Origin of the sequence: Acinetobacter legionensis, from assembly GCF_048552295.1 — a bacterium.
GTDB lineage: Bacteria > Pseudomonadota > Gammaproteobacteria > Pseudomonadales > Moraxellaceae > Acinetobacter.
In genome coordinates, this window is the sequence record NZ_JBIMCW010000007.1 from 1 (window position 1) to 57,671 (window position 57,671).

At 39.3% G+C, this 57,671-nt stretch carries 39 protein-coding genes and 2 pseudogenes (1 of these 41 running past the window's edge); 19 read left to right on the forward strand and 22 right to left on the reverse strand.

Features of this window, described 5'->3' with window-relative positions:
• Window positions 1-1,090: 1,090 nt before the first annotated feature.
• The 3 genes from recD to ACG916_RS07225 form a co-directional block, all read right to left on the reverse strand.
• Window positions 1,091-2,836, reverse strand: coding sequence for an exodeoxyribonuclease V subunit alpha (recD, locus tag ACG916_RS07215; RefSeq protein ID WP_419328027.1), 1,746 nt, complete (start codon window positions 2,834-2,836; stop codon window positions 1,091-1,093).
• A gap of 96 nt (window positions 2,837-2,932) precedes the next feature.
• Window positions 2,933-6,721: a UvrD-helicase domain-containing protein gene (locus ACG916_RS07220; protein ID WP_419330338.1), complete on the reverse strand. Its 3,789-nt coding sequence runs from the start codon at window positions 6,719-6,721 to the stop codon at window positions 2,933-2,935.
• Window positions 6,722-6,723: 2 nt separating this feature from the next.
• On the reverse strand, window positions 6,724-10,488 hold the full coding sequence (locus tag ACG916_RS07225) for an exodeoxyribonuclease V subunit gamma (RefSeq protein WP_336953719.1): 3,765 nt from the start codon (window positions 10,486-10,488) through the stop codon (window positions 6,724-6,726).
• Between the two features lie 184 nt (window positions 10,489-10,672).
• On the opposite strand from ACG916_RS07225, the gene ACG916_RS07230 reads away from it, so the two are divergent.
• Window positions 10,673-11,179 (forward strand): hypothetical protein, encoded by a 507-nt coding sequence (locus ACG916_RS07230; protein WP_336953718.1) that lies wholly within the window; start codon window positions 10,673-10,675, stop codon window positions 11,177-11,179.
• A 77-nt stretch (window positions 11,180-11,256) separates the two neighbouring features.
• On the opposite strand, the gene ACG916_RS07235 is transcribed toward ACG916_RS07230, so the two are convergent.
• Window positions 11,257-12,135, reverse strand: coding sequence for a hypothetical protein (locus tag ACG916_RS07235; RefSeq protein WP_419327967.1), 879 nt, complete (start codon window positions 12,133-12,135; stop codon window positions 11,257-11,259).
• A 21-nt stretch (window positions 12,136-12,156) separates the two neighbouring features.
• Window positions 12,157-13,575: a polyphosphate:AMP phosphotransferase gene (gene pap, locus ACG916_RS07240; protein ID WP_419327968.1), complete on the reverse strand. Its 1,419-nt coding sequence runs from the start codon at window positions 13,573-13,575 to the stop codon at window positions 12,157-12,159.
• A 199-nt stretch (window positions 13,576-13,774) separates the two neighbouring features.
• Here pap and ACG916_RS07245 point away from each other — a divergent pair, with 199 nt between their 5' ends.
• The 7 genes and pseudogenes from ACG916_RS07245 (at window position 13,775) to hisIE (ending at window position 21,681) form a co-directional block, all read left to right on the forward strand.
• Window positions 13,775-14,482 carry a DUF8198 family protein gene (locus ACG916_RS07245; protein ID WP_336953715.1) on the forward strand — a complete coding sequence of 236 codons (708 nt, stop codon included), beginning with the start codon at window positions 13,775-13,777 and terminating at the stop codon, window positions 14,480-14,482.
• Between the two features lie 152 nt (window positions 14,483-14,634).
• A complete protein-coding gene (gene ubiE, locus ACG916_RS07250; protein ID WP_336953714.1) occupies window positions 14,635-15,579 on the forward strand; it encodes a bifunctional demethylmenaquinone methyltransferase/2-methoxy-6-polyprenyl-1,4-benzoquinol methylase UbiE in 945 nt (314 codons plus the stop codon).
• Window positions 15,580-15,611: 32 nt separating this feature from the next.
• Window positions 15,612-16,283: a ubiquinone biosynthesis accessory factor UbiJ gene (locus ACG916_RS07255; RefSeq protein WP_419327969.1), complete on the forward strand. Its 672-nt coding sequence runs from the start codon at window positions 15,612-15,614 to the stop codon at window positions 16,281-16,283.
• Window positions 16,284-16,286: 3 nt separating this feature from the next.
• The gene (locus ACG916_RS07260; RefSeq protein ID WP_336953712.1) at window positions 16,287-17,906 is read left to right on the forward strand and encodes an ABC1 kinase family protein; all 1,620 of its coding nucleotides are present in this window, start codon (window positions 16,287-16,289) and stop codon (window positions 17,904-17,906) included.
• Window positions 17,907-18,035: 129 nt separating this feature from the next.
• Window positions 18,036-19,129 (forward strand): annotated as a pseudogene (locus ACG916_RS07265) (patatin-like phospholipase domain-containing protein).
• Between the two features lie 310 nt (window positions 19,130-19,439).
• Window positions 19,440-20,729 (forward strand): FAD-dependent oxidoreductase, encoded by a 1,290-nt coding sequence (locus ACG916_RS07270; RefSeq protein WP_419327970.1) that lies wholly within the window; start codon window positions 19,440-19,442, stop codon window positions 20,727-20,729.
• Window positions 20,730-20,895: 166 nt separating this feature from the next.
• Window positions 20,896-21,681, forward strand: coding sequence for a bifunctional phosphoribosyl-AMP cyclohydrolase/phosphoribosyl-ATP diphosphatase HisIE (hisIE, locus tag ACG916_RS07275; RefSeq protein ID WP_419327971.1), 786 nt, complete (start codon window positions 20,896-20,898; stop codon window positions 21,679-21,681).
• A 57-nt stretch (window positions 21,682-21,738) separates the two neighbouring features.
• On the opposite strand, the gene ACG916_RS07280 is transcribed toward hisIE, so the two are convergent.
• Window positions 21,739-23,736: a PhoX family protein gene (locus ACG916_RS07280; RefSeq protein WP_336953708.1), complete on the reverse strand. Its 1,998-nt coding sequence runs from the start codon at window positions 23,734-23,736 to the stop codon at window positions 21,739-21,741.
• A gap of 261 nt (window positions 23,737-23,997) precedes the next feature.
• On the opposite strand from ACG916_RS07280, the gene ACG916_RS07285 reads away from it, so the two are divergent.
• The 9 genes from ACG916_RS07285 to ACG916_RS07325 all read left to right on the forward strand — a co-directional run bounded on the left by ACG916_RS07285 (window position 23,998) and on the right by ACG916_RS07325 (window position 34,554).
• Complete coding sequence (locus ACG916_RS07285) at window positions 23,998-25,491, forward strand: UvrD-helicase domain-containing protein (protein ID WP_004725463.1); 1,494 nt, start codon at window positions 23,998-24,000, stop codon at window positions 25,489-25,491.
• Between the two features lie 93 nt (window positions 25,492-25,584).
• On the forward strand, window positions 25,585-26,958 hold the full coding sequence (locus tag ACG916_RS07290; RefSeq protein WP_419327972.1) for an ATP-binding protein: 1,374 nt from the start codon (window positions 25,585-25,587) through the stop codon (window positions 26,956-26,958).
• Window positions 26,959-27,409: 451 nt separating this feature from the next.
• Window positions 27,410-30,247 carry a monovalent cation/H+ antiporter subunit A gene (locus ACG916_RS07295; protein WP_419327973.1) on the forward strand — a complete coding sequence of 946 codons (2,838 nt, stop codon included), beginning with the start codon at window positions 27,410-27,412 and terminating at the stop codon, window positions 30,245-30,247.
• Window positions 30,248-30,250: 3 nt separating this feature from the next.
• The gene (locus ACG916_RS07300; RefSeq protein ID WP_336953705.1) at window positions 30,251-30,616 is read left to right on the forward strand and encodes a Na+/H+ antiporter subunit C; all 366 of its coding nucleotides are present in this window, start codon (window positions 30,251-30,253) and stop codon (window positions 30,614-30,616) included.
• Window positions 30,616-32,418: a monovalent cation/H+ antiporter subunit D gene (locus tag ACG916_RS07305; protein ID WP_419327974.1), complete on the forward strand. Its 1,803-nt coding sequence runs from the start codon at window positions 30,616-30,618 to the stop codon at window positions 32,416-32,418. The genes ACG916_RS07300 and ACG916_RS07305 overlap by 1 nt, the downstream gene beginning before the upstream one ends.
• On the forward strand, window positions 32,419-32,940 hold the full coding sequence (locus ACG916_RS07310; RefSeq protein ID WP_336953703.1) for a Na+/H+ antiporter subunit E: 522 nt from the start codon (window positions 32,419-32,421) through the stop codon (window positions 32,938-32,940).
• Window positions 32,937-33,212, forward strand: coding sequence for a monovalent cation/H+ antiporter subunit F (locus ACG916_RS07315; RefSeq protein WP_004816687.1), 276 nt, complete (start codon window positions 32,937-32,939; stop codon window positions 33,210-33,212). The genes ACG916_RS07310 and ACG916_RS07315 overlap by 4 nt, the downstream gene beginning before the upstream one ends.
• A 23-nt stretch (window positions 33,213-33,235) precedes the next feature.
• Window positions 33,236-33,616, forward strand: a complete 381-nt coding sequence (locus ACG916_RS07320; RefSeq protein ID WP_419328028.1) for a Na+/H+ antiporter subunit G — start codon at window positions 33,236-33,238, stop codon at window positions 33,614-33,616.
• Window positions 33,617-33,927: 311 nt separating this feature from the next.
• A complete protein-coding gene (locus ACG916_RS07325) occupies window positions 33,928-34,554 on the forward strand; it encodes a riboflavin synthase subunit alpha (protein ID WP_336953702.1) in 627 nt (208 codons plus the stop codon).
• Between the two features lie 44 nt (window positions 34,555-34,598).
• Here the strand turns inward: ACG916_RS07325 and ACG916_RS07330 are convergent, their stop codons facing one another.
• Together ACG916_RS07330 and ACG916_RS07335 are read right to left on the reverse strand one after the other, a co-directional pair.
• Complete coding sequence (locus ACG916_RS07330; RefSeq protein WP_004725446.1) at window positions 34,599-35,489, reverse strand: metal-dependent hydrolase; 891 nt, start codon at window positions 35,487-35,489, stop codon at window positions 34,599-34,601.
• A gap of 565 nt (window positions 35,490-36,054) precedes the next feature.
• Window positions 36,055-36,408: a winged helix-turn-helix transcriptional regulator gene (locus ACG916_RS07335; RefSeq protein WP_419327975.1), complete on the reverse strand. Its 354-nt coding sequence runs from the start codon at window positions 36,406-36,408 to the stop codon at window positions 36,055-36,057.
• 91 nt (window positions 36,409-36,499) lie between these two features.
• On the opposite strand from ACG916_RS07335, the pseudogene ACG916_RS07340 reads away from it, so the two are divergent.
• A pseudogene (locus ACG916_RS07340) lies at window positions 36,500-37,048 on the forward strand (NAD(P)H-dependent oxidoreductase).
• Window positions 37,049-37,122: 74 nt separating this feature from the next.
• On the opposite strand, the gene ACG916_RS07345 reads toward ACG916_RS07340, so the two are convergent.
• The 10 genes from ACG916_RS07345 to ACG916_RS07390 all read right to left on the reverse strand — a co-directional run bounded on the left by ACG916_RS07345 (window position 37,123) and on the right by ACG916_RS07390 (window position 51,309).
• On the reverse strand, window positions 37,123-38,544 hold the full coding sequence (locus ACG916_RS07345; RefSeq protein ID WP_419327976.1) for a glutamate synthase small subunit GltD family protein: 1,422 nt from the start codon (window positions 38,542-38,544) through the stop codon (window positions 37,123-37,125).
• 90 nt (window positions 38,545-38,634) lie between these two features.
• A complete protein-coding gene (gene gltB / locus ACG916_RS07350; RefSeq protein ID WP_336953698.1) occupies window positions 38,635-43,110 on the reverse strand; it encodes a glutamate synthase large subunit in 4,476 nt (1,491 codons plus the stop codon).
• A gap of 425 nt (window positions 43,111-43,535) precedes the next feature.
• Window positions 43,536-44,402: a hypothetical protein gene (locus ACG916_RS07355; protein WP_336953697.1), complete on the reverse strand. Its 867-nt coding sequence runs from the start codon at window positions 44,400-44,402 to the stop codon at window positions 43,536-43,538.
• Between the two features lie 16 nt (window positions 44,403-44,418).
• Window positions 44,419-45,498 carry a 3-dehydroquinate synthase gene (gene aroB, locus ACG916_RS07360; protein WP_336953696.1) on the reverse strand — a complete coding sequence of 360 codons (1,080 nt, stop codon included), beginning with the start codon at window positions 45,496-45,498 and terminating at the stop codon, window positions 44,419-44,421.
• 36 nt (window positions 45,499-45,534) lie between these two features.
• Entirely contained in the window at window positions 45,535-46,077 is a 543-nt protein-coding gene (gene aroK / locus ACG916_RS07365) for a shikimate kinase AroK (protein WP_004725433.1), read from the reverse strand.
• A gap of 36 nt (window positions 46,078-46,113) precedes the next feature.
• A complete protein-coding gene (locus ACG916_RS07370; RefSeq protein WP_336953695.1) occupies window positions 46,114-48,315 on the reverse strand; it encodes a type IV pilus secretin PilQ in 2,202 nt (733 codons plus the stop codon).
• Between the two features lie 21 nt (window positions 48,316-48,336).
• Window positions 48,337-48,867: a pilus assembly protein PilP gene (locus ACG916_RS07375; RefSeq protein WP_419327977.1), complete on the reverse strand. Its 531-nt coding sequence runs from the start codon at window positions 48,865-48,867 to the stop codon at window positions 48,337-48,339.
• Window positions 48,864-49,613: a type IV pilus inner membrane component PilO gene (locus tag ACG916_RS07380; protein ID WP_336953693.1), complete on the reverse strand. Its 750-nt coding sequence runs from the start codon at window positions 49,611-49,613 to the stop codon at window positions 48,864-48,866. Before ACG916_RS07380 ends, ACG916_RS07375 begins: the two co-directional genes overlap by 4 nt.
• The gene (locus tag ACG916_RS07385) at window positions 49,610-50,251 is read right to left on the reverse strand and encodes a PilN domain-containing protein (protein ID WP_336953692.1); all 642 of its coding nucleotides are present in this window, start codon (window positions 50,249-50,251) and stop codon (window positions 49,610-49,612) included. Before ACG916_RS07385 ends, ACG916_RS07380 begins: the two co-directional genes overlap by 4 nt.
• Window positions 50,251-51,309, reverse strand: a complete 1,059-nt coding sequence (locus ACG916_RS07390; RefSeq protein ID WP_336953691.1) for a pilus assembly protein PilM — start codon at window positions 51,307-51,309, stop codon at window positions 50,251-50,253. Before ACG916_RS07390 ends, ACG916_RS07385 begins: the two co-directional genes overlap by 1 nt.
• 163 nt (window positions 51,310-51,472) lie before the next feature.
• On the opposite strand from ACG916_RS07390, the gene ponA reads away from it, so the two are divergent.
• Window positions 51,473-54,016, forward strand: a complete 2,544-nt coding sequence (gene ponA / locus ACG916_RS07395) for a penicillin-binding protein PBP1a (protein WP_336953690.1) — start codon at window positions 51,473-51,475, stop codon at window positions 54,014-54,016.
• A gap of 60 nt (window positions 54,017-54,076) precedes the next feature.
• Here ponA and ACG916_RS07400 read toward each other — a convergent pair whose 3' ends face one another.
• The 4 genes from ACG916_RS07400 to ACG916_RS07415 form a co-directional block, all read right to left on the reverse strand.
• Entirely contained in the window at window positions 54,077-54,880 is an 804-nt protein-coding gene (locus ACG916_RS07400; RefSeq protein ID WP_419327978.1) for a putative RNA methyltransferase, read from the reverse strand.
• A gap of 72 nt (window positions 54,881-54,952) precedes the next feature.
• Complete coding sequence (gene mraY, locus ACG916_RS07405; RefSeq protein WP_004725416.1) at window positions 54,953-56,071, reverse strand: phospho-N-acetylmuramoyl-pentapeptide-transferase; 1,119 nt, start codon at window positions 56,069-56,071, stop codon at window positions 54,953-54,955.
• Window positions 56,071-57,480, reverse strand: a complete 1,410-nt coding sequence (locus ACG916_RS07410; RefSeq protein WP_419327979.1) for a UDP-N-acetylmuramoyl-tripeptide--D-alanyl-D-alanine ligase — start codon at window positions 57,478-57,480, stop codon at window positions 56,071-56,073. Before ACG916_RS07410 ends, mraY begins: the two co-directional genes overlap by 1 nt.
• A 9-nt stretch (window positions 57,481-57,489) precedes the next feature.
• Window positions 57,490-57,671: the 3' portion of a UDP-N-acetylmuramoyl-L-alanyl-D-glutamate--2,6-diaminopimelate ligase gene (locus ACG916_RS07415; RefSeq protein WP_336953738.1), read on the reverse strand. 1,315 nt of this gene lie beyond the right edge of the window; 182 of the gene's 1,497 nt are visible here — the last part of the coding sequence; its start codon lies beyond the right edge, outside the window; its stop codon occupies window positions 57,490-57,492.

A 57,671-nucleotide genomic window follows, 5' to 3' on the forward strand; every position in this document is an offset into this window, starting at 1 on the left:
TGACCAGCTACCACAACAAAATAAGGTAGCTTAACTAGAGCAGAGTATCACTTATAAATAAGCTTTTAGTTGTTCAAACATGTGGGACCACCTCTTATCTTATTTATAGTATTTGCTTGTACCCTAAGCAGTTTTTGTTTTTGTACATGACACTTATTTCACAACCATGTGACTAATTATGTCCTTATGTGACTTATTATGCCTGTGACAGACATTGAACAGAAGTCGCATTTACCGCAAGATTATGTGAGAAATAACGTACATAGAGGCAATGGCTGTAACCTTTTAAAAAAACCTTGTAAATTTTAACCATTTGCAAAATCACTTTATATTTATAGGTAACCTGTCAAAAAATTCAGACTCAAGAATATAATTATCATCAATTAAGATCTTCAATTAAATCAAATACAGGAATAAGTAAATTATTTAATTATAAAAAGTTTGCAATAACACACCTTATATTCAAAGTTTAAATACCTTTGCGTTAGCGATGCCCCACTTTTCGTAAGGGTTGCCAAACCTTGCGCTACAAACAAAGCACTGCTTTTTTTTGCTCATGGGCGAGGGGGTGTCCTGTAGCTCCACCCAACATGGAGACATCCATGTCGCCACACGATAGGATCACCATCTAGGGTTCAATAGTACAAAAATTGAATTGATAACTAACAGATTCTAAAAGTTCATACAAAAATAGAAGTTTTATTTCTGACTAATGATTTGATAGAAACCACTTGTATGATTAATAAGGTGGTTTGACTAGACCCAAATTTAAAACTTAATTTAAAAAATAGATTGATTCTCTTTGAGGTAAAATTCAGCATTTAATTTTAATAAAAAAGCCCTGTAGTCTCTCCCAAAACTACAAGGCTTAGCGGCTGTAAGTTTCCTCTTATCACTTACTTTCCTGTAAGTTCGCAGTCTCACGACTTTAAATTATTATTATTTTGCGATTTTACTCAACGATCCTTGCTGAGTTCTTTATGTCTTCATCATCTCAAAAAGTAACAAGAAGCTCTATGCGCAAATCTCTCGAATTCATGTAAGCAATTTCGTACATAGAGGCAAATTATCAACAAAAACTACAAAATAACTATGCCGTGTTAATCATGCTAACCAATCCACTCATTCTAGTTGTGGTGGTGTCTAAAGCGTGGATAAATGCTTGTTGATCAACCAGTAAACTCACCACTGATTTAGCCCGTGTAATAGCAGTATAAATCAACTCTTGGCTCAATAAGCGTGTTGCTGTAACATCCAAAACTACTGCAGTATGGGTGAATTCTGAACCCTGAGATTTATGAATGGTTAAAACAAAAGCGGTTTGCATCGATTTAGGCAAACGTGTTGCAGCAATCCATTTGTCTAAACTGGGGAAATAGACTTCAAATTGATCAACATTCTGGCGATGTTTTAGACAAATTCCGATATCTCCATTGGAAAGACCAAGTTGATAATCGTTATAGCTCATCATCACAGGACGCCCAACATACCAGTCACCATAACGAGCCAATGTTGGAAGATATTCAAATAATGCTTTTTCCATTTCATGGTTTAAGCTATTCAATCCCAATGCACCGTGCCGAACAGCCGTTAAAATACGATATAGGTCAAATGCTTGTGTCACCGCTTCAATCTGATGATGAGAGTCGTCGGCGATCAGATAGTTGTTTAAACTTTGAAAATAAGCTTGAAAACCTAAACTGAGTTTTTGGTAATACTGCATTAGATCTGCTGGAAAAATCTTTTCAGGCAGATATTCAAGCTGAATCACATCTTGCATATTTGCTTTGAGTTCAACTGGTTTAAGCGCACTAGCTGCAACAATCTCTTGCTCAAAATTCGCCAATAATTCTGCACGGGCTATACTTTGATTTTGCTGTGATTGAATAAACTGTGCCATTTTTCCAATTAAGGCACCCTCTTTAAAGCGTTGACTGGTCTGTAGATTGACCCGATTGTACTGTAATGATTGTACATTCTGTAAATCTGCCAATACCGAACCGACATCCACAGAAGCCAATTGATTGGCATCGCCCAAAAGAATTAAACGGCAATGCTCAGGAATCGCCTCAAACAACATCGTGGCTAAATTTAAATCCAACATTGATGCTTCATCGACTATGACCACATCATAAGGTAATCGCTGTCTCAGATTAAAACGTGGAATATGCTGATTTCCCAAACCCAATAACCGATGTAAAGTCATGGGGTTGAATTGATTTTGATTCAATCCAAAGCTTTGTAATTTTGGGTCACTTAAAGATTTTTGTAGTGCTTCGCCCATTCTTTGTGCGGCTTTACCTGTGGGCGCAGCCATTGCAATACGAATATCAGGAATGGTTTGCTGTAATACTGCAATTATTCTTGCCAAAGTATAAGTTTTCCCCGTTCCTGGCCCGCCTGTAATGATATTGAAAGCGTTACCCGCCACCATCTTCAAAGCAGCGCTTTGATGCGGATCATTAAGAAGATGATCAAACCCTACAATATCAATTTGTTGAATTTCAGACTGTTTTAACCTTTCGACTTGTACAGATAAACGTCGCTCAAGTTGCCAATAGCGGTACAGATAAATCAACCCATGCTGTTGAACAAATGGTGCAATCGTTGTTTCAGCCACATCATGGTCAACAATTAGTGGCTTTAATAGGACTATATTTTGATCCTCTGCTGAGATGCAGCTATCCCCTTGAGTCGTCGCCAACAAAATCTCTTGCACTAATTCAACTGCATATTCGTCTAATTCTAAAGCTGTGGAATACTGTGATAAAACATATTTACTCCATACCTCAATCCATTGCGGGACTTGGCTTTCTAAATCCTGTTTATTTTCCACACGGTTATCCTCAGAGTTATCTACAAGGTTTTCAACAGAGTTATCCACAGAATAACTTATTGTTTGCAAAGATGTTCAAGCAACTATTCACACGATTCAACTGGATTTATCCTCAGTAAAATAGCCCAATATGGCATCAAGTCTTAAAATAAATTCCGTAGTGGGTCGCCAGAAGTAGTAACCTTGTCCGCTTTGACCATTCATACCACGTAAATACAAATAGGTTGCGCCTCCCAGATCACGATCAATTTGATAATCTTCGAGCTGGATTTTCAAATAACGATGCAATGCCACCAAATACAAAGATGCCTGTAGCCAATAACTGGCATGCGACATGCTGTCCTGAACAGCTTCAAATGAATAACTTTGCTGATCTACACCCAAAAAATTACTTTTATAATCGGCAATATGATATTGCTGACCATCAAAAAACACCAAATCAATTGACCCATTTAAATAACGTGCTGAATTGGCATCTTTAAACTCAGGCATTGCAATGGCATGCTCATCAAACAATTGATGTATACGTTTAATTGCCAAAACTCGATCTGAAAGGGCCAGATAAAATGGAAACTCAGCTAAATGTTCGTGTGGTTCAAGTTGCTCCATTTTAAAATGACTGAGAATCGGAGTCGATAAAACATCCTGTAACCACTCAGCCATCCAGTCAATCAGCTTCTCTTCTACAGCGTGTTCTGTTTGAGAAACGCCCTCACTCAAATTGTCGTTGAGAAAAGCCTGCTGATATTTTTCCAGTAACTCCGTCCATAAACTTGAATAATCATTTTTAAAGCGACGGCGTATTTCCAAACGCCAGTAATGCGTATCTTTGAAATCAATATGTTCAAAAATTTCATGCAAAAAATTGCCTGCAACCGTCCCCATTGGAAAATTGGCTTTGATCCAAGCAATAGGCTGAGTTGAAATTTCATCTGGTGTGGTTTCAGCAATAGGCTGTTGAATTTCATCTTCTGCTGGTTCTAACTTTTGTTCAGAAACCGCTAACGCATCTTGAATTTGTTGCCGAGTTAAATGCTGGGCCAAAGCACTAAAACTGGTTTTGCCACGAGGATAAAAACGTTGAGTAGGAAAGGCTTGTGCAAGTAAAGGCAATTGAACGTCGCTCTTGGCCTTTTCTAAATGCGATGGGCATTCAGTCAACAACGCCTCCATAGCACTTCCAGCATGTTGAAAAGTGTTTGTACCCTGACCTCGCCAAAATGCCAATCCAGTTGTTGATTTTTCCTTTACATCACTCAGCATCGCATAAACGCGATAACTGGCACGTGTCAGTGCCACATACCACAAACGGTGATGCTCTGCTAATGCACGCTCATTGTGCTGCTCAATATCTTTTTTATCGAGAAGATTGGCATCATTGATAGCGACTACACGTTGTTGTTCATTCTGTCCTGTTCGTACATTCAGTTGTTCAACGGTCGAGAAATTCAGCGTTTTATTGATCTCTTTAAACTCTTTATCGGCTCCCAATAAAAACACAAACTTAAATTCGAGCCCTTTGGATTGGTGAATGGTCATCAACTGAACCCCTGCCTCATTGGACAGTTTCCTTTCCATCTCCCACTCTCGTTCCATTGGCGAAGTGAGTTGTTTTAAATACCAATGATAAAGATTTTGTGCACCTTGATAATCTTCACTGTGCTGACTCAATAACTCAGTTAAATGACGTAAATTCACCACCACACGTTCATTGTCACGACTGTGTTTTTCCACCAATTTTGTCCAGGCAGAAAATTGATTGAGCAGATATTGCCAAGCTGTTAAAAACCCTTGATTGAGCCACATCTCACGAATCTGATCGAACAGTGCAATATAGACACTCAGACCATCGGCATGCTGTTCCAAGGCAATCAACGCTTTTAGATCAAAGCCGATCAAACGACTTAACAAAGCGCGTTTTACTTTGGCTTCATGATAAGGATGCAAAATTGCAGCTAGCACAGCCCCAACATCTCGTGCAATCTGACATTCAAAGACACTTTTTTTCGATGGTCGACTGGTTCGAATCCCTAAAAATTCCAACGTGGATTGTGCTTTATCTAAGCCATCATGGTTTTTCGAGAGGATGGCGATATCGTTTTCATCTACTGCACGATGCACTGATTTTTCAATAAAATATAAACTGCCTTGAATCCCTTGATTCAGTAGCTCACGAATTTTCCATGCTACTTGTTCAGCTTCTTGGTTTTTATCTTCGAGCTTTATCCACCTTAAAGGCAGTGGATTAACATGGGTTTGATCAATCAAATCTGGATGCGGACGAGAACCAGCTTGCACTGGTGTATATATCACCTGTTCACCAAAATCCATTTGCTGTTGAAATAAAGCATCAACAACTTCAACCAAAGGCTTTACCGAACGGTGATTATAAATCAGATTATATTCATACCCTTCTTTACCAAACACGTCCTGATGTGCTTTTAAAAAGGTCAACATATCCCCGCCACGAAAACCATAAATTGCCTGCTTACGGTCACCAACCATAATCATACACCCCTGTTTGACACGACTTGGATGACGCCATATTTGTGCCAACATATCATCTTGATCTTGGTTGGTATCCTGAAATTCATCAACCAAAATCAGGGGATAACGAGCATGGACAAAGGTCGCAAAACGCTGACCTTGTTCACCTTGCAAAGCATCTGCAAGGGTCCGAATTTGTTGTGCAAAGGTGGTTTCGCCTTTTTGTTGCAACACTTGAGGCAAACGTGTTTTAACTTCTTTTGCTAAGTAATATTTTAAGAATGTATTCGTACCAAGCAATTGATTTTCAAAAGTTTCAATCTGCGCATAAATAGTGAGTAATTGTTGAATAAGGGAATGATGATAAAAATCGGATTGTACGTTTTCAGGTGCAGCTTTTTTAAAAATTTGCTGCTCGCGAATCACCTTAATCAAGGTTGCAAAGTCGGACTTTTCAACACCCAGCTTTGAACTTAAATAATGCTTATAGTCATGCTGTTGTAGGGTTTGAATAATTCGTGGCAAGCTCTTGGCAAAAATACGATTCAATCGATCATTTCTAAATTTTGTCCCATTCACAAATTTATAAAACTCACCATCCAATAAATAATAATTTTGCAAAGTCTGTAATTGAGCAAGTTGAATCTGAGCAAGCTGTTCAGTGGCTTGTTGGAATGCCAAAGCATCTGCATTGGAGAATTTGGGTTCAATAAAATTTGCTGAGGCAAAATTTAAACTTTGTTCAACTGTTGCAACATAATAATCTACACTATATAACTCCCCAGCAAACATCAAACTGTCCACAATATCTTGGGGTTGTTTTTGAATCCATGCGCGAAGTACATCGTGAATCAATTGCTGACTATAACTTTTCGCATCATCAGTAATTTCAGCTCGCTCAATTTTGCCACTTTCAAAAGCGAACTCACGCAGTAATTTCTGACTAAAACTATCCAAAGTCCCGACAAAAAGTTCATCCAGCTGATCAATCACCAATTTCAACCGTTCACAGGCATAAGCAACCCGTGAAGCAAACATTTTTAATATTTTAGAAAATAATGGATCTGACTCTTGGATTGCTTTGGTCAAGACTTGCGCTTCGGTTAATTCACGACACGAGTCAAAATAGCGGTATGTTTCTTGTAATCGTAAGCGAATACGTGTTTTCAATTCCGCTGCAGCTTTACGGGTAAATGTGGTCGCAATGACTTGACTAGGTAAGTATTTTTCTAAAAATATTCGCACCATCAAGCTTGAAAGCGTATAGGTTTTACCTGTGCCTGCTGAAGCTTCGATCCAGTGCAATCCAGCAAATTGCATATCCTCAATCGGATGAATCGAAACTCTTTTGGCTGTGTGATTTTGTGCTGTCGGCAACTGTGAATTTACGGAAGTCATGTTTATTCCTCCGCAACAAATTGATGCTGATAAATCGGCTGATACAACGCATAGGCGAAGTGATCACAGGCATGTTTTAACAATGCGGTTGCATCTTGTTCTTGCAAAATAAATTGCCAGTCCCGATGTTTTTTACTCCATTCCATTTCAGTCAAATCATAAGGTAAAAACGCATCACTTTTATTCCATTCAGTTAAAAGATCTGCAAAGTTATTGATTAACATGCTTTCCACATGATGTTGTGTATCCGCATTTAAACCATGTCCAGCTAAGCCACCTTCAACAGTCCCTAGTGACCATTCCAACTGCTTATTATTTTCAGCGGGTTTTAATAACAAACCCGCAGGCAGAACTAGAGGTTCCGATTGGGCATAAGCAAATGCTTTAAACCACGGCAATAAATATACTTTTGCCTGTTCTGAACTTAAACCTGTACTGATGATCGTGACATCACTAAATACCGCAATACGTTGTAGCGTTTTGGACTTTTCAGCATCTACATTTAAATAGCTTAACCAGAGTAAATATTCTAACCAAACTTTGGCACGACGTTTAGCACGACCACTTGACGCATCCAAACTTACCCAATGCTGTCCTGCTTGCTGAGGTACTGTAATATTCATAATCAAACCAGCGTCAATTCGCCATTGGCGTTGCGTTGTCAACGTCACATCAGTAGCATAACGCTGTAAACGCTCTTTTAAACTGTCTTGTTCCGCCAAACTGATTTGCCATGCGCTGTGCTGAACCTTGCCAATGGGTAATTGATTTTGCAGTAATCCAATCTCTTGAGACCAAGAATCTTCAGCGGAATGAGCTGATTGTTTCTGTAAGAAATCTCGAATCTGATAACGTGCCAAACCATCCAAAATTAAGGGTTCATTCATTGCAGGGATATCTTCTGCGCGCAGATTCTCTACACCTAAAGTTTTTAAATATAATTGTGCTGGGAAAGTGACATCTTGAATCCATTGTCGCGCATCCAAAACAGTGAGCTCTTCTTGAACAACAGGGTATTGTGTATTTGCCCAAGCCCCACGTTTAGCAAGCATTTCCGCTTGACGGATTTGTTGTGCAACATTGAACCATTGGTCTTGAAAACGAAGCGGTGTTGTTGATTCAAAACCAGTTGGATCAAAAGGCTGTAAGCTGTGAATTTGAAATAAACACTGCAAATGTTCAGGGACCTGAATCCCGTTAAGTTCAATCATATGATCAACAGGACTGATATCTTTATTGTCCGTAGATAATGCTGTTTCAGATTGGGCAATCAGGGCAATATGATTGACCAATTCCTGTAAAACGCTAGATGGCTCACGAACTTCACCATCACTCACATCAAAGCCATTATAAAATAACCATAGATTTTCCTGCGCCAATAACAAAGCATCTAAGAAAGCCCCTTGATCATCATCAAGACGTGAACGATCCCCCAATTGTGGCTTGAGAATTTTCATTAAATCAAAGGGTAAATGCACATTTCGATCTGGAAACTTACCCCCATCCAAATTTAACAGGACGATCAACTTATAAGGCAAAGGACGAATCTGACCAATTTGGCTAAAGGTAATCTGACCTGTCGGTAAAGCCTGATCAATTTGACCTTCTAATAAATTTTGAATTTCATTCAATAGATAAGGTAAAGGTAAATAAATATTTTTAAGAATAGGTTGTGCGTGTTCATCATAAAAACTGGCTAATGTCAGCATCCGCTCTTGTTTTTTGACAATTTCACGTACGACTTTTAACGACTCAACACCGGCTTGTTCAAACTCAACAATGTCTTGCATCAGTAGTTTTAACCATGCCTCAACATTGCATTTTAAAGCAGTATTTTTTCCCAACTCATGCGCAATCATCCAGTCACGGCGAGCATCAAAATCTTGATAAATCTGAATCAGTTTAGCCACTAACTCAAAATCACTTTGCAAAATTTGTGCATAACTAAGGGTATTTTCAAAAATCGTATGTTCTGGAATCGCAATACCTAAAGCCAAACGATCAAGGGCAAATTTAAAACTAAAACGGAAATCTTCATCATCCTGGCTTAACGATCGTCGTAAATGTTGTGCATCTAGACCACGTTTAAACCCTGCATTGATCAATAACTCAATCATTCTTTCTGTATTTGAAATATCCAAACCGTAACGTAATTGCGTAGCATTTAAACTTAACCAATCTGCAAAATTCTCAACACTAAAACGACCTTCCACCAGTTGAATACGGCCTAAAACAGCACGCCAAGCATTATTGGCATCCAGTTGCGTTACTCCAGCAATCTTCGCGGGTAGATAAATACTGTCTTGGTTTGGTGTATGCGGAAATACACTGCGAATAAGCGGTTCAATTTGTTTTAAATCTGGTACTAAAACCAAAACATCACTTGGTCGATGTGGCCGTTCAGCAGTATTTTTCATCAACCAAGCAACCAATTGGTCTTTTAACACTTCAAGCTGTCGTAAAGACGAATGACACACATGGATTTGAATCGAGTCATCCGTTTTAGCAATTGGGTAAGCATGTGGTTCAGGCTCAACCAAATACAGAATATCTGATTGTAATTTGCTTAATAAATGAGTCGGTTCTTCATCCACAAACGCATCCACCCATTGTCCTTCTTCACCTGAAGATAAATTGGACAAGATCGAAAAATGGTCACGAGCTTGCTTACCAAAACGGGTTAATAATGGATGCCGTGATTCACGAATTTCCGCATTAAAATTTAAAGTAAATTCATCAAAAAACTTTTGAATATCTGCATCGGTCGCTTTAGGATATTTGCTGACAAAACGCGCCTTTACCCGCAAATCATATTGTTTTTTCCAGTTTGGATCGACACTGTCGGCCCAATATTCTTGTGATGGGTTGTAATGTAAAATTACCACATCCAAATATTGTCCCAATCGTCTTAAAAACTGTAATTGACTCGGTGGCAAGTCCAATAAAGTAAATATAATCAGCTGGCTAGGTAATTTCTTTAAAGCTTGAGGACGTTGAAGATCATCATCCATGATTTGCCAAAAATCATGATCAATACTTTGCATTTCAATAAAATCATCATGAAATGTATGTTGCCACAGCCAACGTTGCCAAGTTTCCAACTCTTGTGCTTGATTTAAAGTAAATGCTGAAACTTGTTGATTGGTTTTAAAAAATTGCTGTTCTAGGTTAAGTGCTTGACCATGTCCCCACTGCCCTAACCAATTGCTTGGGCAGCTACATGACTGTCCATTGTTCAGTTGGCAACCGCGTTGACAGTCCCCACGATACAACATGTAATGACTGAATAATTTTGACACTTGTTCAGAGACCCAATACAACATACTTTGTTTTTTGAGTTGCTTCTCTAAACCTTGCTCTAGTTGCGAGGCTGCATCATAAATACGTTGGATAATGCCATGCAAAGGATGATCTTGGGCTAAGCTATTTTCATCCTGCTCTATAAAACTTTTCAACGTTTGATAAATTCGCCACTTCATAATCAAACGCGGAATATTGGCTTTACGGACTTTATCTTTGTCATCTAAAACTTGCTGATAAGCAAACCACTGAAAACCACGAATCCGCTGATGAAATTGGCTATTCGCACTAATGCCTTGTTGTTCAGCAATACGTTGGCTCAACCATTCCTGTACAGCAGGACTTGGAACAATAAAATGTTGCGTTTGCAAGACAGCAAAAGGTTTTTTGGATGGCTTAATGGTATTTTGCAAAAGTCCTTGCACCAAGACATCAATGCGTTGGCTTTGAATCACATGAATTGCCATATATCCTCAACTGTCAATATTTAACTGTCTACGTTTATGCACAAAACATAAACATTCGCCACTATACAACACCATCATACTATGGCATTTTTAAAACATTATTTGGAAATAACTTCACAATTTCAAGCTTAAACATGCGTTTTCAAAAATATGAGAAAAAGCTTGAAACAAAGGTAATTGTTTTATGAAAATTGATAAACTTCCAGACTCAATCGATCCAAGCTTAAATTTAGAACAGATTCGTGATGAATGTTTGGAGCAAGTTAAAAAGCGCTCTTACGTATCTGCTGGAGTCGCCGTGATTCCTGTTCCGTTTTTAGATGTTGTGATTGATGTGGGTATGCTGTCTCTTCTCATCCCTGAAATCAATGCCCGTTTTGGTTTAGCGCCAGATCAAATCAGTGTTTATGACCCTGCAACCAAGAAAATTCATTGGAATGAACTGCGCAAACGTGGTTTTGAATTTTCAGGTTTGGTGGTTGCACGTACTGCAGTAAAAGCATCATTGAATAATATGGCCGCTAAAATCATTACTAAACAGGTGACTAAGTTTATCCCGCTAGGTGGTTCAATCATTGCTGCAAGTCTAGGCTATATCGTAATGAAGAAAGTTGCGGAAGCACATGTAGAGGAATGCTATAAATTAGCGAAAGATATTCAAAACAAACAAACTCAAAAGTTAGTGAGCTAAATATTCCTAATTTGAATATGTATAAAGCGGATTCTTAATCCGCTTTATTTTTTATATGTAACAGAAAAAATAATCAATTAAATTAAAAAACGATTTCTGATCCATGTTTCAATTTTCTTACGATTAATACCCTTAGTGACAGTTATATACGCAATTTTCTCTAAATTAAATTGAACATTTAGCACTTGCTCAATATTTGTCAAAAACAGGTTTAAATATAATAAATCAACTTCTGGTAATTTATCCGGCTCAATATCGATAGTGAATATATGGCTTTCCCTCATCTTTATCCGCTTTCTTTCTGATGAAGAATCGTTATAAATATCGATTAAATATGTATCATTCAATGCTTCAGGCGAATTTAATCTAATTTCTAGTATATAACGACGGTTCTTTTCTTCATCAGTAAGTTCTCTTGGAGTCAACCATTCACCATCGGTTGTTAAAGTAAATGAAATTGACCAATTGAATGGATCAACTGGATGAATATCTAATCGCTTCAATAATTGATAAGCAGGCAACTCAGGTAAGCGTTGATCATAATACTGTTGAATCTGCTCAACAGAAGGATGTAACTCTTCCAAGAAATTAAAAACTTCAAAAAGATTTGCTAAATACACAGGCTGATGACGAATATTTTCTAAAATAAAATCATCAAAATATTGAATAACTTCAGGATTTTTAGAGAAACTTAATATAGACCAGACTGCTCTTAAACTTCCTATATCATGATTGCTTAAATCATAAAGCTCATTTCTCAGTTGATATTTAGCTAAACAATTGAGCAAAAACTTATCTACTTCGCTGGTAGAAAGCATATGTAATTTATGAACATTTTTACGATCAGGTAAATATGAATCATTGTCTAGTTTTCGAATCAACTGATTAACTAACTTTTCACTCGGCTGAGTTAAGTACTGTTTATGATCGAGCAAAATCTTTTGTAATGATCTCATAGGAACCAACGCTTAAAACATTTAATCCGCTTTTAACTGCTTTAAAATCGTTTTGAGGATTTGAATACGTGCCGTGTACTTATCATTGGTCGCAACCACATGCCACGGCGCAGACTCGGTATCAGTTCGCTCAAACATATCCGCAGCAGCATTTAAATAATCATCCCAATGTCCACGATTTCGCCAGTCATCAGGGGTGATTTTAAAGCGTTTATGCGGTGTTTGTTCGCGTGCTTTAAAACGTGCTTCTTGTTCATCTTTGCTGATTGCCAACCAGAATTTAACCAACACCGTTTGATTATCCGTTAAATCTTTTTCAAAGCGATTAATTTCATCATAGGCACGTTGCCATTCCGCAGGCTTGGCAAAGCCTTCAATACGTTCAACCAATACTCGACCATACCAAGTACGATCAAAAATGCTGATTTTTTCCTCGGGTTGAATCTTGGTCCAAAAACGCCATAAATAGGGTCGACGCAATTCATACTGTTCTGGTGCAGCAATGGTATAAATCTCATATTCACGCGGATCAAGATTTTTCACAATACGCTTGATTGCCCCACCTTTACCAGCTGCATCCATGCCTTCAAAGGTAATAATGACATTGCGTGAATCATTCCGTAGCGCTTCCGATACTTTTTTTGTTAATTTCTTTAATTCAGTTTTGTATTGGTCTTTATCCAGTTCTTCTGTGCTGGGTTGCAATAAACACTCAGGTACAGTTGCCTGTTTCCACTTGGTTCTTACCGTTGTTTTATGTCGAGGCAACTGCTTTAATGCTTGCAGAATATACTGAGCAAATTGTTGGTCTCGGGCAACACAATCTTCACAGTCAATCACATACCAATCATCAGTAAAACGCTGACGTAATTTTTGCACAATATCATATTGTTTTTTATTCCGCCAATCCAAGCCCATTAGCTTATGCCAATGCTGTTCTGATGCATCCATCGCATCTAAACGCTTTTGTAAGCTTTTCCAGGGTAAATCAAACCAAATTTTGATCACATCGACATGATTATTTTTTAGGTCTTGTTCATAAGCGCGCATATTTTCGATATAGGTATCGAACAAAGTTTCATCTAAGGGTTTAGAAACATGCATGGCTGTTGACAATAAATCACTGTACCAATTACCAAAGAACAGCTGGATTTGCCCTTCTGATGGAATGTGCCGTGCATAAGGCTGCCAAAAACTTTGTTTATTGCTAAATAAACTTGGTGGGTCTGCTTTAACACGTAAATAACGAGGATCAACCCATTCTCGTAATTGTTTAACCGCTTCCCCTTTCCCCGCAAGCTCGATACCACTGACTAAAATGACCAGGCTTTTGGCATTATTTTTATCTTTAGAATTCTTTAAGGCATATTGTGCCTCAATCAGATCAACGGATAACTCTTCTTCATCACGCAACGCAAACGCTAATTGTTCTTCAATCATCTGCTTCTCTATGGTCTGAAACTTCAATTGAGTATACCTATTCCCAAAAACAGAGTTATATTATTTTCTGTATAAAATCTTTGATATTGTCTATTTAAAAATCCACTGACTATATTTCTCTATTGTTTTTTTACTTTTGTCATAGTGATACCTAGCAACTGCCTTTATGCTGTTGCTAAACGAAATCCAGAGTTTCTGTATGTCAAAACTTGCTGCACTAGATCAGCTTTTAGAACAATATCAACAATTGAGTTATCACAGTGACCCAATTCTAGAAAAACGCCTGCATGAAGCGCAGGACTGGTTAAAAATGCGTATTGAAAAGACCCATCATGCGCTATTCAATCAAAAAGAAAATCAATTGATGGCAAAATATTTCATCAACCGTTTATATGGTGGTCCTGAATTTGATGATTTGGCAATACAGATTGAACGTTTGCTAAAATATGCGCACAAAGCAGAAAAAATTCTTCCTGAAAATGCCATTAAGACTGGCTTAAAATCCGTTGGATTGGCGGTACTGGCCATGCAACTTGATGAGCAGGTTGCTGCACAATTACTTAAGGATTACCCTGTTGATCAAGTGATTGATGATGAAATGATGCGACTGACCTTACTAAAATTAGATCAAGCAAAAGCCCGTCAACAACAGCTAGCTTTATTGGATGATTTGGGTGGAGCACTAGACAAATACATGCGTTCATTCATTATGCATACTGCATTTAAAATGTGTAAAGGTACTGCAACAAAATATAAATTTGAATTGATGTATGACTTTATTGGAGAGGGTTTTATTGCGATGAAGCCAATGAAATCTGCAGCTGATTTTATCCATGCATTTACCCTAAAAGAACGTGATATTGTCGAAAAAGTGCATGCTGGAGATCCCAATCCATTTCAAGATTAATTTAATTTTTGGCTGTATCAAACCGATCTCTAAGATCGGTTTTTGTATATTATTCATAACAATTTCATGATGAGGACTGCAAAATTATGCAGAATCTGTCATTATGCAGAGCAATATAAAATTTCCCATTTTTGTGTTCAGGAGTGACTCAAATGTCGAATGAAAACCAAAAGCCTACAGCCCCTGCTGAAACGGCAACGAATACAGACAAAGTGAGTCCATTTCTAACAGAACCATTACCACAAGGTACTCCACAAGGTCAGCAACAGTCCTTACAGCAACAACAGGTTGATACGCCAGTTTCTGGGACTGTGCCAAAATACAACCTCCCACGTGGTGCCAATACAGGTAATGTCGGCGCAACCACGCATTTCGGCTACAAAACTGTTAATAGTGAAGAAAAAGCGCAAAAAGTCGCTGAAGTCTTCCATTCTGTAGCAAGCAAATACGACATTATGAATGATTTAATGTCATTCGGTATTCACCGCCTCTGGAAACGCTTTGCGATCAATATGTCAGGTGTACGTCGTGGTCAGCACGTGCTTGATATTGCAGGCGGTACAGGTGACTTAGCCAAAGTTTTCAGCCGTGAAGTTGGTCCAACAGGTCATGTGGTTTTATCCGATATTAACGAGTCCATGTTGAATGTTGGTCGTGATCGTTTGATTGATGCTGGCTGTACCAATGTTGATTTTGTATTGGCCAATGCTGAAACCTTAGAGCCATTTGCAGACAATAGTTTTGACTTGCTCACCATCAGTTTTGGTCTACGTAATGTGACTGATAAAGATGCTGCACTCCAAGCGATGTATCGTGTATTAAAGCCAGGTGGTCGTTTACTGATTCTTGAGTTCTCAAAACCAGTATTTGAACCATTTTCAAAGCTCTATGATTTCTATTCATTCACGGCTTTACCATTTATGGGTAAAGTTGTTGCCAATGATGCGGAAAGTTATAAGTATTTGGCTGAATCTATTCGTATGCATCCAGACCAACGTACCTTAAAAGGTATGATGGAAAGTGCCGGTTTCCAAAACTGTGATTACCACAATTTAACCGGTGGTATTGTGGCGGTACACCGTGGCTTTAAACTGTAATTTCCCCAAGATATAACAAGCAAGGTTGAATTATGTGGTCAATTCTGGCACTCGGTGCAGTTGAACGATTAATCAATCAGTTTATTAATTTGGATGCAATTACCCGCATCCAATTTAATCAGTTACAAGGCAAACTGTTACGTGTCGTGATGGATACGCCACAGCTTTCTGTCGATGTTTACTTTGATCAAAATAAAATCCGTCTTGAACCGACTGTGACTGGTAAAAGCAAAACACCTTCAATTTTTGAACAACGTCCTTTTGACAAAAATGTTGCGATTGCAGAAGCGACAGCAACATTACATGTAAAGAATGTTGTTGAATTGGCTAAATTATTTGTTGCGGATGATATTGGCAATATTCCCCTACAAGGTGATTATCACCTGTTACAGGATATTCAAAATATTATCCAACAGCTTGAGCCTGATTTGGCGGCCCAGCTTAGCCCGTGGATTGGTCCTGCACTCGCACATGAAATTGGCAAAATCCAACTGGCGCCAAAGCATCTCAAACGCTCACTGCAAAGTCATTTATTTTTTGTAGAAGACTTTTTAAAAGAAGATACTGGTGTATTGGCTCCGCGTTGGCAAATGGATGACCTGCAACAAGATACCCGTCAACTTAACCAAAATATTGACCGACTTGAAGCAAAAATTCAGCAACTTCAATCTCACTTTACTCAAAATCAAAATCAGGTAATTTAATATATGATTCCGCATATTGCCCGTTTATTCGAACTTTGGCGCATCGCCGCGCACTATAGACTCGACACACTGGTCCCTGCGGAAGAATTACCTGAGAAAGCTCGGCATGCTTTAGCTTTAATTCGGCTACACCCTGCGGCATGGTCAAGTAAAGAACGTAAAAACCCGCTCAAGCTTAAAGAAGCCTTAGAGGAAATGGGGCCTTTGGCAATTAAGCTGGGCCAATTACTTTCCACGCGTCGTGACTTAATTCCACCTGAAATTTTACAGCAATTGGTTTTATTACAAGATCGGGTTAAACCCTTCGATGTCAATATTGCAAAAGAGCGTATTGAGCAATCTCTGAAAGCCAAAATTTCTACAATTTTTGCTCGTTTTGATGAACAACCTTTGGCTGCTGCATCTATTGCACAAGTCCATACTGCTGCGCTACATGATGGTCGTGAAGTGGTGGTTAAAGTCACTCGTCCAGATATTCGCAGTCAGATTCTACAGGATTTTGAAATTCTGCAGTGGCTAGGATCAAGTTTAGAAAAACGGCTTGAAGCAGCTCGTGCAGTGCATTTGTCTGAAATCATCCAGAATTATCGTCAAGTCATCTTAAATGAACTGGATCTTACGCTAGAAGCAGACAATACCCGTCGTATGCGCCATTACTTCACAGGTTCAAGCATGATGTATGTGCCTGAAGTCTATATGGATAGTAAGGATGTCATGGTTGCTGAACGGATCACAGGGGTTCCAATTTCGGATATTGAAACCTTTGAAAAACTTGGTATGGATCGAAAAGACCTTGCTGAAAAAGGTTTGACTATTTTCTTTACCCAAGTATTTCGTGACAATTTCTTCCATGCAGATATGCATCCTGGAAACGTTTTTGTTGAAACATTGAATCCAAGCCACCCTCGTTATATTGCCCTTGACTGTGCAATTATGGGTGAGCTATCTAAACAAGATCAGATGACCGTTGCACGTATGTTGCTTGCGGTCATGAACAGTGATTTCTTGCAACTGATTCAAATTGTGCATCAGGCAGGCTGGATTCCACCGGGCACCGATCAAGATGCGTTATCCCGTGAAATGCGCCGTACCGTTGGACCAATGGTGTCTAAACCGATGCATGAATTGGACTTTGCGGGTATTTTGATTCAAGTCATGGACATTGCACGTCGTTTCCATTTAGAAATTCCACCACAATTGATGTTATTACTCAAAACGTTGGTACATGTGGAAGGTTTAGGTACTGATTTATATCCTGAACTTGACATTTGGAAGCTGGCAAAACCGATTCTCACCGAATGGGTAAAAGCGCAAATGAATCCTCAGAAAAACTTAAAAGAGTTAGGACAAAAAATTCCTGATTTACTTTTAGGTGCACAGGATTTTCCAACTTTAATGGTTGATAGTTTAAATGGTTTAAAAAATCAATCTGCATGGCATGCTAAACAATTACATGAATTGCAAATGATGCGTTTGGAAGTGGAACAACAACAAAAACGTAGCTGGATTTTCGGAAGTATCATGGCGATTTTACTTTCTATTGCGATCATTGCGCCGTGGTATATTTCAATTGTTTTGATTATCTTGTCCACTGTTTTAGCAGTTTGGCGGATTGCCAAATAACGCAATTCAGCCTATTCAATGAATAGGCTTTTTTGTCTATGACTGCTAAGTCACTGAGTGACATCTCTCGCCATTGTTCAATATATCACTCACTCTACAATAAAAATATCCGTTTGAGTGAGTGAAATCATGTCCCAAATTCTACAAAAACGCCCTGCAGGAATTGTCTTACGTGCAGGCCCACTTGCCAAACAACGCATACAACAAGAAGGATTATCTGCACATCAAGTAGATATGATTCCTGGTGCAGCTGGCGGCCCCAAAGGTATTCCAAAGGTATTGGTTTAATGGGGCTAGATCAAGCAATTTTCGGGGATTTTCTCCAACGGGCAAAACAAAGACGCTTTTTAATCGGTTCATCCGTCGGTGCATGGCGCTTTGCTGGAATTTTAGCGCAAGGTGAACAAGTCGGTCCTGAGCGTTTGGCAGAGTTATATATTAACTTACCCTTTCATAAAAAGATGAACATTGCAGAGATTGAGAAAATATCTCGCGACATGTTGTCCAACATTTTAGACCAACACAGCCAAAAACTGGTCGAACATCCCGAGTATCACCTCACAATTATCGCTGCAAAAGCAGAACATTTATTTCAAAGTGACCAAAAGCTTGCACTGTATAGCTCCTTACTCGGCATTATCGGCAGTAATGCAATTTCAAGAAACCATCTGAATAAATTTATGCAACGGGTCATCTGTCAGCCAGCCCAGTTCCCTCAATTTAAAATTCAAGATGACGCTTTTAAAACCCATTATTTAAATTTTAATCAGCACAATGTTGCGGATTGGCTGATGGCCTCAGGTTCGATTCCAGCAATTACACCTGCGGTAAGAAATATTTCCGATGCGCCACAAGGCGCGTATCGAGATGGTGGTTTGATCGACTATCACATCGATTTGCCTTTTGAGAGTAAAGGGATTGTTTTATATCCACATTTTTCCGACAGCATCATTCCAGGCTGGTTTGACAAAATGTTTAAATCTCGCACTGCCAATCCTGAAAACCAAGCACGGACTTTACTGATCTCGCCTTCTCAAGACTATTTAAAATCTTTACCTTTAGGACGTTTACCAGATCGTAAAGATTTTGTGATGAAAGGTCTCGATGATCAGAAGCGAAAACAATTGTGGAAGCAGTCTGTAGCAGAAAGTCAGCGGCTGGGTGATGAATTTTTAGAAATGCTGGAGAAACAAAATTTTACTGAAGTGATGCTAGATTTATAATTATTACACCGCATTATTCACCTCATCCAGCGTTCAATTAATATGATTTTCAATAATTTAAATTTACCAAAACAGCATTCTTGATGACTTGGGATAAATGACGTGAGATATAAGTCTGAGACATGAGCCAGTCATAGCTCAAGCTTTACGTCATGTATTTTTCACTGAATTTAATCAGTGTCTGGCCTCGTCTATATGCGTTGATTTTTGGCTAAGCCCAATCAAGGAATAAAGAGCTTGATTCAAATTATCCCTTGTTAATTTCTTGCTTTTTGTTAAATTTAAATTATTCAAAGCACTTACTCTAATAATGAATCAAACTAAAGTTCCAAAATTTGCCATCGTCGGTGCAGGAACAGCAGGGCTTGCTGCAGCAATTTTACTCGCACAACAAAATATTCAGGTCACCATTTTTGAGAAAGTATCTGAGCTTAAACCTGTCGGTGCGGGCTTATTACTTCAACCGTCTGGACTTGCAGTTTTTGAGCACTTAGATGTGCTTGATGATGCGGTTAAACTCGGTGCAATGGTCACAGGCTTAGAGGGACAACTCGCCAATGGTTTTAAATTGGTAGATAGTCATTATGCTCAAGCCGATCCTGATTTTTATGGTTTAGGTATCCATCGAGCCAGCTTATGCCATGTCTTGGCAAAGAAATGTCATGAATACCCTGATCTGATCACTTGGCAAATGAATGCCGATATTCAAAAGCTTGAAGAATCTATTTATGAAATTAGAGTTTTGGGTACGGTCAATGCTGAGTCTTTTGATGAGGTCTTTGATAGCGTTATTATTGCCAACGGCGCGCGAAGCCAACTGAGACCAAACGCATGGGTTAAAGTCGATCAAGCCTATCCTTGGGGCGCCAAATGGACCATTGTTCCCGAATGCTTACAGCTCAACACTCAAATTCTGCATCAATTTTATGACCGCTCCAAGATCATGATGGGAATATTACCGACAGGTGCGATTCCATCCCAATCAGATCAACGACTTTCCAGTATCTTCTGGAGTCTTCCAACAGATCAGCTTGGAAATTTTTTACCTCATCAACAGGCCCGCTTAGAATGGTTAAAAGAAGTATCTAAACGCTGGAAGCCCGCTGCAGAATGGTTAGAGCAAGTCATTGTCAATCCTGAACAAAAACAGCAATGGTTTTCTGCCCATTATCGTGATGTGGTTTTATCTAAGTTTGGTGAAAGACGTATAGGCATTATTGGAGATGCTGCACATGCTATGAGCCCACAGCTTGGGCAAGGTGCAAATATGGCACTTTTAGATGCATGGGCTTTAGGACAAGCAGTCCATGTGGCACGGAACAATGAAACGATCGATTATTCGAAGCTGTGGCAAAACTATCATCAACATCGCAAAAGCTCATCCGCATTTTATCAATTTTTAAGCCGTTTACTGACGCCTTTATATCAATCTGATCTTTGGTGGGCAGGTGGTTTACGAGATCTAAGCTTCTCGTGGATGTATCGTATCCCTTATTTTCGTAAAGAAATGGCAATCACCGTGTCGGGATTAAAATCGGGTATGTTTAGTCAAATGAAGTATGAGGATATTGCTCGATCGTCTTTGGTAAGAGGAAAATAATGTGCACTCAAGTTGCCAATTCTGTAATTTTAAAGTGTGAACAAGCGTTTTTATCTCGACTCAATCCATAATCAATATTTTCCTAAAATGCTAGAAATAACGTACACTATACAACCGCTAGCATGTCAACGTAGCACTCTTTCTTTTTATAACTTGGTGAAATCCTATGAACAATCTGCAATGGCTCGATGAAGTAAAATTTAACGAACAAGGACTTATTCCTGCTATTGCACAACATCATCAAACTGGACGTATTTTGATGGTGGCATGGATGAACCGTGAAGCATTACAACTGACTGCTGAAAAAATGCAGGGCGTTTATTTTTCTCGTTCACGAAATAAGTTATGGTTCAAAGGCGAAGAGTCAGGCCATTTTCAAACCGTTTATGAAATCCATTTAGACTGTGATGCCGATGTCATCGTCTTACAAATTGAACAGCATGGAGGAATCTCCTGCCATACAGGTCGAGAGTCTTGCTTCTATCGTAAGCTCACTGCAACTGGTTGGGAAACTGTCGATGCACAATTAAAAGATCCAAATGCAATATACGGTGAAAAACTTTCATCAAATCCACATAGCATTGCCATGAATAGCTCCAATGCGCAGGCTGAACAGGTAGAAGTCTTGGGTTATTTAGGCAAAATGATGGCTGAACGTAAAGCAGCTGATCCAGATTCTTCTTATGTGGCAAAGCTTTACCACAAAGGCTTAAATAAAATCTTAGAGAAAATTGGTGAAGAAAGTATCGAAACCATCATTGCTGCAAAAGATTTTAAATCTGAAGCGTGTGAAGATCATAAAAATGATCTGATCTATGAAGTTGCAGATCTATGGTTCCATACCATTGTGATGCTTGGTTATTTTGAGTTGGATGTGCAATTGGTACTCAACGAACTTGCACGCCGTCAAGGGCTTTCTGGCCTAGTTGAAAAAGCCAATCGAGATCATTAATTGGGTATTTATAAAAAAAGCAGCGAAATATCGCTGCTTTTTTATTTAAAACTAAAATTATGAAGATTTTTTCTCAACCGAAGGTGCAACTGGGTCTGCTGTTAAATAACCCACTGCTGCTGCAAAACGATCTTTATAATTCGCTCGAATCAAAGGATCTAAAGTTGCTTGAACCTTACTATGTAAAGAACCCCAATCCCCTGCATGCTGGAAGTTACTCATAATATAAGTCCAACCATTGATTGAATCGACTGCATGTAAACCTGTAGATTCAGCACCTGCTGGGCAAGAAAGAATACGATCTAATTTCTTGGTATCTACGTTATACGCCCATAAGTAGTTATTCACATGGTTACCACTGTCTTCACCAATGAATAAGGTACGGAATGTTTCAGAGAACTTTAAGTTATCCGCACTTGCAATCGTGTTTGGATCAGAAGTGTTACCAATACCTAGTGGATCAGCAGCTGCATCAATATCCTTCCCGATTAACAGCATATGCGATTGATAAGGTACCCACTCACTGACGATTGGACTACCTGATTTATCACTCTTAGACCCTGCTAGATCATGTGCAACAATTCCACCTGCTGAAATTTTCTTAGCGAATGACACGTTATGCGTATCGACCCAAGCCGCATTGCCTTTGATCATTGAATCTTGAATATTGGCTAAAGCAGAATAAGCAACTTTGTCTTTGGCATTGACTGTTGTGCCTTCCATTTTTGTAAATGCCATACTACCGCCCATCAAAGCAGCGTAACGATGGGTTTCTAAGAATGCTGCTGCTTTTTCCATTCCAGGTTTAACTTTCACCCAAATGGTTTTCTTTTGCAGAATAATTTTAGTATAGCTTACATCTTGTGGATCTTTGTCCAAGCTTTCCATGATCTCTGTTGGTTGAATATTTCTAACATTCACCAAATCTTCAATTTCTTGGCTAGTTGCATGACCCAACTTAATCCATTGAATTTGTGCTGTTGAGGTTTCATTTAACTCATTCAAATACTTCGCCACATACAATGTTCCCGCAGATAAGTCTTTTTCTTTATCTGCAACAAACATAAACAAGCCACCATTGGTATAGTCATCACCCATTAACGCAGTACGATTATCTGGCATAACTTGGATTAGTTCATGTGAGATACGACCTAAACAATAATGTTTTTTTGCAGTACCTGTACCATCTTTGTTCACTGTAATTTCAGGCAAATGTCCATAGTTATAAGGTTTTGCAGAGGTTTCATCACCATAGACGTTTTTACTATAGGCTTTCATTGTTGCCATATCAGTGCCTAAGCCCTGACCAAATGCATCTGGCTCGTATTCTTCACTTGAAAGGTGTGTTCCCCAAGGTGATAAACTCGCACCACACGTAATCCATAAACCATGTGCTTTAGACATATCGACATTATGATATTTAACTAAAGTTAAATGACCTGTTTTCGGATCTTGATCCAGTGAAATTACCCCAATCGGTGATGGCAATTTACCATACATATCATTGCCAGCTAAATCACGAGTCGTATATTCAAATTGCACCACCGCAAATACAGGGTTGCCTTTTACACCATCAACCTTGGCATCTTTGACTGTCAATAATGAAGTACCATCTGGGCAATCTGAAAAGAATTGACGTTCTTTGCCTGCTACAGATTTATCCATAATTGGTTGGTTTTTGATATCATAATAACCACCAGCCAAGATCTTCCCACCTTTTCCATCATTGATCATATCGCCTGTTTGGAAGAAGGTTTTATAGGCAAGTTTGTAGTCAGTCTTGGTATTGTCATCCCAAGTTACAGCCAAGCCTGAAGCAACTGTTGTTGTTGCCATTGCTGCTGCATTTGCCAATGTTGGTGCATCCATCGGCGTAAATGTTGCAGATTTTAATTTAGCTGGATTGATCGGCGGTTTAACTGCAGTATTTTTATCATCATCGTTACATCCTGCTAGTGTGGCTGAAGTTGCCATTGCCCCAAGTGGAAGAAATGGAATGCTGGCTAACCAAGTAAGCACTTCACGGCGTGTATGTCGGCTGGCTGAATTTGTCATAACTTTATCCGAATATGTTTTAGAATTTTCCCGTGCTCAGTTTAGAAAGCAGTTATGACAATCTAGTTTCACTTTTAAGTCATTTTAAAGACAAAAGCCCCAATACCTCATATTATGATAAAAATGATCAGGATACGCTCCGCAGATTATTAGCGCAGTCGTTTAAATAACATCTTGTTAGATTTCACCCTAGTGCTGAGCAATTTTTGCTATACTCTGTCGTATATTGAATTTTCAAGCTAATAAGATTTTATAAATACTGTGCCTTATTCTTTTACACCCACATCTGAGCAAAGCTTTGCCATCGCAGAAGCGAAAAAAGGACAATCATTTAAAGTGATTGCCTATGCTGGCACAGGTAAAACCACAACTTTGCAGTTAATCAGTGATGCGATGACGGAGCGACGTGGGATGTATTTGGCTTTTAATAAGGCAATTGCCACAGAAGCACAGAATAAATTTCATCAAAATGTAGATTGCCGAACCTTCCACTCTTTGGCTTTTCGTAGTGTATCGCGGGGAGTCACCGATAAATTACGCCTGCCGCGTTTAAGTCCCAGTTTTATTGCCAAAGAATATCGCCTCGAACCCATCACACTTAGACGTTTAATGGGCGGGCGTTATGAAAAATATGTGCTAATGCCCAGTCGTTTAGCGAGTTTAGTGGCCAATGCTGTAAGTTATTTCTGCTCGACCAGCTCACAATATCCAGCACCACGTCATATCCAAGCACCAAGTTGGCTGCATGCAGATGATATCGAGTCTTTACAAAAACACCTTTACCCTGCTGTAGAAAGACGTTGGTTAGAGTCGATTGATACCAATCATCAAGCAGGCATAGGTCATGATATTTATTTAAAACTCTGGGCATTATCAGACCCATTTATTCCAGCAGATTATGTACTCTTTGATGAAGCACAAGATGCCGATCCATTAATGCTTGGTATTTTATTGCGCCAGCGTAATACTCAAGTGATTTATGTGGGTGATGCACATCAACAAATTTATGCGTGGCGTGGTGCGGTCAATGCCATGCAACAAATGCCACTTCCTGAATCTCGTTTAACCACTTCATTCCGTTTTGGTGATGCGATTGCAGATGTGGCCAATCATTTGCTCGGTGCATTGGATGAAACTGTGCCTTTATTGGGCAACCCTGAAATGAAATCGAGTGTGGTCAATAAACCACATACCAAAATGCGTGATGCGATTTTATGTCGTACCAATGCACGCGCAATGGAGTTACTACTTTCTGGTCTCGTGCAAGGCGATAAGGTTGGATTACAAGCCGATCATGCAAAACTCAACCGTTTTGTTGATGCGGCAAGTTTGCTTAAACAAGGCAAACGTGTTGTTGATGTGCCTGAACTGGCTTGGTTTAACTCTTGGCATGATGTACATGAATACTGTGAAACCAACGATGGCAGTGATATCAAACCCTTAGTCAAATTGGTTGACGATCACGGTACGGAACCTCTCAAAAAAGCACTTGCTAAAATAACCCCAATAGAGCAAGCTGATTATGTGATTTCAACTGCACATAAGGCCAAAGGGCTAGAATGGAATCGTGTACATATCGAAGATGATTACCAATTTAAAATAAACGGTTTAGAACATAAAATCAGCGATGAAGAATTAAGGCTGTTATATGTCGCCTGTACACGGGCAAAGGTCAGCTTAAATATTCATCACATCTATGATCTCGTGCAACAATTGAAAGTAAAAGCGCCATTTAAAAATAAAGCAACAGCATAAGGTTTTTGACTCACTCATCTGTATCAGCGAAAAAAATCGCAAGGTGAAAATATCAACAGCTTTTTATGCTGTCAGTCAATTTTCAGGTATCCTATGAAACTAGCAGCAATTCATTTTCGCCACACATACCATTTTGCTGATTTAAAAATAGACTTTAATTATAAAAACAAACCAATCAGTTTAATTGTTGGCGAACAAGCCAGTGGTAAAACGGCAATTATTAAAAATATTTACCAAGCTTTGACTTGGTTTCCTGCACGTCTAAAAGATTTGCGCACCCCTGGTGTGGTAATGCTCGACCAAGACATTATGCAAGATCGAGTACAATCCAAAATAGATGTTAAAATCAAATTCCCAATAGAGTTTGGTCAACTTGCAGAAAGCACTGCAACAGCAGAACAAGATCCGCAAACTTGTCATTGGCAACTATATAAAACCTTAAATAGTTCTGGTGTTGGTCTGAGTAAAGTTGACTTAGCACAACTCGAACAGCTGGTAGAACGTTATAATCTAGTACTCAAAAAAGATCCTGTTCAAGGCTTACCTTTAATTGCCTACTACCCTGCTGAACGATTTGTAAATGAAGTGAATATTCTCAATAAAAATAATCCCATTATTTTACAAGCGCACAATGCCTATGAATTAGTACCGATTCCATATACCACCTTTGCACGATTTTTCGAATGGTTTCGCGAAATCAGTGATATTGAAAATGCACAAATCGCACAACTTTTTCAAAGTGTTTTAGCGCAAAAAGAATCTTCAAATCAAAGCGATGAGGATTTTCAAAGTATTTTATTTCAAGCCCGTGCTCAGTTACATGCACCCAGCTTAAAAGCCTTAAAGCAAAGCTTGAGTATTGTCCTTCCTGAAGTCACAGATCTCTATTTAGAGTATCAGCCCAAATTACAACTGATGGTCACTTATAAAAATCAAAGTCTGACTTACTCACAACTGTCGAATACGGTTAAAAATTGGCTGGCCTTAGTCGGTGATTTGGTGCGTCGTATGTGCATACTCAATCCTTTAAGTCTTTATCCTTGTGAAGAAGGTGAAGGCATCTTACTGATTGATCAAATTGATGTTGATTTAGACCAATTTGGCCTTCAGTTAATTCTCGATCGTTTAAATCAGGCCTTTCCTCGTTTACAGATCATTGCCACAGCCAGTCATGAAGAGCTTCTCGAGCAAGCCGGCGAATATCAATGTTTTAAATTGGATAATAAAAAGCTTTATGAAATTCAGAACAATAAAGTATGGCAAGAATACCAAGATATTTATGAAAACTTGCTCAAAGAAATCCCAGAAACCTCTGAACAAGATTTACTTGAACCCGAACCCAATCTGCCAGTCAATGTTCAACAACTTTTTGAGCAGTTTAAACACCTTACTGAAGAACAAAAAACCGAATTAAAACGTTTAATCCAATCTGGTGATGACCAAACGTCACATAAGTTCTTATCATAAGAAATAACTCAGCCTAAAGACGTCAATATCAGACAATGAATGATCATTAATCGCATGACACTGTCTTTTATACTCCTTTCTCAAATCATGAATATATTCACGTTCATATTCATTGTTGTATAAAATTCAATACAACATAGATTGATTGTTACAGCATGATTTTCAAGCAGCAAAAAGTCATATGAAGCGTATAATTACAAATGTTTGCGTAAAAAACGACAAAATAAATTGATGTTATTCTACTCATGTAATAAGATGAAAAAATCAATTTAAATTAGATTTTTCAATGCAAATTGATTTTCTAATCGCTTTCTCAAGTTGCGCAACACAACTCATTTTTTAATTACTAATTTAATTCGGCTTTCAAGATTTAAGTTATTGGACTGTTCCTTGCATTCCTCAAATCCTTGAAAGATAAGATTCACATAGGTTTCACGACCTATTCACGACAATGGATACGCGTGTGCTTCCGATTATTATTCTTTTACCATTAATACTTGGCACTATCGTTGTTCTGTGGCTGAAGCAATTCTCTCGCGGGGTAACAGCTTTAGGGGCAATCGGGGTCAGTTTAAGCAGTTTTATCCTGCTACTGACTCAAGCGAAAACAGTATTAAGTGGACAAGCCGTTTTAGAGCAGTGGCAATGGCTACCTCAAATTGGTATTGATTTTAGTTTCCGATTAGATGCTTTAAGTTTAATTTTTTCATTGCTGATCACGGGGATCGGTACACTGATTTATATCTATGCCTATTATTATCTAAACCCGAAAAATTCTCTGAGTAAGCTCTATGCATTGTTGATGCTGTTTATGGCCGCAATGTTGGGCATTTCTTTGTCGAATAATTTAATTATTTTATTGGTTTTTTGGGAATTGACCAGTATTTCATCGTTCTTGCTGGTGGGCTATTGGAGTAACTACGACGCTGCGCAACGTGGTGCACGGATGGCGCTGACCATCACTGGTATGGGTGGCTTAGCCATGCTGGGTGGCTTTATTCTGATTGGTCAAATCGCAGGAACCTATCAAATTGACCAACTCACCATGATGGCGAGTACAATTCAAAATAGTGGTTTATTTGTTCCCGCTTTATTGTTGATTTTATTGGGTGCGTTTACTAAAAGTGCGCAATTTCCCTTCCATTTCTGGCTCCCCAATGCCATGGCAGCACCAACCCCTGTATCCGCCTATCTGCATTCAGCAACTATGGTAAAAGCAGGGATTTTTCTGGTTGCACGCTTATTGCCAATCTTTGTTGGCTCGACATTGTTCCATAATCTTGTCACCACAATTGGTCTGCTGACCTTATGTATGGCGGCATTTTTTGCCATCTTTAAAGAAGATTTAAAAGGCTTACTGGCTTATTCAACCATCAGTCATTTAGGCTTGATCATGTGCCTTTTGGGTATAGGTTCACCTTTAGCCGTGGCTGCTGCAGTTTTCCATATCATCAATCATGCAACCTTTAAAGCGGCATTATTTATGCTGGCGGGGATCATTGACCATGAGTCTGGTACACGTGATTTAAGAAAGTTAAGTGGACTATGGCAATTTCTTCCATTTACAGCAACATTAACCATGATTACCGCTGCAAGTATGGCCGGTGTACCTTTGACCAATGGCTTTATCTCGAAAGAAATGTTCTTTACTGAGCTATTGGCAAACTTATCTGGTGGCTATGTTGTGTTGGCAGCGATTATCGCTACATTGGCAGGTTTATTTGCGGTTGCTTATTCAGTTCGTTTGGTACATGGTGTGTTTTTTGATGGTGATGTGGGGCGTGATGTTCCCAATAAAAATGCCCATGAGCCGCCAATCGGTATGCGAATTCCAGCAATCATATTGGCAACTTTATGTATTTTAGTGGGGATCATTCCTGCGCTGTTGGTTGAAAACATTGTCAATGCCGGAACACGCGCATCAACACAAATTGCAAGTTTTGAAGGGGTTCATTTAGCCATCTGGCATGGCTTTAATTTACCGTTACTGATGAGCGCAATTGCCTTAATTGGTGGCGTAATTTTCTATTTCGCCATGGCCAAAGGCGGGCGAATTCGTGAAATTGATCTTGATCCACGCTTAGGTCGTTTCCAAGGCAAATTATTATTTGAAGATTTCCTTAAAAATCTCCTGCTGATTTCACGTAAAATTAAGAAAAAAACTGAAACTGGCTCATTACAGAACTATTTATTGTGGATTTTGGCCTTAAGTATTGCCGTGGTTGCCACACCATTGATCAACCAAAATTTAACGACAGGAACACGTGAACTCACACATGCACCCTTTACTGCAATCGTGCTGTGGTTGTTATTGTTCTCTGCCTGCTGGATGATGCTGTGGTTTCACCATGAACGTATCAAAGCGGTTCTGATTAGTGGTGCAATTGGTTTGGTCGTGACAATGATTTTCATCACTCTCTCTGCGCCAGACTTAGCACTGACACAAATTACCGTGGATGTTGTCACAACAGTTCTGCTATTGATGAGTTTATCACTACTTCCTCAATTAACCCCTTATGAGTCCAGCCAAACACGTCGTTGGCGTGACGCAATCATTGCAATTGGTGGTGGTATTGGTATCGGTTGGATTACATGGTTGATCATGACACGTGATCATAATTCGATTTCATGGTTCTTTGTTCAGCAGTCCATTCCTTTAGGTGGCGGCTCAAACATCGTCAATGTCATTTTGGTTGATTTCCGTGGTTTTGATACATTTGGTGAAATTGCTGTATTGGGCATCGCAGCCATTGGTGCACTATGTATGATGGATGGAATGCGGGCACATGGCACCACCATCACTCAAGGTCTGAGCTATCGCTTCAATCCATCTCCGTTGATGTTCCGTATGACGGCTTCATGGGTACTACCGGTTGCACTTGTGGTAAGTCTGTATATCTTCCTACGAGGACATAATTATCCTGGTGGTGGTTTCATTGCAGGCTTGATTACCTCTATGGCATTGGTCATTCAATATATTGCGATGGGACAAGATCATGCTGAAAAAATGCTACGTGCTCAATCGGGTCGTTTATATGAAATCTGGATTGGTTTAGGGCTGATCATTGCTGGAATTTCAGGCCTTGCATCTTGGTTCTGGGCACGTCCATTTCTCACCAGTGCACATGTTTATGTGGAATCAGGACTGTTTGGCAAATTCCATTTTGCCTCTGCTGCTGGTTTTGATCTTGGCGTATACGTCACGGTTGTTGGTGCAGCAATGCTTCTCATTTCTGTTTTAGGCGACTCCAGACATTCAAGTATGTCTGGTCCAGTACCCAAGGAGTAATGCATGATCAGTTTAGAATTTTTAATTGCATCTGCGATTGGATTATTGGTTGCCTCAGGAATTTATCTCATTCTTCGTGCCCGTACCTTTCCTGTTGTTCTTGGATTGGCAATGATTGGCTATGCAGTCAATATTTTCCTGTTTGCAATGGGAAGAATACAAATCAGTTCACCTGCAATTTTAACTCAAGCGACCAAAGTCACTGACCCTTTGCCCCAAGCCTTGGTATTAACTGCAATTGTTATTGGCTTTGCGACAACTGCTTTTATTGTTCAGTTAGCATTACGCAGTCGTTATGAGTCAGGAACAGACCATGTCGATACCAAAGAGGAACCGAGTAATTTTGACCCACGTGAGGATGAGCCATAATGACCAGCTTTTTAGATTTTTGGTATGCTCACTCTCCAATCCTGAGTATTTTGATTCCTGCATTTACAGGCTTTTTGCTGATTTTATTAGGCAATCCTGGTTCTGGTGCTTTAAAACATGATTGGCGCCAACCTTGGCGTCGTGGCATTAGCTTAATTTCGGTTATCCTTGGACTTGCCACTGCTATTGCTTATCTTATTCAAGCCAATACAGGGAAAATCTTTGTTTATCAACTCGCTGAGTGGTCGGCACCTTTTGGGATTGTCTTGGTACTGGATCGCTTATCCGCGTTAATGTTGGTGCTCACCTACACTCTTGCAGCGCCTGTATTATGGTTTGCCAGCAAAGAATGGGACGAACGTGGTCGTTATTTTCATGCCATGTTTCATCTTCTGTTAATGGGGTTGAGTGGTGCATTCTTAACAGGTGACTTATTTAACCTCTTTGTATTTTTTGAAATATTACTAATGGCATCTTATGTCTTACTGTTACATGGTCAAGGTAAAGCCCGTTTTCAATTAGGTATTCACTACGTCACCATCAACTTACTGGCTTCTGCCCTATTCCTCATCGGTTTAGGCATGATTTATGGCAGTGTGGGCAGTTTGAATATGGCGGATGTCGGCCGTTTATTACCAACCTTGGAACATGATCAACATCGTCTTGCTATAGCAGGTGGTTTGCTTCTATTTGTTGTATTTGGCATCAAAGCAGCGATGTTACCTGTGGGTTTCTGGTTACCAAAAACCTATGCTGTTGCCGCGACACCCGTTGCTGCTATTTTCACTATTATGACCAAAGTAGGTGTGTATGCAATTTTACGGGTCAATGGCACTGTCTTTAATGATGAACTTGGTCAAACGATCTTTAGCAATTACTTATTACCAATTGGTTTAGTAACTTCATTATATGGTGTGATTGGTGCGCTTGCAGCTGAACGCTTACGCCGCTTTGTTGGCTTTATGGTGTTATCCTCAGTCGGAACGATTTTAGTTGCCATTGCCATGTTTAACATAAAAGCATGGACGGCTGGGTTATATTACCTCGTTCACAGTACCATCATTGCGGCCTCATTCTATTTGCTTTGTGGTTGGATTACCTCACAGCGTGGCGCATTCAAAGATCATCTCAAAGTGGCGCCGAAGATGAAGCAAGATAAAGTCATTGCCATAACGTTCTTCCTCATCGCTTTGATAATGGCAGGTTTACCACCATTTAGCGGTTTTTTAGGTAAAGTATTAATATTACAGGCAACTGCAAATTTGGCTGCGCAAGGTTGGATTATTGCAATTATCTTGATTGTGAGTTTTTTAAGTATTGTTGCATTTACGCGCGTCGGATTTATCTTATTTTGGCGAGCAACAACACCTGAGGACAATCCGAAAGAAGATGCTTATAAAGCCTATCAAGCTTTACCCGAGCAAGCCCCTGTACGTAACGACAAAAGCGTTTACCTATTACTGGCAGGACTGATTGCCTATGTGGTTTGTGCAGCTCCGATTTTAAATTATGTTGAAAAAACAGCGTTGCAAATTTCTGATACATCTATTTATCAACACAGTATTTTAAAAATGGATGGGCATGGAGAAACCATTAGTGTACAGCCCTTCGATCCAAACTATGTCCCTGAAACAAAATACAACGGTGAAATGATTGATCAAAATGCACACTATATTCCGTATATTATTAGCCCTGAAACCTTAAAAGGTGAACATATTTCTGAATTTAAACAACGTCAAATTCAGGGACAAGAACAGCAACAACATGTTGAAAATACTCAACTTAAGCCAATGGAGCAATAAATGCAAAATAAATCATTATTCGCTCGTATTTTGCCCCATCCTTTTGTGTCGGTAATTGTGGCAATGAGTTGGCTCATGTTGAATCATAGCGCTGAAAGTTTTGATATTGTTGTAGCGATTAGCTTGGGATTACTCATCCCTAAACTGATTCAACCTTTTATCATTCATACGCCCAATATTCATTGGAAAAGCGCCATTCAATTATTTTTTGTGGTGCTATGGGACATCGTCATCAGTAATATCAAAGTTGCTAAACAAGTCTTAGGTCCAACCAAAAATCTCACCCCGAAATGGTTTCGAGTTCCTTTGGAAACCGACCATGAACATGTCAATACTTTATTGGCGATGATCATTACCACGACCCCAGGTACAGTCAGTGCTGGGATTGATCAAGAACGTGGTGATATTTTGGTTCATGCACTAAGTTGTGATGATGTAGACGCAGAAATTCAAGCGATTAAAGCCCGCTATGAAGTTCCTTTAATCGAAATCTTTGACCTGCAACGAGGAGCACGTTCATGAGTATTTTACCTTATGCACTTGGTATTTGCCTGCTCGCAGTGACCATCTCCATGTTGTTATGTTTGGTCCGTTTGGTGATGGGCCCTTCTATCGTAGATCGATTACTGGCATTGGATACATTGTTTTTAAATGCAACCTGCTTAGTTGTCATTCTTGGCATTTATTGGGCAAGTACCTCAATGTTTGAAGGCGCATTATTGGTTGCAATGCTGGGCTTTGTTTCAACTGCTGCACTGGCTCGTTATTTTACAACGGGTCATGTGGTTGATTAAGGAGAAAGTACATGGAAAATAATATGCAAATTGTCATGGAAATCATCGTTTCATTGTTCTTGATTGTTGGTGCGTTTTTTACTTTGGTGGGTGGCATAGGTATGGTCAAATTACCAGACTTATTTATGCGTCTACATGCACCGACCAAATCCAGTACCTTGGGTTTAGGCAGTTTTTTAATCGCGGGAATGATTTACGCAGCATTTAACAGTCGTTTAGGTTTTGCAGAGTTATTGATCACACTGCTTGCCTTTATTACAGCTCCCGTATCGGCAAATTTGATTGCGCAGGCAGCAATTCATTTACGTCTACGTTCAACCTCTGGTGATGTACCTGAAGCGATTAATCGTCCTTTACCATGGCAACGTCAAAAAATCATAAAACAGTTTAAAGATAAGATTTAATTCATTTTCTGACTGATTGTTGATTGGTTGGTTGGCTAAATTAAATTGGACTGAGTCTAGGTACATACTGACTTAGTCCAATTTAAGCCACAATCAAGCTTAGATCGTCTGAAATACATTATCATCAAACTATATAAACTTTTCACTATAAAATAAGTCTTTGCAATCCTTACTGCTATATTCATTCTCTTTTAAAAAGTCATCTAAGTATGATGTTAGGCTCTTCTATACAACATAAATCTAAAATTCAGCCCTAGTCCTCTTCAATGAAATCTGTACAATAAAAATCAGCTAAATAAAAGAGATCAGCGATGTATACAGGTATCGTTCAAGGCTTAGAAAAAGTTGTAAACATCCAACAAGGTGATAATTTTACAACCCTTTATATTTCCAATGAAAATGGCTTTTTAAATGATGTTTTTATTGGCGCCAGTGTCGCAATCGATGGTACATGCCTAACCGCAACAAGTTTTGATGCTGTTGCAAATATAGCCTCATTCGATGTTTCAGCATTGACCACGTCTCTCACCACATTACAATTTTTAAAAATTGGTGATGAAGTCAATATCGAAAGATCTATCAAAGCTGGCATGGAAAACGGTGGGCACAATATTTTTGGGCATATCGAAGGTATGGCAACCATTAAAGATGTGGTTCATACCGGTGAAACACTACACATTGATATCGTTATTCCAGATGACAATATCAAATACTTCTTTAAAAAAGGCTTTATTGGACTGCAAGGTTGTAGTTTAACAGTCAATCGTGTGGATCGGAAAACCAATGAAATTTCAGTGGATTTAATCCCAGAAACCTTACGTTTGACGACATTTAAACATGTCCAAATTGGTGGCAAACTCAATTATGAAATTGACCAAATGACCCGCACTATGGTCGATACTTTAGAAAGTATCCATCAACGTCAGCAAGAAAACTAAAAGAGCCAATCATATAAATTAGCCCTTTGATCTAAAGCATTGTCTTAACTATATAACGGCAGATGAACTTCTTCTTGGAAACTTTCCATTCCATAATCATCTGCCAGCTTTTCTTTCCAGTACGCCACAATCTTCGAATAATCAATTTCATCCGGATGAAAGTCAGATTTGTAATAAGATAAATATTCAGGAATCAGTGAAATCAACATTTTAGAAATCATATATACCCCAAAGATGTTTTGCGGCACTTTTGGTAGACTTTTTCTCCAGTCTTGCATAAACAAACGGGTAGCCGAATAAAACGTTAAACTTGCAAAACCCGTAGTCACATTACGCATTACTGTACGACGAGTACGATCATCTTTATAAATCGCCTGATATACATCAAATGCCACTGCACGATGCTCAATTTCTTCGATTGCATGCCATACCCAAAGCTTAACGGCATCATCATCTAGAGTGCTTAAAACTTCAGGGTGACGAAGAATATAGCCGCCCAATAATGCAGTAAAATGCTCAAAAGCTGCGGTAACAGCAAGTTGTAATTTCGGATGTACACTTTTAATCAGTGCATCTCGACGCGCCAACCATGCTTGGAAACTGTCTAAGTTATAATCATCACGGCGCCATGCATCATTGAATTCCGTATGGGCTTTGGAGTGCATGGCCTCTTGACCAATAAATGCTGCAATTTGCGCTTGCAATTTTTCATCCGTGATTTTGTCACGTACATTACGCACACTATGTACAAAGAACTGCTCACCAATCGGAAATGTTGAAGAAAGCGCAGTCAATAAATGTGACATCACAGGAGAATTGGCAAAAAAATGTCTGCGAATTGCTTTTGGGTTAAAGCTTGGTTTACGGACTTTGATACCAATAGCTTTAGGACGATTTAAATATGATTTTTCTGCCGTCGCTTGAACTGTTGACATAAGGATAATCCTACATTTGTCTGAATTTAAGCTATATTGGCACAATCTCAATATTTGTATATTGCAGAATCATCCACACAGTTGACCTAAAATATCATTTTCAAGAAAACACATGGCTCAATTAAAAATCCAAAAAAATTAAAAATATAAGATATTGATAAAATTAAATTTATTAAAAATAAATATATTTATTATCTTCACAAAAAGTGCTTTATCGTTTACACAAAGCCTAAAATCGAGATTTATAAGGATGCTTTTATTGACTTAAATGACATTTTTCAATCAGATTGAATTATGTTTTAATTTTTAAAACAATCACATAGGATCCATTCAAAATTAGAACTCAATTTATAAATATTTATGCTTGCAACGTCATATAAACATTCAAAAAAGCATGTGTTTTATAGAACTCAAACAAACAGGATTCGTCTAGGGATTTTTTGTATAAAAAACAAATTGTTGCTTTAGTGTGATTGGCAAATTTTATGACCAAACCACTCTACTCATCGCCTTTTATAGCTGATTTAATCTTTAAAACTGCTTCTTTTAACGCCATCACTTTGAATTAGCTTTGCGCTGAAAAATCATGTGCCCAAGCAGATAAAGCGTCTAATACAGGAATAAATGTTTGACCAAATGCAGTTAATTCATACACCACTTTGACTGGAGGCTTGTCACCAAATACGGTTCTGGAAATAAAACCATTCTTTTCCAATTGCTTGAGTTGCAAACTTAAGGTCATTTCTGTGATATCTGGCATATCACGCTTAAGTTGATTAAAGCGTTTTGACTCCTCCTTTAGGTAATAAAGAATCACGGTTTTCCATTTCCCACCGATTAAATCCATCACCATACTAATCGGGCAATGATAGGTCTTATCGTGAAACGTCACTTCACAAGTGTTTTGCTCAGTATTCATTTTTTCATCCAGCTATCAAAATGGATAATTATTGTACATAAAAACTATAATATTTATATTCACTATAATTTTTATAGTTGGAAAAACCAAGATGGCATTACTGATTTTAGCGCATCCCAGTTTTACTGAATCTGTCGCAAATAAAACCATTGTCGATGAATTATGAAGAACTCAAACTGATTTAGAAATTCGTCATATTCATGATTTATATCCAGATTATCAAATTGATATTGCTGCTGAACAAAGCGTGCTATTAAGACATGAGCTGATTATTTTACAATGTCCTATGTACTGGTTCAGTATACCTGCCATTTTAAAAATTTGGTTTGATCAGGTATTTACACATCAATTTGCCTATGGTTCTAAAGGAGACAAGCTTAAACATAAAAAGCTTTTGCTGAGTATGACCATTAGTCAACCTGAGCAGAATTTTAATACGGAACAACAGCATTCATTATTGGAGGACTTTTTATCTCCAATTCAAAAATCAGCACTTTATACCGGAATGGAATATTTAAAACCCGTGTTCTTATATAATATTTCAACTGTTTTAGGGCATACACATGCTGAAATCAGAACTCGAGCAAAACAACATAGCTTAAAGTTAAATCATTATCTGCAAATGATTGACTCAAATTAATTTTTTGAGTTTGCTGCATTAAAAAGCCCGCATGACTGCGGGCTCTTAAATAGCTGTTATTTAGTATCTAAAAATTAAACATCAAGATAATCCAAAATCCCTTCAGCAGCTTCACGACCTTCCCAGATTGCAGTCACCACCAAATCAGAACCACGTACCATATCTCCACCCGCAAAGATTTTTGGATTAGAGGTTTGGAATTTGAATTCTTGTTTTTCAGCAGCAATGACTCGGCCAGAACCATCTAGCCCAATATTTGCACCAGCAAACCATTCTGCTGGGCTGGTACGGAAACCAAAAGCCAGCAATACCGCATCTGCGGGTAAAACTTCTTCAGAGCCTGGAATCGGTTCAGGGCTACGACGACCACGGCTATCTGGGTCACCCAGCTGGGTAGTCACAACTTTTACACCCGTCACTTTACCGTTTTCACCGACGATTTCGATCGGCTGGCGGTTGAACTGGAAGTCCACCCCTTCTTCACGCGCATTCTTCACTTCTCGACGTGAGCCTGGCATATTTTCTTCATCACGACGGTAAGCACAGGTTACTGATTCTGCGCCCTGACGGATTGAAGTACGGTTACAGTCCATTGCCGTATCACCACCGCCTAGAACGATGACTTTTTTGCCCTGAACACTGATGTATTCAGACGGGTCTTTTTCCCATCCTTGTGTGCGGTTAACATTTGCAATTAAGAAATCAAGTGCATCATAAACACCATCAAAATCTTCACCTGCAAAACCACCTTTCATATAGGTATAAGTTCCCATACCCATGAATACAGCATCATAGTCTGCAAGCAGTTGGTCAATCGTAATATCTGTACCAATTTCAGTATTTAAGCGGAATTCAACCCCCATACCTGTGAAAATTTCACGGCGGCGTTTCATCACGTCTTTTTCCATTTTAAATTCTGGAATACCAAAAGTAAGCAATCCACCAATTTCAGGACGCTTGTCAAATACAACAGGTTTTACCCCATTACGCACTAAAATATCTGCACACCCTAAGCCTGCTGGACCTGCACCGATAATGGCAACTTTTTTGTTGGTCCATTTTACCGATGACATATCTGGACGCCAGCCCAAAGCAAAGGCGGTATCGTTAATATATTTTTCGGCATTACCAATGGTCACAGCACCAAAACCATCATTCAGGGTACAAGCACCCTCACATAAACGGTCTTGTGGACATACCCGACCACATACTTCTGGCAAGGTATTGGTTTGATGGCAAAGCTCAGCCGCTTGAAAAATACGTCCTTCTGCAATCAGTTTTAACCAGTTTGGAATATAGTTATGTACAGGACATTTCCATTCACAATATGGGTTACCACAGCCTAAACAACGGTGGGTCTGGTTTGCTGCAACTTCCGCTGTAAAAGGTTTATAAATTTCCACAAACTCTGCTTTGCGGACATTAATATCTTTTTTCTCTGGATCTTGGCGTGCTACATCCAGAAATTGAAAGTCATTATTCAGGCGTTCAGCCATGTCTCTCTCCGTGGGTGAGCGTGGATAACTTCATTCGCTTGTGTATATCTGCGAAGTTATCCACACCTACCTAAAATTTGAGTAGTGGAATTATTGTGGATCTGCTTGAGTTGTTTTCAAAAGCGTTTGTAAATTAGCCGCTTTTGGTTTCACAAGCCAGAATTTACGGCTATAGAAATCAAACTCGTTGCGAATCTTGTACGCCCAAGCACTACCTGTTTCAGCAATGTGTTCATCTAAGATACGAAGTAAGAATTCTTGATGTTCTTCCATCGCTTCTGTAGAAATACGGTTTAATTCAATCAATTCGTGGTTGTAGTAATCAACAAAGTCGTTATCCAAGTCAAGTACATAAGCAAAACCACCGGTCATACCTGCACCAAAATTGTGTCCAACTTTACCCAGTACAGTCACGATACCGCCTGTCATATATTCACAGCAATGGTCGCCTGCACCTTCAATGACGGCAAACGCGCCAGAGTTACGTACAGCAAAACGCTCGCCCGCTGTACCCGCAGCAAATAATTTACCGCCTGTTGCACCATACAAACAGGTATTGCCGATAATTGCCGTTTCTTGAGTTTGGAATGGTGAACCTTTTGGTGGGAAGATCGATACTCGACCACCTGCCATACCTTTGCCCACATAGTCGTTTGCATCACCTTCAAGGCTGATATGCAAACCACCAGCATTCCATACACCCAATGACTGACCCGCAGTTCCTTTTAAATTCACTTTAACAGGATGTGCTTCCATACTGAGGTTGCCATAACGTTTGGCAATTTCACCTGAGAGACGCGCACCAATTGAACGGTCACAGTTACCCACGGTAAAATGGAACTCACCACCAGTACTTGCTTCAATCGCTGGTAGCATTTCTGCCACCATTTTTTCGGCAAGAATACCCTTATCAAATGGTTCATTGCCTTGTACTTGGCAATATTGCGCTTTGCCTTCCGCAGATGGGTGTGATTCTAACAATGCACTTAAATCTAAATGCGCATGTTTATCCGTTTCACCCGGCAACATCTCAAGTAGATCAGTACGACCGATCAAATCTTTCAATGATGCAACACCTAAAGCCGCCAACCATTCACGTGTTTCTTCCGCAATAAAGTGGAAGAAATTAATCAGCATTTCTGGCTCGCCAATATAATGTTCTTGACGTAAATGATCTTGCTGAGTTGCCACACCTGTTGCACAGTTATTTAAGTGACAAATACGCAGATATTTACATCCAAGCGCGATCATTGGGGTAGAACCAAAACCAAAGCTCTCCGCACCCAGAATCGCAGCTTTTACTACATCTAAACCGGTTTTCAAGCCACCATCCGTTTGTACACGTACTTTACCGCGCAGGTCATTGACACGAAGTGCTTGATGCGCTTCTGAAAGACCCAATTCCCATGGTGAACCAGCATGGTGAATTGACGATAAAGGTGAAGCAGCTGTACCACCGTCATATCCAGAAATGGTAATGAAGTCTGCATAGGCTTTTGCAACACCTGCTGCAATTGTCCCCACTCCTGGCTCCGATACTAGTTTTACAGATACCATGGCTTGTGGATTGACTTGCTTTAAGTCAAAGATCAGCTGCGATAAATCTTCAATAGAATAAATATCATGGTGCGGTGGTGGTGAAATCAAAGTCACCCCTGGAACCGAGTAGCGTAAACGTGCAATTAATCCATTCACTTTACCGCCAGGTAACTGACCGCCTTCACCTGGTTTTGCACCTTGCGCTACTTTGATCTGTAACACTTCAGCAGAAGTTAAATATGCAGGTGTTACACCAAAACGGCCTGAAGCAATTTGCTTAATTTTAGAGTTACGGATGGTACCATAACGTGCAGGATCTTCACCGCCCTCACCTGAGTTCGAACGACCACCGATCGTATTCATTGCGATCGCAATGGCTTCATGTGCCTCTGGTGACAATGCACCTAAAGACATACCAGCAGAGTCAAAACGTGGCAGGATTTCTTCAACTGATTCAACTGCTTCTAAAGGAATAGAATGATCAGTTTTTAGTTTCAATAAGTCACGAATCGTCGCAATTGGACGTGTATTCACCAATTCTGCGTATTCTTTAAAGTCAGCATAATTACCTGAACGTACAGATTTATGCAACGCATTGATCACATCAGGATTAAATGCATGGTATTCCTTATCAAACACAAACTTGAGCAAACCACCTTGTTCAATTGGCTTACGTGCTTTCCAAGCAATGTCTGCTAGTTTTTTCAAGTCATTTTCAAGGTCAATAAATGTTGCACCTTTAATACGGCTTGGCACCCCTGTAAAGCACTTACTAACAACTTCTTCAGATAAACCTACTGCTTCAAATAACTGCCCACCACGATAAGATGCGACTGTTGAAATCCCCATTTTTGAAAGGACTTTAAGTAAACCTTTATCAATACCTTTACGGAAGTTCGCTTGGGCATGAATTGGATCACCTAATAATTCACCTTTAGCAATCAAATCATTGATCACATCGTAAGCCAAATATGGATAAATCGCAGTTGCACCAAAACCTAAGATTACGGCAAACTGATGCGCATCACGGGCAAGTGCTGTTTCAACAATGATGTTTGCATCGGTACGTAAACCAGCATTAATCAAGAAGTGATGAATTGCACCAGTCACCATTGCAGCATTTGCGGGTAAAAAGCCTTCACGGATTTTACGATCTGAAATGACCAATAAGGTTTTGCCATCGCGAATCGCCTGTGCTGCTTCTTCACAAATACGTGAGATTGCGGCTTCAAGACCTTCAGCCACTGGGTAATTCAAATCGATATCTGCAATTTCGTAACCTTTACGGCCAAGGGTACGAATCTGATGCATTTTAGAATTTGAAAGGACTGGGCTCGATACAATTAAACGATCTGCGTGCTCTGGGCCTTGTTCAAATACATTTTGCTCACGCCCAAAACATGTTTCCAATGACATGACGATTGATTCACGTAATGGGTCAATCGGTGGATTAGTCACTTGCGCAAATTGCTGACGGAAATAATCTGTCACATGACGTACTTGACGAGACAATACCGCCATTGGTGTATCATCACCCATTGAACCTACCGCTTCCTGTCCACTTTCAGCGATTGGACGAAGCAGTTGATCACGCTCTTCAAATGTGACCATGAACATTTTTTGAGCTGCTTTTAGGTCATCGCCTTTTAAGCCTTGATCACATAAATATTCTTCAAGCTCTGGACTACCTTGCAAGCGAACTGAGTTTTCACGTAACCATTCACGGTAAGGACGCATTTTTTTCAGATGATTGCTCACATCTTTGGTATCCAGCAATTTTCCAGTCAACGTATCAATTACAAGAATTTGACCAGGGCCTACACGGCCTTTAGAGATCACATCTTCAGGTTCATAACCCCACACACCAATTTCTGATGCCAAAGTGATATAACCATTTTTAGTAATCACCCAACGTGCAGGGCGTAAGCCATTACGGTCTAGCATACAAATTGCATGACGACCATCTTGGATCACCAGACCTGCTGGACCATCCCAAGCTTCCATATGCTTAGAGTTAAATTCATAAAATGCACGTAAATCCGCATCTAATGTTTCAACGTTTTGCCACGCTGGTGGAACAAGCATACGTAATGCACGGAATAGATCCATGCCACCACCCACAAGTAGCTCAAGCATATTGTCCATACTTGATGAATCTGAACCAGTACGATTTACAATCGGATTCAACTCAGTAATGCCTGGTAATAATGGGTTTTCAAATTTTGGTGTACGTGCTACTGCCCAGTTACGGTTTGCAGTAATGGTATTAATTTCACCATTATGTGCCAAATAACGGAAAGGCTGCGCCAATGGCCAACGTGGTAAAGTATTGGTCGAGAAACGCTGATGGAATACCACAATGTGTGAATCTAAACGTTCATCGGCAAGATCTGTATAGAATTCTGCAATATATGCAGGCATCATTAAGCCTTTATATGTAATCACTGTAGAGCACAGTGTTGTCACATAAAAATATGGATCTGTTGTTAATTGTTGTTCTGCACGACGACGTGCCATAAGTAACTTACGGTTAAATTCAACCTCAGTCACACCCATTGGGCAATTTACAAAAATTTGTTCAAATGCAGGTAAAGACTGCATTGCAATTGAACCCAATGCATCATTATTGGTAGGAACTACACGCCAACCAATGACTCGACAACCTTCTTCTTCAATTTCGTGGGTTAGAATTTGCTTTGCATGGGCCGCAAGTGCTGGATCTAAATTTAAAAATATAGTCCCTACTGCAAAAATTTCACTCAGTGTAATGTCACTGATTTTTTTTGCTTCTTCACGGAAAAATGCTTTAGGCATAGCCAAGAGCAAACCACAACCATCACCGGTCTTACCATCTGCGGCAATACCACCACGGTGCGTCATACAGCTTAGACTATGAATTGCGGTCTTGACTAAGTCATGACTCGCATCACCCTGCATATGGGCAATCAAGCCGAAACCACAGTTATCTTTAAACTCATCCGGTTGGTATAAACCTTGAGCGGGAGCTACAGTGTTAGGCGATGGCATGTGCATAGCGTACCCTTCTTTCTACATAGGCCCATGGGAGGGCGAAAAACATTCGAACACTAAATTACGATTTTTAAGTATTTTCTTATCCCAAGTAAACCACTTAGACAGAATCGAATACCAGTCTGTTTTTACTTTAATTGCAAGATTGTTTTACAACTTCCGCACTGAAATAAAGCACTCAACCAGACTTAAATCGCACACCAACTGAATCATTTCGCTCCAAAACAGGGACAATCAACTCAATTAGCGCAACAATAAAGCAAAAAATATGCCAAATTTTATTTTTGTTCACCAAATCACTAAAAGATAGTGAAATAAAGATATTCTTTAAAATTCTAAGCTTCTTATAAAGGCATATATAGCACCATTTTTGTGCAAATATAAAATTAAATAATTAATTTCGCTTCATTTTAGAGCTTATTTTAATTAAAAGGGTCACTTACCTCATGCTCAGTTGGCTTTTTATCAGAAGAATTGCCTGCTGGCTCTTTTGTATTGCCTGAAGTCTGTGCATGAGATTGCGACTTTTGTACATCCACTACATTGCCAGATGCATCACGACGAGTGATTGTAGTTTTGGTGGTCTGGTTCGTAGGAGTTGAACCTGTTAAAGATGACAATGCCGATTTTGCTTGCGCCAGTAGTGTTTCATCAACAACAGGCAAAGGTGCAGACTTTAACTTCACTTGATAGAGTTTATTTGTACCTGCCATTTCATCTGAGCCTAGATCATTGACTAAAGGAATGTATTTTTCAAACTGAATGGCCTGCGGATGTATAGATGCTGGTAATTTTAAATTTAACTGTCGTAACTGATTTTTCGCCTGCTCATCACTTTTAAATACGCCATAGGCTAAAACATATTGCTCTGTTTGATCTTCACCACTTAAACGAAAATAAATAAAATTTTTACGATCCGCTTGTTTTTGTAAAAACCCAAGAATGACATCTTCATCTGAGGTTTTAAATAGTTCTATCATCCAAGCTTTCTTATTTTCTTGAAAAAATTTTGTACCACGAAACTCTACATCATGGTTACCTGCAGTCACGATACGTGTGGTCATTTCAAGTGGGCGCACCTCATCCATCAAAGCACCTAAGTGCGATGTCGCAGCAACTTTTTCAGGCTGAATTTGAACTTGTGCCTCTTCGATAGGATTGACGACAGTGACTAGATCTTTCGTGTCAGTCACTACCCAAAAAATCAGTGCTACCAAAAGACAGATTAATCCACCAACCAACCAAATATATTGTCGAATATTTTGCCAATTTGTACGAATTGCTGCCATTTGGAACTAACCTTTTCTATATCTGATTCGCGAGAATCGCTTGTTTCATCAACTCGACATCAAAATCTTTGGTTATGATGGCTTGTCCGAGTTGTTTTATCAATATTAAACGAAGTTGACCATTTAATACTTTTTTATCATGTGACATATATGCCAAAAATTCATCAAGCGGAATTTTAGGACATGCTACAGGTAATTGGGCACGTTGTATGATTTTTTTTGTACGTTCCAGATCATCGTGTGAAATCCACCCCATACGATAAGATAAATCAGCAGCCATCACCATACCCGTTGCAATCGCTTCTCCATGCAACCAAACTCCATAGCCTAGATACGATTCAATAGCATGCCCAAAAGTATGACCTAAATTCAATAAAGCGCGTTCGCCTTGTTCTTTCTCATCATTAGCCACAATTCTTGCTTTATGTGCACAAGAACGATAAACCGCTTCAGCCAAGAATTCTGGATCTTGGGCAATCAGCCCATCCATATGATCTTCTAACCATGTTAAAAATTCTAAATCACCCAATAGCGCATATTTAATCACCTCTGCCAAACCAGCTGAAAGCTCACGTTCAGGCAGTGTTCTGAGTTGTGCCATATCAGCCAAAACCACTTGAGGTTGCTGAAATGCACCAATCATATTCTTACCTAATGGGTGATTAATTCCTGTTTTTCCACCAACACTCGAATCAACTTGAGATAATAATGTGGTCGGAACTTGAATAAAATATACGCCTCGCTGGAAACAAGCTGATGCAAAACCTGCCATGTCACCAATCACTCCACCACCTAGAGCTAAAACCGTACAATCACGATTAAAACCAGCTTGAAGCAAAGCATCAAAAATCAAATTGAGGTGCTGAATATCTTTATATTTTTCACCATCAGGCAAAACACATGTTGTAACCTGCTTACCCAGTTGTTGAATTGCATCAACATAGTGCGATAAATATAAGGGCTGAACTGTGGTATTTGTAACAATCATAACTTGATGTCCCTTAATATAAGGTTCAAGCAATTCTTGCGGATTCAAATGACTACCAATAAAAATTGGATAACGACGTTCACCCAGTTCAACATGTAAAGTTTGCATGATTCTGCCAAATAACAATGAATGATAATTTACTGACTAAATAATTTCTTTTGAAACGATTAACTGCAATATTCTCAGCGCTAAATCTCGCGCAGCTCCCTGATTCGTTTCAATAATATAATGCGCGACATCTCTATACAGTGGATCTCGTGCTTTAAGTAGATCCTTTAACTTTTGCTCAGGATTCTCAACTTGTAATAAGGGGCGATTTTTATCTCGATGCGTACGTAATAATTGGATTTCTACAGGCGTATATAAATAAATCACAATACCTCTATGTTTGAGATATTCCCGATTCATGGCTTGAGTCACTGCACCGCCACCTGTTGCAACCACTAAGTTTTTTTTTGATGTGAGTTCATCAATCACGATAGTTTCTCTTGTACGGAAACCTTGTTCGCCTTCTTTTTCAAAAATCCAAGGAATAGATGCCCCAGTTTTTCTTTCTATTTCATGATCGCTGTCTAAAAACTCACGACTTAACAGTTCCGCTAGATGCCGACCAACTGTTGTTTTTCCTGCTCCCATGGGCCCTACCAAATAAATATTCGGTAGGGTTTCCAACTCTTTGCTTGGCAAGGAGTCACCTATTGAATTGCTTTCATTGAAAGTATATTAATGATTTCTCGTACGACTGTCATTAACAATTCTTGGTGTCACAAAGATTAGTAATTCTCGTTTATTATCAGACTTAACATCTTTTCTAAATAATCGACCAAGATATGGAATATCTCCTAAAAATGGAACTTTGGTTTGGCTATTTTTAGTTTCTTGTTCAAAAATCCCCCCTAGCACCACTGTTTCGCCATTATCAACCAATACATTGGTATTAATTTCATTTTTATTAATTGCAACATTTCCATTTACTACTTGACCTGCTGAATCGCTTGTGACATTGAGCTGCATTTGGATTTTTCCATCCGGGGTAATACTCGGTGTCACATCTAGACTTAACAAAGCATCTTTAAATTCAGTCGTTGCAACTGCACTCCCCCCTGCTGTTTGAGTTGATTGATACGGAATTTGTTGACCAGATGCCACTTTGGCCTTTTGTTTATCCGCAGTCATTACTTTTGGCGTTGAAATCACTTCACCATAACCATCAGCCTGTAATGCTGATAACTCTAGATCCAACATAAAATCAGAAAGACTAATTAGACCAAATGCAATTTTACTTGCACCGGGAGTCGTCACGCCAAGATCTACATTTAAATTATCAGGGCGTGTAATAGTATATTTGCCATTACTATCTGGGGTTTTTAAATCCCAAAGTGTTTGATCACTTCCCCCAACAAGTAAGTCATTATTCTTGGTAACCCCTTGAGATAAAATCCCCCACTTTACCCCCATTTCTTTAGTAAAATCTGTTGTTGCCCGAACAATTCGCGCTTCAACCATGACTTGTTTTACGGAAATATCTAGTAAATCAACCATTTTACGGATTTGGTCAATTTTTACGGCTGTATCTGTAATAATCAGTGTATTTGTCCTAGCATCTACAGTAACCGTACCTCGAGGACTTAATAAACTTCCTACATTATTTCCATATGGATCTAAATTATTTAAATCCAAACTATTAGAACTATTTGTATTTGAATTATTTGTATTTTTAGAATTTTTACCTTCTGTGATTAATTTCTCGATATCCGTAGCTTTAGCATAATTCAACTGAATATATTCAGTTTGGATTGGTGCTAATTTAACACTTTGAGCTAAAGCCTTTGCTTCATCTTCTTCTGCCTTAATTAGCTCAGTTACAGGTGCAATCCAAATTACGCTGCCATTGCGACGCTTATCCAAGTTTTTTGTTTTCAAAATGATATCTAAGGCCTGATCCCAAGGTACGTCTTTTAGACGTAAAGTAATATTACCTTGAACTGAATCTGCTGCCACCATATTGATACTAGTAAAATCAGCAAGTAGCTGTAGAACACGTCGTACTTCTATATCTTGAAAATCAAGCGAGATTTTCTTACCCGTATAAGACTGACTTGAATTTGGACGATTTGTTTTGCTTTCTGCGGGACGCTTTAAACTCACTGTCAATTTGTTTTCAGCTTGGAAAGCCATATATTCATAGCTACCACTTGATTGAATGGTAATGACGCCATTTGAACCGTCATTATAAGCATCTACAGAAGAAACTGGCGTTGCAAAATCATTCACATTTAAACGACGGATTAAATGCGCTGGGATTTTATTTCCCAAAGTTCGAATAACAACTTTACTGCCTTGTTGTTGTACATCTACAGGCGTATTTGCACCTGAGAGATTCACAATAACCTGTCCTTCTCCAGAAGCCCCACGCTGAAAACCGATATCTGCAATGCCTTGATTTTGCTTATTCAGCGAAGATGCAGCATAAGTGGGTAATGCAGTCGCTTGATTAGCATTATTATTAATTTTTAAAATAAAAGTATTCCCTTCAACACGCGTTGTAAAAGAACCACTATTTTTTAAATTTACGGTTAAGCGTGAACGTTGATCATCAGCCGCAACATCCACCGTAGACGCTTCTTCACTTGCCACAGCAATGGATGATTGATTGATCGTTTGCTTTGCCTGATCAAAGTCCAAAATCAGTCGAGATGGATTGTCCAATTGATAGGCTTGAGGCTGTGGAGGTAAGCCATTAAACATGACACGAATTTCTGTACCTTGCCCTGGTATTTTCATTGGTACAATATTGGTCATAGTTGTTTGCGCTATTGCAACCTGCATAATCGCAATTGACACTGCCGCCATAGTAAATTGACGAAGTTGACTATTCATAAACTTACCATCCCCGTTAAAGATATTTTTCAAACTCTTTTTCATTTTTATTCCTTTATTCCGTTTTTAATCTATTGGACCGATTAGAACTAGACTTCGTGGTCTTTCTATATAACCGTCTCGACCATCTGGAACAATTTCCAATAAATCAATACGGGTAGGCGTAATTTCAATAATTCGCCCCTGATTCATCCCCATGTAATTCCCACGTTGTACCCGCTCAACCTCGCCATCAGGTGTTTTAATCAAACCCACTGTCTGCCCAACTGTTCCTTTCATACTTCCTTTTAGTGTTAATGACTCTAAAGGATAACTTTCAAGTGGTTGTGGCTGTCTTGAAAAATTAGGGTAGACTTGCTTACCTGACATAACTTTCAACTCATTTGCCAATGAGTTCGGTAAAAATGGGCTACGTAATTGTTGAGCTGAATAATTAAAACTTGGTACCGGATTAAATACTGGCGCAGGCTCAATCGGTAATGGTTGCTGATTTCGAATATTTGCCATCTCTTGATTTACGGCATCAATTCGAGAATCACACCCCACCAACAGCACCGCACATGAGATTCCACAAACTATTTTAATGAGCTGCTTCATTGTGGCTTCCCTCCTTGCTGAGGTGTCGTTGTCTTCTGTGCAACAGCATTCGAAGATTTATTTGTTTTCTGCTCATCGGCTCCAATATAACGATACGTTTTTGCTTTAATGGTATAGTCAATCACCGGCACATCAGATTTATTATCTTGACTTGGTGTTCCTGTAATTGTGAAATCATGCAAAGTCACAATACGAGGTAATGCCGCCAGACTACTTACAAAACTGCCAAATGAATGATAATCCCCTGTTGCATCAATCGAAATCGGCTGCTCAATAAAGAACTCCTGCTTCACTTCTGGTTCTAATTTGATATTTTTAAATTTCAAACCAGAACTCACCCCTGTCACGTTAATATCTTCAACCAGACTTGGAATTTCAGTTTCTTTGGGAAGCTGTTCTAATTGCTGATTGAAGTTCGCTTCCATTTGTTGTAATTGCGCTTGATATTGCTGCAAATTTCGTAATTTGGAATCTTTTTCTTTAAACTCATTTAATAAGTTTTGTTCAACTGTACGTGCTTGGTCAATTGCCTCTAATTTAGGTCTAATTGCTAAAAAATAACCAATTGCACAAACCAAGAAAAATAAGAAGACCCAACATGTTACTTTAACGGATAAGGGCCAAGTGCCATAGTTATTCATATCCAAAGTATTGAATTGTTGTAAAAATTTCTCAAAAGTCATCTTGTTCTTTTTTGGAGCATCATTTACAGATGAATCTAATTGCTCAAAATCTTCTCGACTCATTTTGCCCCCCCAGCAGCTGGAACTTGTTCAGCTTTAGTTGTATCTGCATCTGTAGTTGCAGCTATTTCACCGATATCTACAGTCACAACAAAACTTCCATATGATTCTTCCACACGAGGAATAACCGAAGTTTGCCCTTTATTTTTATTTTCATCTGCGGCTAAGAACGAGTTCATAAACGCATTTCGATACCATTCAGAAGCTTCTAAGCCACGTAGCAATTCAGCAACTGTGTTTGGGCTCTCTGCTTTTCCTTCAATCGTAAACTTATCACCTACACGACTAAATTTTGTGATGTACATTTGTGCAGGAACAATACGGACTAATTCATCAACTAAGCGAACAATCACAGGACGCTGACCCTGTAAGCCTTGAATAAGTTTCATACGCTCAATAATTGCATTACGGCGCTCTTGCAAACCATCTAAAGTTTTGAGTTGCGTATCTAAATTTTGATTGGTACTGGTCACCAATTGATTAGCCTGCTCTTGATCTTGTAACTTATGATCAAAATAGAACCATGCCAATAACACGGAAACTAAACCAATCAGTGCAACCCCAACACATATCGCAACAAATTGCTTTTTCTTCTGTTCTCTTAGCTCATCACGCCAAGGGAGTAAGTTAATCTTTGCCATTAATCAAAACTCCTTAACGCCAAACCACACGCAACCATTAGAGAAGGTGCATCATTTTCTATTTTTCTTAAGTCAATTTGTGGTGAAAATCCCATCTGCAAGAAAGGATTTGCAATCGTGACGCGATAGCCTAGTTTTTGTTGTAATAATTTTGCCAAACCAGGAATATTAGCATTCCCACCAGCCAGTAAAATATGATCAATCTCATTAAACTGAGAAGATGAAAAGAAAAACTGTAATGAACGAGCAGCTTGTTGTACAACTGCTTCTAAAAACGGCATTAAAACTTCTGTTTCAAAATCATCAGGTAAAGTCCGATCTTTTTTGGCACGACCAGCTTCGTCATAAGACAAACCATAACGGTTCTGTACATCTTGAGTCAGCTGCTTGCCACCAAAAACTTGTTCTCGGGTATAAATGATCTTGCCATTTTGCATCACAGACAAAGTCGTCATGGTATGACCAATATCTAGAATACCCACAAGATTTACACCAATTGGCAAGGTATCAGAAAAGACATCAAAAGCACGCTCAATTGCATAGCTTTCTACATCTGCGATTTTGGGTGACAAGCCTGCGATTTCTAAAACTTCAACACGAGAATCGATATTTTCTGCACGTGTTGCAACGAGTAATACATTGACTCGATTTGGATTTGCTAGCTTATCTTTTAAAACTTCAAAATCTAAACTGACTTCATCTAATGGAAAAGGAATATATTGTTCAGCATCCATTCGGATCTGAACTTCTCTCTCCTCATCCGACATATCTGCATCCATTTCAATGATTTTGTGAATCACCATAGAAGTAGGTACAGCAACCGCGACATTTTGTGATTGAGGATTGGCAATATTGACTGCCCTTTCCAACGCATCAGCCACTGCTTCAGGATTAAGAATGTTTTTTTCAACAACACTCCCATCCAGCAGAGGGCTTAACCCATAACTTTCAACCCAGTAACGACCGTTCTTAACAGAGAGCTCTAAAATCTTTACAGTAGTAGAACTAATATCTACTCCTATTAACCCCTTATTTGGCTTACGATATAGTCTAAGCACGATTGAATTCCTATTATTTTTTTATCCCCAATAAATAACACAAACTGACTGCATTTGGTCTTAATTTTTTACAGATACAATATCCCATCTAACAATCCGTCACATGAGAAGCTATACTGAACGCAATTAGTTTGCCATTAGCTATTATTAAAACTTACTTGTTATGAAAAAGCTATCTTGTTCAGGTTATATTCATCCCTTTTTTTTGCTGATTATCATTATTTTAGTCGCAATTCCGATGGGCTTTTATGGAATGTATCTATATATCGCGCCATCACTACCAGAAATGAGCTCTTTAAAAAAGGCGCCATTGCTTAAACCTTTGCAAGTTTATTCAGCAGATAATCAGCTGATCGCTGAATATGGTGGCAAGCTTTCGGTCCCTGTTGAGTACAATCAGATCCCTCCTCATTTTATTCACGCCTTCCTTGCTGCCGAAGACTCTTCTTTCTTCGAACATAGCGGGATTAGCTTTAAAGGCTTAGGTCGAGCAGTGAGTGAAAGTGTAACTGGGTCAAATGTACAAACAGGTGGCTCAACAATTACCATGCAGGTTGCTAAAAATTATTATTTATCACCTGAACGGACGCTAAAACGCAAACTTACAGAAGTATTTTTGGCACGTAAAATAGAACAAAATCTATCGAAAGAAGAAATTTTGTCTTTATATGTCAATAAAATCTTTTTAGGTAAAAATGCGTATGGTATTGCTGCTGCTGCAAAAATTTACTATGACAAAAGTTTAGATCAACTCAGTGTTGCTCAAATGGCCATGATTGCAGGTCTACCTAAAGCACCGTCAAAATATAATCCTGTGGTCAATCCTGAACGTGCATTAGAACGTCGTAACTGGATTCTAGGTCGTATGTTACAACTCGGCTATCTCAAACAAGTAGAATATGAAAAAGCCGTAGCTGAACCAATTAATTTGAGTATGCCTGATCGAGGCCTAAGTAATCGATTTCCCTATGTAGGAGAAATGGTTCGGTCAGAACTGGTAGAAAAATTTGGCGATCAAGCAATTGATTCAGGTTATAAAGTTTATACAACTGTAAACAGCCAACGCCAACAATATGCGGAAGATGCTGTACAAAAAGGCTTGGAAGATTATGATCGGCGTCATGGATGGCGCGGTGCTGAAGCTCATGACAAACCGTTAAAAGAATTTATTCCTTATGCCAATACCTACCCTGCTGAAGTCATCAAAGTAGGCAGCAATAGTTTTGATGCCAAAATGCAAGATGGTTCAACAGTGACAGTACCTTGGTCTGGTATGTCTTGGGCAAGAAAATATATCAATGCCAATGCAGTGGGTGGAGCACCAAGCCGTGCTTCACAGATTGTAAACGTCAAAGATATTATTCGTTTACGTCCCAATGATAGTAAAACAGCGTGGTCATTGGTTCAAACGCCGAAAGCACAGGGTCAACTCATCGCTATCAACCCGAACGATGGTTCAATTGAAGCTGTGGTGGGTGGATACAACTTTTACCAATCTAAATTTAACCGCGCAATACAAGGCTGGCGTCAACCTGGTTCAACCATTAAGCCATTCGTATATGCCCTTGCACTTGAACGCGGGATGACCCCTTATACCATGGTGAACGATAGCCCAATTACGATTGGTCGTTGGTCACCGAGAAACTCAGATGGTCGTTATTTGGGTATGATTCCTTTACGACGTGCGTTGTACTTATCTCGTAATACAGTATCTGTACGTTTATTACAAAGCGTCGGTGTAGAACGTGCTCGTCAATTATTGATGGATTTTGGCCTACAAGAAGATCAAATTCCACGAAACTTCACCATCGCTCTTGGTACTCCGCAAGTACTTCCTGTTCAAATGGCTACAGGATATGCCGCAATTGCCAATGGTGGATATCGGATTCAACCACATTTCATCAGTCGTATTGAAGATGCTTATGGAAAAACCATTTACGAAGCAGCGCCTGAATATGCGTGTATTCCATGTATCAATCAAAAAGAAACTGTTGCAGATGCAGAAGCAATCACTCCTGATGATGAAGTTATTAAAGGTGCAAACCTTACAGTAGATGAGACTCAACCCCCACTAAGTAAGGAAGAGCAAAGTAAATATCGCCAAGCGCAACGGATTTTAAAATCACAATCTGCTTTTGATATGGCAAATATTCTTCGTGATGTCATTGTGCATGGTACAGGTCGTGCAGCGCTTAAAATTGGTCGCGATGACATTGGCGGTAAAACGGGTACAACCAATGATGCTAAAGATGCTTGGTTTGCTGGCTTCAACGGCAAATTAGTCGCGATTGCTTGGGTTGGTTTTGACCAACCTTCAACACTTGGTCGTCGTGAGTTCGGTGGGATCGCAGCACTTCCAGTCTGGACTGGCTTTATGGGTAAAGCCTTAAAAGACACGCCATCTGCTTGGGTACATTTTGATAAAAATGCCAAAGCACCAATTTCTCGTGAAGAACGCAACCAAACACAAGTTGAAGGCGCTACTCAAAACGAAGGCTATGGTTCATCACCACCTTTAGCCCGTCCAATCTTCAAACCTGCACCTGTTACACCATCACGTAATTCATCAAATGACTTTGAAGACCTACCTGATGAGGGTTCAGATCAACCGCTAAAACCGAACAAAGTAGCCCCTCCTGCAATGAATCAAGGGAGTGCGAAACGAGAAAGCGATTCTCTTGAAAACTTGATTAATGAAGTTCAATAATTAGCTTTTCAAATAAAAAATGCCATCAATTGATGGCATTTTTTATGGCTAAGATTTCTGTTATTTTTTTTGAAAAATATAAATTTGGAATGCAGCTTTTAATGTGGTTTTAATGTGTGCCTCTAAAGCCGAACGCTTTTCAGGTTTTGCTTTATAAGCATAGGGGGTCATCGCAATCAAGTTTTTTAATTGTGCTTGATCCAACTCAAACGTTGTTTCAACAATAGGCTGCTCAATTAACTCAAAAGAGGATTGTAATTGCTCTACAAATTTTTGTGGTTCATGCGCTTTAACTTCATCAAACAAACCCTCACGCATTGCATATAAATGCTCAGGAGCAGGTGTCACCACCATCAAATAAGCCTTAGGCTTAAGAACTCTGAGTATTTCTTCTTCAGGGATCGGACTAAATAAGCTGGTACACAAATCAATAGAATGATCCAATACAGGTAAGGTTGCACCTGTACCCACAATCCATGTCACGTCTTTATTGAGTTTTGCAGCAACTTGAACCGCATTTTTTGCAATATCAACACCAATACATTGCATCACTTCTTGCTGCATAGCATCGGTATAGTAGCCCTCACCACAACCGATATCCAGTAGGTTTTCAACACGCAACCCACGAATTTTCTCAACAACGGCTTGTTGTAAAGGTGCATAAAATCCACCACTTAAAAATCCACGTCGTGCTTGTACAGATTCAGGCGTATCTCCAGGATTTTTACTATGCTTATGTTGTACTACATGTAAATTTACATAGCCTTGTTTTGCTACATCATAACTATGATTGTTTACACAGCGCCAAGTCCGATCCGATAGGCTCAATACCTCACGACATACGGGGCACATCAACAAATTCATTGCATTCTCCAAAAAGATATTTTTTGGCCATAAAAAAGCCGGCAAATGCCGACTTTTTCAAATCACTCTGGCTTAACGTAATTTTAATGTCATTAGACCCAAAACTACCAGCATAATTGTGATAATCCAAAAACGAATCACCACTTGAGTCTCACGCCAGCCTTTTTTCTCATAATGATGATGTAACGGCGCCATAAGAAATACACGCTTATTCCGCATACGCAACGATCCGATTTGCAAGAATACGGAGATTGCTTCTACAACAAATACACCACCCATAATAGCAAAGACGATTTCTTGACGAACCATTACCGCGATTGTACCTAACATTGCCCCCAATGATAACGCCCCTACATCCCCCATAAAGACTTGGGCAGGATGCGCGTTGTACCAAAGAAATGCTAAACCAGCCCCAATCATTGCAGCACAAATAATCACCAGCTCAGACGTATATTTTACATAAGGAATATGTAAATAATTGGCAAAGCGGATATCACCTGCCAAATATGCAAAAACACCTAAACCTGCAGCAACCAAGACAATCGGCATAATCGCTAAGCCATCTAAGCCATCTGTCAAATTTACTGCATTTGATCCACCATTAATCACCAGATAGGTAAAAATAATAAATCCAATACCCAACGGAATGGACGACAATGGAATGCTCAGATTTTTAAAAAATGGAATCAATAAATCCAACATATTCGCAGTATGTACAGGACTGTCTTGCTGAGTGGCGATTATATACAAAGCAATACCCGCACCTAAAGAACCAACTGAAGTCCAAAAGAACTTCTTCTTAGCAGGTAAGCCCGCATTGTCTTTATAGCGTACTTTAATCCAATCATCCGCCCATCCTACAGCACCAAAGATCACCATAACAGCCAAGACAATCCATACATAAGGATTGGATAAATCTGCCCACAGTAAAGTACTAATCCCAATTGAAAGCAGAATTAAAATCCCACCCATAGTGGGCGTACCCATTTTTTTGGCATGATTTTCAGGTGCATATGAACTAACCGCCTGACCATATTTGAGCGCTTGTAATTTACGGATCATTACTGGTCCCAAGGCCCAACCAATCGCAAGTGCAGTGAGTACACTGAGCAATGCTCGTAACGATAAGTATCGAACAACTTGGAACGCGTTTTCATAACCCGCCAAGTGTTGAAATAACCAATACAGCATTAAACTTTCTCCATCAAATCAGCCATCAACGTTTCCATATGGGTATAGCGAGAACCTTTAAACAAGAAACTCATGGACTGTGGTTGATGTGTTGCAATTAAACTTAACAATAAAGGTAAAGCTTGTTCTTGGTTAAGAAAAGCTTGTAATTTTTTACCATATTGAGTACTTCGCGCACCTTCTTGTGTGGCAGGCGCAAACTCCCCTACCGCGACAACAAAGTCGATCCCATCCACTGAAACCAGATCACGACCCAACATATAGTGTTGCTGAGCAGCAGTATCGCCCAGTTCGCCAATATCGCCAATCACCATCACTTTGATCCCTTGCTGTTGCGCAAGTACTTCAGCTGCTGCACGCATTGAAGTCGGATTGGCATTATAGGTATCATCAATAAATAAGTGCTTGCGCTTATGAATAAAATTCAAACGCCCTTTTGCACCTTGTGCCGACTCCAAGCCAATCACAATATCGTCTAACTCAACACCAATCGCCAAAGCAAATACTGTCGCTGCTTCTGCATTATGAACATTATGTTCGCCTGCAAAAGGCAGATTGACCGTTCTTACACCTTGAGGCGTATTAAGTGTAAAGATTGTAGACTGTGCGTGTAACTGAACATCCGTCGCAAAGACTTCGCCACCCTGACCAAAACTTAACACTTGCTCAGTATGTACCACTTGGCGAATCGCATTCGTAAAATCATCCTGAGCAGGAACAATTGCTATTCCAGCTGGATCAATATGACGGTAAATTTCAGATTTAGCACGGCAAATTCCATCACGTCCACCAAATTCGCCTAAATGTGCAGTTCCAATATTTAGAATACCAGCAACATGTGGCTGTACAAGATTTGAGGTGTAATCAATTTCACCTTGATGGCTTGCACCAAGTTCCATCACCGCATATTGATGCTCTGAACGTAGCTCCAATAACATCATTGGCACACCAAGATCATTATTTAAATTGCCACGTGTAATCAAGGTCGGGGCTAAACGTGAAAGAATACTCCCCAACATCTCTTTGGTGGTGGTCTTACCACTACTACCTGTAAGTGCAATCACTTTTAATTGTGGATGTTGAGCCCGACGATACGCGCCTAAATGCCCCAATGCCAAACGAGTATCCGCCACGACAAGTTGGCAGATATTTGCTTCAATTGGATGGCTAACAATGGCAATTTGGCAGCCATTCGCAGCCACTTGGGCAACAAAATCATGTGCATCAAAACGCTCACCTTTGAGCGCCAAAAAAGCATCACCTAATTCAGCATGACGTGAATCAGTCAAAATACGTTTAATTTCACCTTGTGGTGCTTGATCTAAATACCAATAACCTTGAGTTGCTTCAGCAAGTTGTGCTGCTGACCATGGCTCCAAAGGCACAGTACTGGTGGTAGAGGTGTGCATCTCTTAGTCCTAATGAGCTGGATAAGCTGAATTGGGTTTATTGTGTTGTGTATCTATTGCCGATTGCACTTCAACGATATCGTCAAACCAATGACGGACACCATCAATTTCTTGATAATTTTCATGCCCTTTTCCGGCAATCACAACAATATCACCTGATTGTGCATGCTTTACTGCATATTTGATTGCTT

Excerpts from the sequence above, each read along its gene's own strand:
- hisIE (WP_419327971.1), top strand. The coding sequence starts at position 20,896 with ATGAACAATCTGCAATGGCTCGATGAAGTAAAATTTAACGAACAAGGA.
- ACG916_RS07260 (WP_336953712.1), top strand. The coding sequence starts at position 16,287 with ATGATTCCGCATATTGCCCGTTTATTCGAACTTTGGCGCATCGCCGCG.
- ACG916_RS07370 (WP_336953695.1), bottom strand. The coding sequence starts at position 48,315 with ATGAAAAAGAGTTTGAAAAATATCTTTAACGGGGATGGTAAGTTTATG.
- ACG916_RS07230 (WP_336953718.1), top strand. The coding sequence starts at position 10,673 with ATGAAAATTGATAAACTTCCAGACTCAATCGATCCAAGCTTAAATTTA.
- ACG916_RS07290 (WP_419327972.1), top strand. The coding sequence starts at position 25,585 with ATGAAACTAGCAGCAATTCATTTTCGCCACACATACCATTTTGCTGAT.
- ACG916_RS07235 (WP_419327967.1), bottom strand. The coding sequence starts at position 12,135 with ATGAGATCATTACAAAAGATTTTGCTCGATCATAAACAGTACTTAACT.
- ACG916_RS07280 (WP_336953708.1), bottom strand. The coding sequence starts at position 23,736 with ATGACAAATTCAGCCAGCCGACATACACGCCGTGAAGTGCTTACTTGG.
- ACG916_RS07245 (WP_336953715.1), top strand. The coding sequence starts at position 13,775 with ATGTCAAAACTTGCTGCACTAGATCAGCTTTTAGAACAATATCAACAA.
- ACG916_RS07225 (WP_336953719.1), bottom strand. The coding sequence starts at position 10,488 with ATGGCAATTCATGTGATTCAAAGCCAACGCATTGATGTCTTGGTGCAA.
- ACG916_RS07385 (WP_336953692.1), bottom strand. The coding sequence starts at position 50,251 with ATGGCAAAGATTAACTTACTCCCTTGGCGTGATGAGCTAAGAGAACAG.
- aroB (WP_336953696.1), bottom strand. The coding sequence starts at position 45,498 with ATGCAAACTTTACATGTTGAACTGGGTGAACGTCGTTATCCAATTTTT.
- ACG916_RS07345 (WP_419327976.1), bottom strand. The coding sequence starts at position 38,544 with ATGGCTGAACGCCTGAATAATGACTTTCAATTTCTGGATGTAGCACGC.
- ACG916_RS07375 (WP_419327977.1), bottom strand. The coding sequence starts at position 48,867 with ATGAAGCAGCTCATTAAAATAGTTTGTGGAATCTCATGTGCGGTGCTG.
- ACG916_RS07315 (WP_004816687.1), top strand. The coding sequence starts at position 32,937 with ATGAGTATTTTACCTTATGCACTTGGTATTTGCCTGCTCGCAGTGACC.
- ACG916_RS07330 (WP_004725446.1), bottom strand. The coding sequence starts at position 35,489 with ATGTCAACAGTTCAAGCGACGGCAGAAAAATCATATTTAAATCGTCCT.
- ACG916_RS07320 (WP_419328028.1), top strand. The coding sequence starts at position 33,236 with ATGCAAATTGTCATGGAAATCATCGTTTCATTGTTCTTGATTGTTGGT.
- ponA (WP_336953690.1), top strand. The coding sequence starts at position 51,473 with ATGAAAAAGCTATCTTGTTCAGGTTATATTCATCCCTTTTTTTTGCTG.
- ACG916_RS07355 (WP_336953697.1), bottom strand. The coding sequence starts at position 44,402 with ATGGCAGCAATTCGTACAAATTGGCAAAATATTCGACAATATATTTGG.
- ACG916_RS07220 (WP_419330338.1), bottom strand. The coding sequence starts at position 6,721 with ATGACTTCCGTAAATTCACAGTTGCCGACAGCACAAAATCACACAGCC.
- ACG916_RS07305 (WP_419327974.1), top strand. The coding sequence starts at position 30,616 with ATGACCAGCTTTTTAGATTTTTGGTATGCTCACTCTCCAATCCTGAGT.
- ACG916_RS07335 (WP_419327975.1), bottom strand. The coding sequence starts at position 36,408 with ATGAATACTGAGCAAAACACTTGTGAAGTGACGTTTCACGATAAGACC.
- ACG916_RS07380 (WP_336953693.1), bottom strand. The coding sequence starts at position 49,613 with ATGAGTCGAGAAGATTTTGAGCAATTAGATTCATCTGTAAATGATGCT.
- ACG916_RS07410 (WP_419327979.1), bottom strand. The coding sequence starts at position 57,480 with ATGCACACCTCTACCACCAGTACTGTGCCTTTGGAGCCATGGTCAGCA.
- ACG916_RS07295 (WP_419327973.1), top strand. The coding sequence starts at position 27,410 with ATGGATACGCGTGTGCTTCCGATTATTATTCTTTTACCATTAATACTT.
- ACG916_RS07270 (WP_419327970.1), top strand. The coding sequence starts at position 19,440 with ATGAATCAAACTAAAGTTCCAAAATTTGCCATCGTCGGTGCAGGAACA.
- ACG916_RS07300 (WP_336953705.1), top strand. The coding sequence starts at position 30,251 with ATGATCAGTTTAGAATTTTTAATTGCATCTGCGATTGGATTATTGGTT.
- ACG916_RS07255 (WP_419327969.1), top strand. The coding sequence starts at position 15,612 with ATGTGGTCAATTCTGGCACTCGGTGCAGTTGAACGATTAATCAATCAG.
- gltB (WP_336953698.1), bottom strand. The coding sequence starts at position 43,110 with ATGCCATCGCCTAACACTGTAGCTCCCGCTCAAGGTTTATACCAACCG.
- mraY (WP_004725416.1), bottom strand. The coding sequence starts at position 56,071 with ATGCTGTATTGGTTATTTCAACACTTGGCGGGTTATGAAAACGCGTTC.
- ubiE (WP_336953714.1), top strand. The coding sequence starts at position 14,635 with ATGTCGAATGAAAACCAAAAGCCTACAGCCCCTGCTGAAACGGCAACG.
- ACG916_RS07400 (WP_419327978.1), bottom strand. The coding sequence starts at position 54,880 with ATGAATTTGTTGATGTGCCCCGTATGTCGTGAGGTATTGAGCCTATCG.
- ACG916_RS07325 (WP_336953702.1), top strand. The coding sequence starts at position 33,928 with ATGTATACAGGTATCGTTCAAGGCTTAGAAAAAGTTGTAAACATCCAA.
- ACG916_RS07310 (WP_336953703.1), top strand. The coding sequence starts at position 32,419 with ATGCAAAATAAATCATTATTCGCTCGTATTTTGCCCCATCCTTTTGTG.
- pap (WP_419327968.1), bottom strand. The coding sequence starts at position 13,575 with ATGATTGAAGAACAATTAGCGTTTGCGTTGCGTGATGAAGAAGAGTTA.